Consider the following 45990-nt stretch of genomic DNA (forward strand, 5'->3'; position numbering starts at 1 on the left):
TCTTCGCGGAGTTCTTCAATCGTTCAATTTCAATCCCATTTTGGTCTGATTTTAACTCAGTCTTTTTTCTTCGCGGAGTTCTTCAATCGTTCAATTTCAATCCCATTTTGGTCTGATTTTAACGAAATTGAGGAAGTAAAGAAGCGGATAATTGATAATTTCAATCCCATTTTGGTCTGATTTTAACACTATGCGGCTGGGTACCCACTAAGCCCTATTGCAACATTTCAATCCCATTTTGGTCTGATTTTAACCCTATGTTTGGAACCCATAAAACCCACTTTCAGGAATTTCAATCCCATTTTGGTCTGATTTTAACTCGTCAGCGCGGTCTGATCTCTTCAGATGAAGTTGATTTCAATCCCATTTTGGTCTGATTTTAACCAGCACTATCCGTTCTTAGCCATATCTGTTTTGATGGATTTCAATCCCATTTTGGTCTGATTTTAACCATCATCGGTGGCATCGTAAACCCTGATAAGAGCTTTTATTTCAATCCCATTTTGGTCTGATTTTAACCTTTGCGAGCTTTATAGCAATATTAACCTTTGTTAATTTCAATCCCATTTTGGTCTGATTTTAACTCTCTGTTTCTGGACCTCATATTTTTTTTCTCTGTTTCATTTCAATCCCATTTTGGTCTGATTTTAACTGATATAGAAGAACGAATAATGCCATATGCGAGAGCATTTCAATCCCATTTTGGTCTGATTTTAACATAAGAGTCTTAGCGAAGAAGAAATTAAAATTCTTATTTCAATCCCATTTTGGTCTGATTTTAACAAGCATCAGTTTAGGGCGCATCTCAGCAAAAATATTTCAATCCCATTTTGGTCTGATTTTAACCCTGAAGCGCATGTGGTGATGGCCTGGCTCTATGAGAATTTCAATCCCATTTTGGTCTGATTTTAACGTGGTGTGTGGGAGGGTGGTTGCCGGTGCCAGAAACATTTCAATCCCATTTTGGTCTGATTTTAACTCATAAGGTGCTTGTGAAGCATCTGACTTGACCCGTTAATTTCAATCCCATTTTGGTCTGATTTTAACCCAATCTGAGAGAGTTCCGTGCCGAAGTTGAAAGCGATTTCAATCCCATTTTGGTCTGATTTTAACAGGATCGTAAGGTCCTCCTCGACCTCATCCGGATCGTATTTCAATCCCATTTTGGTCTGATTTTAACACACTTATGTCCACGTCCTCTCCCAGATACCAATTTATTTCAATCCCATTTTGGTCTGATTTTAACGATTAACATGGAGTGGATATGCAAAAAAGTTACTATCATTTCAATCCCATTTTGGTCTGATTTTAACGTTTTGCTTCGGGGTTGGCAGGTTTAACTGTGAATATTTCAATCCCATTTTGGTCTGATTTTAACAGAACATACAAAGCAATAAAAAAGAATTAAAAAATATTTCAATCCCATTTTGGTCTGATTTTAACTCTTGATATAAGCTTTCAGACGCCCCACCAGGACGATATTTCAATCCCATTTTGGTCTGATTTTAACGGGAACTTCCAAGATTGTAAAGATTGTGACATTACAAATGAATTTCAATCCCATTTTGGTCTGATTTTAACACTTCTATTTGAAGAGGATGGGGCCTCCTGTTGTTTTTATTTCAATCCCATTTTGGTCTGATTTTAACCGATTGACTGCAAACGGAGAAGAGTCACTAATACTTCATTTCAATCCCATTTTGGTCTGATTTTAACAAGCCGGACGGGCCCTCAGAACCACCGTCCGACATAAATTTCAATCCCATTTTGGTCTGATTTTAACCATAGTATAATCTCACACCACTATCATAGAGGTTCACACATTTCAATCCCATTTTGGTCTGATTTTAACACACACGCTTTTACGAATTCTGGGAAAAGGAGGACTTATTTCAATCCCATTTTGGTCTGATTTTAACAAGAAGAAATAAAAAACTACATAGAACAGTTAAACAAATTTCAATCCCATTTTGGTCTGATTTTAACAACACTATGAAGTTTAGCAACTTTGCACAACTTTGTATTTCAATCCCATTTTGGTCTGATTTTAACCACCAAGTTCAGGGCAATAGCCTCAGCAAAGTACGAGAAAAATTTCAATCCCATTTTGGTCTGATTTTAACTTGAAAAAAAGTTAGCTCAAGCGGAAATTTTAGAAAAATTTCAATCCCATTTTGGTCTGATTTTAACTATCCATTTCATCATCATTTAATTGAACATGAGTCCATATTTCAATCCCATTTTGGTCTGATTTTAACAAATACGCGTCACAGAAGACGCTCTCAAAGAACTCCATTTCAATCCCATTTTGGTCTGATTTTAACCCACCTGCCAGGCCTTACTCCACCCATGAGTGAACATTTCAATCCCATTTTGGTCTGATTTTAACCCACCTTTTAAAAAGATCATTGGTGAGATTGAGGATTTCAATCCCATTTTGGTCTGATTTTAACAGTGATGAGGATTATGAGGAGGAACAGGTATTCAGATTTCAATCCCATTTTGGTCTGATTTTAACGTGTTGTGTTTTCCTCCTTGTACTCATCTTGCTGTGTCATTTCAATCCCATTTTGGTCTGATTTTAACGTGGAACACGGCCTGAGGAAGGCAATATCAAGGATGATTTCAATCCCATTTTGGTCTGATTTTAACTGGACACTAAAAACAACAAATTCATCATCCTCACCCATTTCAATCCCATTTTGGTCTGATTTTAACAGGGCGGATTTTTTCTCTATTTGACCTGTATCACTCTGAAATTTCTCCTCTCAGACTTATAAATCTGTCGATCCCCAATAATGCAGTTCATTTATATTGATAGACGACTTCCTTTAAGGCTTTATAATTAAAAAATAAAGATCATGAATAATTTAAAAAATTAAAATCAGAATTTTAGCGAGATAAAAAGTTAAAAATGAATTATTAGGCATTTTAATGATAAAATAAGCTTAAAATAACATAGGGTTATTATAAAAGGCTGGCTGAAAAATGGTCAAAATCTTCTGGAGGATATCACTTCAATGGCCCTAAAAAATAATTTTATTTGATTAAAATCTTTAAAAATAATTTTTAGTGTGATATACGACTATTGAAATCATTAAGACTGTTTTATGATTTCATAGAGTTTATTTGAATTTCCATCAATCAATCAAAATCTTTTAAATCATTATAACCTAAAAAAACAAAATTTAAGAAATCATATGGATCATTAACAGCCCTCTGTTGTGGATTGAGAAGGTGAAAATCAATAATGAAGAGTCACCAGAAGACCTCTTCATAACTATTTTTAAGTGGTCACTCCAACTATTTATCTAAAGTCAATGAATTAAGTTAACCCGGTGATACCATGCCATATAATGTTAAAGACATTTCACTTGCCCCTCAGGGCAAAAAGAAGATCCAGTGGGTTCAGGAACACATGCCTGTGCTTGAAAGGATCAAGAGGGACTTCTCAGAGGAAAAACCCTTCAAGGGGATCACAGTAGCCTCATGCCTCCATATAGAACCAAAGACCATAAACCTTGGACTCACCCTCCTGGCGGGTGGTGCGGAGGTTGCCATGACAGGGTGCAACCCCCTATCAACCCAGGATGATGCAGCCGCCGCCGGAGCAAAAATGGGCCTCAACATGTACGGCTGGCGCGGTGAAACCACCGAGGAATACTATGAAAACATACACCGTGTCCTTGACCATGAACCGGACATCCTCATCGACGACGGGGCAGACATGATATTCCTCGTCCACAGGGAAAGGAGGGAACTCCTGGATGGAATAATAGGTGCCTGTGAGGAGACAACAACCGGGATACACCGACTAAGGGCCATGGCAGACGATGGTGCCCTTGAATTTCCAGTCATGGCCGTGAACGACGCCTACACAAAGTACCTCTTCGACAACCGCTACGGGACCGGCCAGTCAACATTTGACTCCATAATGGGGACCACCAACATGCTCATAGCAGGCAAAACCGTGGTGGTGTGTGGATATGGTTGGTGCGGGCGCGGAATAGCCCTGAGGGCCCACGGTCTTGGTGCGAACGTCATAGTAACCGAAGTTAACCCCATAAGGGCACTTGAGGCCCGTATGGATGGATTCAGGGTTATGAGGGTCTCAGAGGCAGTTAAACATGCAGACATACTCGTAACCGCAACAGGAAACACTGATGTGGTTGCAGGTGATGATTTCATGAACATGAAGGACGGGTGTGTGATGGCAAATGCAGGTCACTTCAACGTTGAAATAAACAGGAAAGACCTTGAAAGGTTATCAGAGGAGAATAGGCTGGTTAAGGAGGATATAGAGGTGTTCATCATGCCTGATGGGCGCAAATTATACCTCCTTGCCGAGGGAAGACTCGTGAATCTTGCCTCAGAGAGGGGTCAGGGCCACCCTGCAGAGATAATGGACATGAGCTTTGCAATGCAGGCACTATCAGCGAGACACCTCCTCAGTGAAAAACCTGAACCAGGCGTCTACAGGGCCCCTGATGAGATAGACCTGCGGGTTGCGGAGATGAAACTGGAGGCCATGGGAATCCAGATCGATGAACTGACAGAGAAACAGATAAGGTACCTTGAAAACTGGGAAGAGGGGACATAGGAGGAAGAAGTTGGGTTTCTTCAGGATGATAGATAAGGGAGAAGGTCCTGTAAGGCTCTTTGTTGGTGGTGTGCATGGAAAGGAGGGTCTCACAGCTATAAGGGCCCTCAAGATGCTTGGTTTCAATGACATCAGGAGGGGAAAGCTGATAATATACAGCTGTAACCCCACAGAGTACATGAGTACACTTGACCCCAACTATTACAGAAGCCAGCAGGGGATGGAGATAATAGGCCTCATAGAGAAGTACCGGCCATCAACATACCTGGAGGCCCACTGCTACAGGGAGGAGAGCTACGGCAGGTTAACGGATCCCTCAAGGAGGAGCCGTGATGGTGTCCCTCCCCTCATAGAACTGGAGAAAGGTGTCCTGATAGGCTCGGTGTCACCCCACATACGCAAGAAACTCTTCAGGCGCGAGGATATCTGCCTCACCATTGAAATGCCCTGTCTAAGGAGTTCCAAAGAAGAAGTTGATGGACTTGAGGTTTACGTGAATTTCCTTAAGACTGTTGCATCATCAGAGACCCGTGAAGAACTGGAAGAGCGCCTTGGCAGGAGATACCCGGAACAGGTTGAAACCGCAAGGAGATACGCCAGGGAGTTCTTTGGGGAATACCCGCCATTCTAGATGAACACTGGAAAATTATTTTAATGAATAAAAGAGGTAATGGATTACCTTAGTCGATGTCCGGGGTGGATACTATCAGTGTGAAATCATACATAAAGAGACTTATTAAACTTGTTGAGATGGAGAGGGAGGCGGAGATAAACGCCATGATGAATGAGATAAGGAGGCTGTCCCCCCAGAAGCGTGAAAGGATAGGAAGGGCCATAAATGGCCTTAACGGTAAGGTAACCGGACGTGAACTTGGATTCCATCTCGTGAAATACGGTAGGAGGGAACCCATAGATACCCAGATATCAGTGGGTGACCTTGTCCTGATAAGCCGTGGGAACCCCCTCAGAAGTGACCTCACAGGTACCGTGGCTGCGAAGGGTAAACGCTTCATTGTGGTGGCACTTGAAAATGTCCCCAGATGGGCCCTTAGGAATGTCAGGGTGGACCTATACGCCAATGACATAACATTCCAGAGGATGATAGACAACCTCAGGGGTGCGGGAAGGAATGTGTTCAGGGTTTTAAGGTTTCTGCTTGGGGATGAAAAGCCATCTGGTCACCAGATGGTTGAATTTGAACCCGTGGACCCTGAACTCAACAGGTCCCAGAGGGAGGCCATAATGAGGGCCCTGGGGTCAGATGACTTCTTCCTTATACACGGGCCCTTCGGTACAGGGAAGACCCGTACACTCCATGAACTCATAAGGCAGGAGGTCAGGAGGGGTAACCGTGTCCTGGTGACGGCTGAGAGCAATGCTGCAGTTGATAACCTCCTTGAGGGAATCGCCGGTCAGCTGAGGTGTGTTCGTCTCGGACACCCCCAGAGGGTCTCCAGGACCAACCTGCAGGAGACACTCGCATATAAACTCGAGAACCACCCCGACTACATGAGGGTCCTCGAATACCAGGAGAGGATTGACAGGCTCATTGAGGAGCGTGAAAGGCACCATAAACCCACCCCACAGTTGCGCAGGGGACTTTCAGACAGTCAGATAATGATCAACGCCACAAAGAGGAGGGGTGCCCGGGGTATATCCCCAAATGTGATGATATCCATGGCCCGCTGGATAGAGGTCAACCAGCAGATAGACGAACTCCACAGGAAGATGCAGGAGATTGAAGTTGAAATCGTTGACAGGATAATCCGTAACAGCCAGGTTGTCCTTGCAACAAACTCCTCAGCGGCCCTTGAGTACATAGATAATGTGAAGTTTGATGTTGCAATTGTTGATGAGGCATCCCAGGCCACAATCCCCAGCATACTCATACCACTCTCACGTGCACCAAGGTTCGTGCTGGCAGGGGACCACCGACAGCTTCCACCAACCATACTGAACCCTGATACCTCTGAACTGGAGGTGACACTCTTTGAGGAGCTGATAGGGTCATACCCTGAGAATTCATGGATGCTCAACTGTCAGTACCGTATGAACCCTGATATAATGGAGTTCCCAAACAGGGAGTTCTATGGTGGGAGGATAAGGGCCCATCCCTCCCTTGAGGAAATCTCAATATGTGATGTTATATCCTCTGAAATCCCTGACTCCATGCCACACAGAAAACTTGCAGAAAAGGAACCTGTCATCTTTATTGATACCTCAAAGGTTGGGACGGGTGAGAGGAGGCTAAAGGGCTCAACATCAATTCAGAACCCCCTTGAGGCTGACCTTGCAGTCATAATCGCAGGTGCACTCATGAGGATGGGTGTGAAAGAAGAGGAGATCGGTATAATAACACCCTACGATGACCAGGTGGACCTGATATCCTCCATGACCGATGTTGAGGTTAACAGTGTGGATGGATTCCAGGGACGTGAGAGGGAGGTCATCATCATCTCAATGGTTAGAAGTAACAGTGAAGGTAACATAGGTTTCCTGAGGGACCTCAGGAGGCTCAATGTTTCACTTACACGGGCAAGGCGCAAGCTCATAATAATAGGTGATACCAGCACCCTCTCATCCCACCCCTCCTACAGGAGACTGATTGAATTCTGCAGGGAAAGGGGATTCCTCTATGAACCCTCAGCTGATGATCTGAGGGATTGGAGTCCATGATCTTTAGAACCAGTCCTCAAGGCTTTTCTGTGTGAATGAAGCCCTTTCAATTTTTTTAAGCGCCACCATTACCCGTTCCTCTGAAAACCCATGCTCACCGCAGAGGAACTCTATGACCCCTTCCCTATCGGGTTTTCTCCATCTGAGTTCATAGTCCCCTGTCACGTCAGGTTCGAGGAATATCCTCCTGAGGACCTCAGGGTCGCCTCCGATATCCCCATCCACCTCGTCGATTACACCGAATACGTCATCCTTCTCCTTTATGAGTTTGAGTCCCCTCCTGGCACCTATCCCCTTTATTCCATCATTGAAGTCTGTTCCAACGAGTAGTGCCAGGTCAACGAGCTGTTCATGGGTGATTGAAAGATTCCTGAGGGCAGATTCCAGTTCAATTATCTCTGGTTCCTCCAGTTTTCCGCTGAGTGTGAGGTTTCTCACGACCCTTGGGGCTCCGAAGAGGAGGCAGTCATAGTCCTGGGATGCCACTGCCCAGGCATCCCCCCTCCTGACAATGAATGATGCCTGCGCCTCACCTTCTCCTGGTGCCTGAACGTATGGGATCCCTAGGAGTTCAAGGAGCCTTTTGGAGCTTTCAACTATATCCTGTGACATCCTTGAGGACCTCACAGCATACTTCCTTGCCCTCTCGATATCCCCCTCCTCAAGGGCCCTCCTCCATTCAATTTCAGACTTCTTTCGGGTTTCAATACGCCTTGTAACTGTTTCGCCCTTCAGGTGATGGGATTTCCCATCAAAAACATAGGCCACCCTTATATCCCTCTCCATCACCGCCGCTGTCCTGTAGAGTATGCCGCTGAGGTGGGATGTCACCCGCCCCTCTGAGTCCATGAGGGGTGTTCCATCCCTCTGTCTTATGCTTGAGAGGAACTGGTATATGCTGTTGGCTGCATCGACTGCAACGGTGCGTCCCCTGAGATCATCAAGCCTTATCTTCTCTGCTGATATTATATCCTTTAATTTGACTCCCATGGAAACACCGTTACCGGAATTCTTCCCTGAACCAGTCAAATGGGAAGGTCTCCTTTATCCTTATGAGTACCTCGTCCTGGTGAATTATGTTATAGGTCCTTGTGAGCATTGGGGAGTCTGTCTTGAATATTTCCCTGAGTTCTCTGGTGGGGCTTTCTATGTCAAGGATCTCTATCTCCCTTCGGGATTCTATACTGTGCTTCTTCAGTATCCTCCCTATGGGTATATCCGCCCTTATGAGGTCCTCTCTGAATCCATCATCAAGCCTTGATAGTGGTATGTATGACACCGCGTGTATCAGGGGCTCCCTGTTTCCTATGACAACCACCCGGTGATTAACCATTTCCCCCGGGGATATTCTTAGTTTATCTGCGATTTCTGGAGTTGATGGTATGAATTCCTGTTTTATGGTCCTTATGGTTACTGTTCCCCTAAGTACGTCAAGTATCCTTGTTACCGAGCCATCTGTTGATAGCAGTATCTTCTGGGTGTTTGAGAGCCTCCCCATTATCCTCTCGATGCGTTCAATCTCCTCCATAACATTGACATCCATTTCCTGCCTCCCTCATAATGCGGGTCTTCCCATTTTTTATTCAGGTGCGCTGATCACCCCTTTAACTGCAGATTCAGCCACGACCGCCGGGTTGGCCAGGTAGACCTTTGATGATGGGTCTCCCATTCTTCCCCTGAAGTTCCTGTTGGTTGTGGCTATGCTAACCTCTTCTGGAGCCAGGACACCCATGTGGGCCCCGAGACAGGGCCCGCAGCCGGGGTTGCAGACTATGGCCCCTGCCCTTATGAAGGCCTCTATTATCCCATCCTCCAGTGCCCTCAGGTAGATCTCCCTTGAGGCGGGTGCAACTATGAACCTCACATCATCATGAACCCTTCTATCTCCAAGGACCTCTGCTGCCATTTTGAGATCCTCGTAGCGGCCGTTTGTGCATGAACCAAGGAATGCCTCGTCTATGTGGGTTCCCTCAACCCTGTGAATAGGTGCGACGTTATCCACATCATCCGGACAGGCAACCTGTGGTTCGAGGTCAGAGACATCGAAGTGGTGGTCCTCCACGTACTGGCTGTCCCTATCTGAATGGTAAACCCTGAAGTCCCTCCCTGTCCGTGACTTTACATACTGGATTATCTCCCTGCTGGGTTCCATTATACCGTTTTTGGCCCCCATTTCAACTGCCATGTTACAGATGGTCATCCTTCCGGCAACGTCCATTGCATCAACCGTGCTTCCCGTGAACTCCACAGCCCGGTATGTTGCACCATCAACGCCAACTTCCCCTATGATTTTCAGTATAACATCCTTTGCTGTGGTGAACCCCTGCAGTTGGCCTGTAACCTCAATGCGCATTGCCTCGGGTACCATGAACCAGGTTTTTCCTGTGGCGAATACCATTGCCATGTCTGTGGCTCCCATTCCAGTTGCGAATGCACCGAATGCCCCGTATGTGCATGTGTGTGAGTCTGCACCCACTATAACCATTCCTGGGCGTACAAATCCCTTTTCAGGGAGGACCTGGTGGCATATGCCCTCAGCGTTCTTGAAGATATTACTTATCCCCTGTTCAGCCGCGAATTCAGATGTTACCCTCTGGAACTCTGCTGCTCCGATTGTGTTGGGTGGTACGTTGTGGTCGAATACCATGACTATCCCTTCAGGGTCCCATACCCTTTTGGGGCCTCCTCTTGAGGCTATCTCCCTGAATGTGTGGATTGTTGGGGGTGATGTGCCGTCGTGGGTCATTGCAAGGTCAACCCGGGCCTCTATTATCTCGCCAGGTGTAACCTCAGCCACTCCGGCTGCATCTGCAAGAATCTTCTCTGTGATGTTCATTTTAACCACCTGAAAACTATCTGAGGATACCTTCAATCCCTTCTCCGATATTCATCCAAACCACCTAGAAGTCAACTGGTCCCCTCACAGACCTTACGATCCTGTAGAAGAGTTCATCGTTAATGTATTTCCCCTTCTCCCTGTTTTTCTTTACCTCCTCCACTATCCTGCAGAGTTCCTCCCTTGTAACCTCTATACCGTACTCCTCAAGTTTTGCCTTGACTGCCCTGCACCCTGAGTGTTTGCCAAGGACTATCTTGCGCTGGTGTCCTATCATCTCCGGGAGGAACGGCTCATATGTGAGGGGTTCCTCTATCACCGCATCCACGTGTATACCTGACTCGTGCCTGAAGACGTTCTTTCCAACTATGGGTTTGTTTTCAGGCACCTTCATGCGGGTGTGCTTCTCAACGAGCCTTGACAGCTCATAGAGGACGCTGATGTTGAATCCGAGGTCAACATCATAGATTATCCTCAGGGCCATTATAAGCTCCTCAAGGGATGTGTTCCCTGCCCTTTCACCTATACCGTTAACTGTGGTTGAAACCGCGGTTCCACCTGCCAGGAGCCCTGCTATTGAATTTGAGAGTGCCATGCCAAAGTCATTGTGGCAGTGCATTGCTATGTCCACCTTTATATCCTTTCGAAGTTCCCTTACAAGGTAGTCCATTCCCTGGGGGCTTATGGCACCCACCGTATCTGCTATATGGACCCTGTCTGCCCCGTAGCTCTCTGCCTTCCTGTATATCTGCTTGAGGAAGTCCAGGTCAGTCCTTGTGGCGTCCTCTGCTGAGAATGCCAGAAAGAGGCCGTGGTCCTTTGCATACTCTATGGAGTTCAGGCATACGTTGAGGGCCTCCTCCCTTGTGAGTTTGAGTTTGTGTTTGAGGTGGAGGTCGGATGTGGCCATGAAGGTTATGACGCCATCAACGTCGCAGTCAATTGCAACGTCTATGTCCTCCTTCTTTGTTCTGCTGAGGGCCAGTATATCTGCATTGAGACCTTCATTGGCTATTGTCTTTACTGAAACCTTTTCCTGCTTTGATACAACTGGAAAACCACTTTCTATCTGATGTATGCCCAGTTCATCAAGTTTTCGGGCTATTTCAAGTTTTTCCTCGGTTCCGAGGCAGACCCCTGGGGTCTGTTCCCCGTCGCGGAGTGTTGTATCATAAATCGTGATCTTATCGGGAAATTCTAATTCAGCTTCCTTATTGAAGGGACTGACGAAGTATTTCAAGGGATTACCACCTTAACTGATTTATTAAAATGAAGACTCTAGCATTTATTTAAATTTGATATTTAAGTATAAAAGGTTTGAGAGTACAGCCGTCTTCCGGCCCTCCATGTTTTATCTGGTGGTGGCTGTTTGTCGCTTTTCATCTTTAGATGGTGGGCACTTACGGGGTGAGGGTTTTAATTGCTTGTGGTTTTCCGCCGCTTTTCAGCCTCCATGCTCAGGGAGTTAGAGGAGTGGTACCCTTATCCCCATCCTTGGGGGTCATCTGGATTTAGCTCCAGGATTTTTAAGAGCCTCTCAGATTTCTCTTTGGGTCCTTAGCAGTGCACATGACAGCCACACACTGGAGATCAATACTAACTCAGATTCCTCTTATGGGTCCTTAGCAGTACCTATTTGGCTTTAGCTTCAAGAAGTTCAAGGTATGATTTTCTCTCGAATTCACCGCTTACCCCCAGTTTTCTGTAGAGCTCAAATATCTCGCTGAGGGCATCCCCGTAGTCACTGCCATCAGGGAGGTCCATCTCTATTTCAAGGTAGGTCCCGAGGCCCCTGACGGTGTCAATGGATAGGGTGAAATCTCCAAGTGAGTAGGTACTCCTCTCCTTGAAGACATCCCTGACCCTTCGAAATCCAAGGGATTCCAGTATCCCTGCTGCTGTTTCAGCATCTGCAACCTCAACCTCCAGTTCCTTCCGGGTCTTACTCCTGCCATCAATTTTGGGGCCCTTGTAGGTTATGAATGTTTTTTTGCCTGTTTTTCTTATCCTAAGTGCTTCATCGGTCTCTGCGAAGTCCCTGTGGGGGGCATTGAAGTATATGTCAGTCTGCTCCTCATCTGAAATATGGTGCCCTCCAAGTGAGATTATACGTTCGATTATCTCATCCCCGCTGGAAATTTTAGCCTTAACCTCAACCTCTATCAAACTCTACCACCCTTCAATACCACTGGATACGCTGGTATCCTCAAGGCCAGCGTATTCCCTTAAAAACTGTGCTGATTCATCCAGTTCCTCAAGGAGGGCGTCTATCATCCTGTCAACACCCTCATATGGACCGAGGATATCATCTCTTTCATCCAGGATTCTCTTTCTCTTCTGCAGGTCTCCCCTCACCCTGGGGTCCCTCATTCTCTCAAGGTACTGCCTTCTTATGATCCTCATGTCCATATGGAGATTGTACCTTATGCTTTTAAGGTTTTTTATATATCCCTCAACATCCTCCAGGAGTTCAAGGGCCTCCTCTCTGTTTGAGGGATTTATTTCAAGTCCCTCAACTCCAAGTTCCTCAACCTGTTCCTTGTAGATTCTCGGATCGATAACCACATCATCCCCCCAGCAAGGACCCCGGGTCCTAAAGAATCTTTTATGCTATCACTATGAAAATCAAATTATTTAAATTCTGGTATAAAGTGTTGTGTAATCTATACAGGAAATTCCCATGAGGTGTGAATGACTTCGATGCACCGCCGGGATTATTAAATATATTATTATCCATAATAACTAGTTTTTTACGTCAATATTAATATAGGTGCATTTAAATTTATATGTAGGTTTAAACTTCACCGGGAGGTATCTAGTTGACAGATGTGGATATCAAGATAGAAAATATTGTTGCTTCTGCGACCCTTGGGAAATCCATTGATCTTCAGACAGTTGCTGAAGCCCTTGAAAACGTTGATTTTAACCGGGAACAATTTCCTGGTCTTGTATACAAATTAAAGGAGCCTAAAACTGCTGCTCTGATCTTTGGATCAGGTAAACTGGTATGTACGGGTGCAAAATCCATTGAGGATTCCAAGAGGGCCATAAAACTCACAGTTGATATGATGAGAACCATGGACCCTGATATACCCGAAGAATTTGAGATAAAGATCCAGAACATTGTTGCCTCGGCAAACCTCGGGAAACCACTGAATTTTGAGGCTGTTGCCCTGGGACTTGAGAATACGGAATATGAACCTGAACAGTTCCCGGGTCTTGTTTACAGGCTGGATGAACCGAAGGTTGTCCTGCTGCTGTTTGGTTCAGGGAAGGTTGTGTGCACAGGTGCCAAGAGTGCTGAGGACGCTAAGCTTGGAGTTGAAAAGACCAAGGCAAGGCTTGCCGAGTTAGATCTGATTTAATGGTGATATTTTTGATTAAACTTGTAGTTTTCGATCTTGACAATGTCATTATTGATGGGGAAGCCATAGACGAGATAGGGAAAATCGCTGGAGTCGAGGAGGAGGTAATGGAGATCACCGAAAAGGCCATGCAGGGTGATGTCGACTTCGAATCCTCCATAAGGGAGAGGGTGAAGCTCCTCAAGGGGACAGCGGTTGAGGATATAAAGGCAGTTGCAGATGAATTGCCCCTCATGGAGGGTGCAGAGGAGACGATCAGGGCCCTCAAGGAGAAGGGTTACCGGGTTGCAGTTATAAGTGGAAGTTTTGACCTTGTGGCTGAGCCCATCAGAGATAAGCTTGGTATTGATTACCTCTTCTGCAACAGGCTCCATGAGGAGGACGGTGTGCTGACCGGTGAAGTGAGCGGACCTCTTGTGGAAAACTCAAAGTATGATGTCCTATGTAGGATCCTCGATAAGGAGGGTATAAGCACCAGTGAATGTGTTGCTGTTGGCGATGGCGCCAATGACATATCCATGATACAGGCGGCCAGATTGGGGATAGCATTCAATGCAAAGCCGGCCCTCAGGAAGAAGGCTGACGCCGTTGTTGATGAATGGGATCTCAGAAAGATATTGCCGATCATCGAGGAGATAGCTGAGGTGGATGATAAACTGGATAAACTCGGCTACGATGAGGTAATGGACCTTAAAAATGAATACGAGGAGAAACTCTCAGGCGTGGCATCCGAAAGGGATGAACTGAATAAGAAGGCCCGTGAAATGAAGGAACTCAGGGATAAACTGAACACTGAACTTCGTGAAACCCTCAACCGGGCTGTTGAACTCAGGGACAGGCGTAATGAGATAAATGCAAAGGTTGAAGAGAACAAGAAGCTCAGGGATGAGATAAACCAGGAGATAAAGAAGCTTGAGTGGTCCTCAGGTGGGCGTGACAGGATAAAGATAGAGAATGAAATCAGGCGGATAGATAAGATCATAGAAACAAGGGTCCTTGACATTAACAAGGAGAATGAACTGGTCAAGACCGCCAATGAACTACGTAAGAAGCTCATGAAGATCCAGGAGGATGAGGAGACCAGACAGAAGGCCCTTGAACTCAGGAAAAAGTCAGAGGAATACCATGAGATGGTGGTCTCACTTTCAGAGGAGGCCCAGAAGTATCATGAAGAGATGCTTGAGTACTTCAGAAAGACGGATGAGATACGTAAGAAGGCTGATGAAGCCCATGAGAAGTTTCTTGAATTCCGCAGGATGGCCTCAGAGAAACATGAGGAATTCAAATCAACTCTTGGCAAAATTAAGAGGATAAACGAAAGGATCAACGCCCTCAGATCAGAAAATAGAAATGTTAAAAGAAGGGCCACCCGTGAAAGGGATCTTGAGGAGAAGGAGAGGGCCCGTGAAATATATGAGAAATTCAAAGAGGGTAAGAAGCTTACAAAGGATGAAATCCTTCTTCTTCAGAAGCACAGGATCGTTTAGGGGATCATATATGTGTGAAGGGAAGTCCTCAGACGAAGAGAAGATAGAAGTGTGCTTCATATGCCATAAGAAGTTCAACATAAATGCCGATGACTCAAGCCATTATCATTACGGCAAGTACCCAATGTGCAGCTACTGCAGTGACTTCTATGGATTCTACAGGTGACGATTCTGAGTGGTAAGATGCACGAAGTTATAATATGTGAGAAGCCCAAGTCCTCAGAGAAGATCGCGGGAGCACTCTTTCCAGATGCAGAGAAAAAGAAGTACAGGAAGGTGTCCTACTGGGAATATTATGAAGGTAATAAAAGGGTGACCATCGTATCAGCGGTTGGACACCTCTATTCACTTCGCCCCAGTAAACCCGGGGATGAGCACTTCTTTGACCTTGAATGGGCGCCCCTTCATGAGATTGATAAGAAGAAGAACTACGTTAAGGATTACCTCAATGTAATAAAAAAGTTCGCTGCCGGCGCTGACCGCTACATACATGCCTGTGATTACGACATAGAGGGTACACTCATCGGTTTCAACGCCATCAGATATGGCTGCGGCGGGGATGCGCTCAAGAAAACCGTCAGGATGAAGTTCTCAACCCTCACAGGGGAGGAGATACGGAGCGCCTATGAGAACCCCATAGAACTCGACTGCGGTCAGGTGGACAGTGGAGCTGCAAGGCACATCCTTGACTTCATATTCGGTGTGAACATCTCAAGGTCCCTCATGAAATCCGTGAAGGAGGCGACCAACCGCTTCATTAAATTATCTGCCGGTAGGGTTCAGACCCCCACCCTTGCGATACTCGTTGAAAGGGAGAAGGAGATACGGGAATTCGAACCGGTCCCCTACTGGATAATCCAGGCAGAACTGGAATCAGGGATCATTGCAGAGAGCAGACGGGGAAAGATATTCCAGCGCCCACTTGTTGATGAGGTCCTTGAGAGGTGTGATGGCAGCGATGCCTCTGTTAGAAGTGTGAAGGTAAGGGACACCATAAGGAAACCACCTGTGCCCTTTGACCTTGGATCGCTCCAGTCAGAGGCATACCGCGTATTTGGATTCAGCCCCAAGAAGACCCAGACCATCGCCCAGAACCTCTACACCGAGGGTTACACATCCTATCCCAGGACATCATCCCAGAAACTCCCTGAAAGCATAGGTTACCGTAAGATACTGGACAGGCTTTCAGGGGACCCCCGATTCGGTGCGCACATTGAAGGGCTCAGGGAACCCCTCAAACCCCATGAGGGTAAAAAGGTGGATGATGCACACCCTGCAATACACCCGACAGGTCTTCTCCCATCAGATCTCTCCAGTGATGAAAGGAAGATCTATGAACTCATCGTCCACCGTTTCATCAGCGTATTCGGTGAGGATGCCGTTCTACAGACAATGAGGGTGGACCTTGAAATAGGAGGGGAGGAGTTCAGTTTCTCAAGAAAGAGGGTGAGCAAGAGGGGATGGATGGACAGCTACCCCTACACCCGCATTGAAGATGAGGTTTTCCCTGATATATCCGAGGGGGATGTTATGGGCGTTGTGGGGGTATCCGCCCTGGAGAAGGAGACAAAACCTCCCGCCAGATACAATGAGGCCTCACTCATAAGGGAACTGGAGAAGAGGGGCCTTGGAACCAAGTCAACCCGTGCCGATATAATAGCCAAGCTCTATGACAGGAAGTACATTGAGGGTAAGAAGATACGTGTGAGTCCCCTGGGTGAGAACATAATTGACACCCTCACAAAGTACTGTGAGAAGATCACCAGTGAGGAGCTCACAAGGCAGTTTGAGAGGGAACTCGAGGAGATCATGGAGGGAAAGATAAGCCGCGAGAGGGTCGTGGATGAGGCCATAGAGGAGGTTAAATCCATACTCGGTGATATTGAGAGGAACATGAAGGACATAGGCAGGGACCTCTATAAAGCCTATCAGGACAGCAGGGTTGTTGGTGAATGCCCTGAATGTGGCAGGAATCTTGTCATAAAATATTCCCCCAGGAACAAAAGCACCTTTGTGGGGTGTTCAGGTTACCCTGATTGCAGGACCGTGTATTCACTTCCCAGGGGGGCCAGTGTACTTAAAAGTCGCTGCGAAAGATGCGGGCTTCCCATGATATCCTATGGCCGGCCGCGTCAGAGGGCCTGCCTTGACCCGGCGTGTGGGAAGAAAAAGTCCGAAGGTGAAGAAATCGTTGGTAAGTGTCCTGAGTGTGGATCCAATCTTATAAAACGTTCAGGGCGTTACGGTGAGTTCGTGGGCTGCAAGGGATTCCCCAAGTGTCGATTCACCTGCTCGGTTGACGATGTTCCAGCTGCATGATGGGGTACATTTTCAGCTGGACACTGCCTCAGCCTGTAGACAGATCAAAGTTTATAAGTATTTACTGAACTAAAGAGTATACATCATCCATAAGTTCCTGAATTTATTACCAAGTTAAAGGTAAAGAGGCGGTTGAATGGATATCAGAAATCTGCTTGAAAAATTGAAGCCCTTCATAATAATTATAGTGCTGTTCTCAGCCGTATTCTATATAAGGGCCGAGGCCAGTAACATCGGTGGGGTCCCTGCTGATGCAAAGGACTTCTATAAGGACTCAGATGGACTGCCATACTTCAGTGAGATGGACTCATACTACAACTACAGGCTCACAATGAATTACCTCACCAGGGGCATAATGGGGGATACCCTTGTTGATGGCAAACCCTACGACCTCCACTCCTACTACCCACCAGGGAGACCCGTTGATTACCCTCCACTCATAGTTTACATAACCTCCGCTGCCTACAGGGTGGCCAACGTCTTTGGAGACTTCAGCCTCAAGGAGGTGGCTTTCTGGATGGGGGCCCTGATAGGTTCCCTCTGCGTCATCCCCGCCTACCTCTTCGTCAGGAGAATCACCAATGACTACGGGGGCATCGCAGCGGCCCTGGTGGTTGGACTGGTCCCCACCTACGTTGCCCACACCTACGCCGGTTTCTTTGACACTGACATGTTCAACTTCGTTCTTCCACTGCTGGTGTTCTGGTTCTTCACAGAGAGCATGCTTGCAGTGGATCTCAAAAGGAAAACAGCCTATGCACTTGCAGCTGCAGTTTCAATACTCGTATTCTCAGCTGCATGGGTCGGTTACATATTCTATCTGGCCGTTCTGGTGGCCTTCATCATAGTCTACTCCCTTATCTCAAGGTACGTTCTGGGTGAGAAACCCGATAGGGAGTTCACTGGTAAGGTTGACTGGCTGCTGCATCAGCGCGAGATATTCCCCCTCCTGGTTCTCCTCTTAGGTGGCGGGATTCTCATAGGCATATTCGGAGGGTTTTCCAGCCTGGCTGGTGCCGTGACGGGTCTTGTGAGCACCACCCAGATACAGGCAACAGCCCAGACAACAGCCTACCCCAACGTGTATGTGTCAGTTTCAGAGCTCCAGATCCCTGAATTCATAACCACAGGGGCCGGGGCAAAGAACCTGTTCATGCCAGGGCAGGGATCGGTTGTTGGTGGTGTTGGTGGCCTTCTGGTATTCCTTCTCGGCGTACTCGGTGTCGGCGCCCTCCTGTGGAAGTACCGAGAGCCTGAGGTCCAGGTTAAGGAACCGGACAGAAAGTTGAAGGCCGGCAAGAAGAGCAAATTCATTAAAAGGCAGAATAAAACCAGCACCACTGACAGTGAAATGAAGCACCGGTATCTCCTATACGCTGTCCTCATGGCCGTATGGCTGGTGATGAGTGGATACGCCGTCACAAAGGGTTCAAGGTTCATACCAACCTTTGCAATACCCCTGGGACTTTCAGCAGGGATATTCACAGGCTTCCTGGTTGAATACCTCAGGGAAAATATTAAGACAGCATCCTCCATTGCACTGGTTGCCTTTGTGGCTGCGATTGCCATTGCAATGCCCTTCGGTGTCTCAGTTGCTGTTAAACTCCTTGCAGGGGTGATTGCAGCTGGATTCATATACTTGGTCAAAAAGCCAGAGGTGAGGGCCCCTGTAATGATGGCCCTTGTTGTCCTGGCAGTGGTGGCCCCCTCTGTGAGCGGAGCACATTCACTGACATCAGGTGTTGCGCCGGGCACAGATGATGGGATGTGGAAATCAATGGAGTGGGTCAAGAAGAACACCAGCAAGGACACCGTGGTCATGTCCTGGTGGGACTTCGGCCACCTCTTTGCTGTTGCAGCCGACAGGCCCGTGACTTTCGACGGTGGTTCACAGAACACTCCAAGGGCTTACTGGATCGGTAAGGCGCTGACAACCAGTAACGAAACACTCTCAAGGGGCATACTCACAATGCTATCATCCAGCGGAGACCTTGCCTATGAAACCCTCGACAACTACACAAACGACAGTGGTAAAACCGCCGAGATACTTACATCAACCCTGGGACTTTCAAGGGATGATGCGAGGGCAGTTATGACAGGACGCTACGGCCTCACAGAGAAGGAGGCTGACAGTGTACTCAGATACTCACACCCATCAAAACCAAAACCCTTCGTGCTTGTACTCAGCTCTGACATGCTCGGCAAGGCCCCATGGTGGACATACTTCGGTACCTGGGACTTCAAGAAGAAAACAGGTTCAAGGTACGGCTACTATCCGTCAATGGGAAGTTCAAAGCCCCAGGTTGTGAACAATACAACCGTGATTCAGACAGTCAACACAATGGTGGAGGACAACCTGGTTGGAACCATCATAGAGAAAAGGGACAATACAACAAATGCAACGATAGCCATCGGCAACAACCGAACCGTTCAGAGGATAAACCCACACAAGCTCATAATAATAGAGGGTAACCTCCTTGTCAGGAATGAGATTGTGGACAGCAACGCCCAGCTCAGCCTCATTGTCATTGGAAGTGGGAACCAGTACACAACGGTGATAATGAACAGGGAACTGGAAGATGCGGTGTTCACGAAACTGTTCCTTCTGGGTGGATTCAACCAGACGTCCTTTAAGTTCCTTCATCAGGAACCAGGTGTGCTGCTATGGACAGCAGCATAACCATATTTTTTATAATCTAAAAAATCAACAAGTAGAAAAATAATTTCAAACAGCACCATAACCATATTTTTTATAATCTAAAAAATCAATTCGTAATTCAGATTGAAGAAAAATGTAATTTTTCAGTAGCGTTTGGCCATCTTGGCCCTGAGTATGTCTGTTGCACTGACCACGCCGATTATCTCGTCGTCATCCTCAACCAGGAGGCGCCAGACAACGTTCTTGACCATCCTCTCAGCAGCTTCCCTCAGGGTTGCCCCTGGTGGGACTGTCACAAGGTCCCTCTCCATGACCTCCCATACCTTGACCTCTCCAAGATCATCCCCCTCGGCAATTGCCTCAAGCACGTCCCATGTGGTTACAATTCCAACCTTGACACCATCCTTGACAACAACCGAGCTACCCTTGCCGTTCTCAACATAGTTTCTGAGAACATCCTCAAGGCTGGCCGATATGTCAATGGTGTCAACATCTGTAACCATAACGTCCTCAACCCTCATAAAATCACCGTGGTATATTATGAATTTTATGATATAAAGTTTTATAGAAATGTCTACATTTATAGACAGTGCTTTTATACAGATAATTCATGCCCACCAAGAAACCATCCCCAGATAAAGTAACACAAGACCCCCTATTCCAGGATTTTATTTTAACAAGGAATATAAAACAAGGAACGATCAGATCATATATCGCGGCTTTACAATACTATCTCCCAGTAACAGGTAAAAAGAACCTCACAGAACTCATTGAGGAAGCCGAGAATGAACAGGACCGTGGTGTTAGAAGAAGAAAAAGGCGTATCAGAACATATTTCATCAAGTACATCAAAGCACTCGAAGAAAATGGGATCAGAGAATCAACCATAAACCTCTACCTTTCACGTCTGAAAACGATCTACAATGAATATGAGATAGACACGCCACGTATCACCTACAAGACCAACACTAATAACAATGCATCACTTGAAGAGCTTCTTACTATTGAAGAGGTGAAGCATGTTGTTGATAATGTTAAAATCAGAGAGAAAGCCATAATCCTACTGCACCTCACGAGTGGAATGGGCGCTGCAGAAGTGCAAAGCCTCACACTTCATGATTATAATAGTGCGATCGGCTTTAATGTCCTGGGTGGAGAGTATAATGAGTTAAAAAAGAGGATTATGGATGAGGAGATCATTGGTGTGTGGAAGATCAGACGTGTGAAGACAGGAATGCCCTATGTGACATTCAGCACGCCTGAGGCTAACCTTAAGATCCTGGAATATTTGAAACACAGGAAACTTAAGGGTGTGCCCGCCACAAATTCAGAGGATCCTTTATTCGTAAGTCGTTCTAATAAGCCCATAATGCGCTCCAATTATATGGCCATTTTTGAGAGGATAAATGATTCTTTAGGTATGGGTTTCTGTGAGAATGGATCGCGCAGGTTCACATCACATAAACTTAGAAAGTTATTCACGAGCATCCTTTATAAGGAGGGAATGGATAAGCTCATGATCGATTGGTGTCTGGGCCATAAGGTTAATCCCGTCACGGAGGCTTATTTTAAGGCTAATATTGAGCACCTGAAGCGAGAGTATAGGAAGAGGATGCATGCATTAACCTTGGAAAAGTCACGTGTTAGGAGGGTTATGTCTGATGAGGTTAGGGAGATTGTCCGTGAGTTGGAGGCTAAGGAGAGGGAGATTAAGGAGTTGCGTGAGTCTCAGGAGAAGTTGAGGGAGTGGGTGAAGAAAACGGAGAAACTCTATAATATTATTGTTTCAGATCCTGAGTTTTTGAAGAGAATGAGATAATGGTGATTAGTTTTCAGGGGCTCTCTAAGGTTAAAGGTATTATTTATTCTTTTCTTATTAACCTTTCATAGGGTGGGGTCCCCAGGGGGTTTTTAGAAGGAAGTTCTTTTGGCGCCCACCAAAAAGTGACATCCCCTAATAGCCCCCTGGGGTTGCGCATCCCTTAGGGGGATGCTATGTGATAGGTATTAATGGTAGTGTTATATATAGGTGCCCCCCTTTAGTGCGTGGTGGTAAGATGAAAACACCGAGGGGGGCTGAAGAAAGAGTTTCACTGGTCTATTCTTTAATTTCGTCAAGATATTCTTTATTTTTTTCGATAAACAAATCAATAGCTTCTTCCCATGCGGAGGTAATTGGCGTTTTCTCGAATTTTAGCATTGCGATGACTTTGAAGAGTTTGAACTTTTTTGCATCGATATTGACACTTGTGTTGACCTTTTCACTTTTCATGGTTTCTATTTTTTCGGAGCATAGCTTAAAAATATTTATAATATTTAACCACTATACCAATATACCAAAAAATATATATACTATATTATCTATAAAATTATGTGTGGTGGTAAGATGAAAACACGAGATATTGTTCTTGGTAGTAGGCTTGAAGCCTGGAGAAAGTACAAGGAAGCCCTTGAAAAGGGCTACCCCGAAGAAATAGAAGAAACATACCAGGACTACCTGGACCATGAAGGCATCCGGGTGAAAATACTAACACCCGTAGAAGCCCTTGAAGACCAAGTACACGACACATGGATGGGCATCAGAAACCCCAACAAGGCCCATTTAACCAGTGAAGCAATCCGTGAATTCAGAAAAATAGTTGAACACATTGCGGCTGCTCTTCTACACTCAGCAGGCAGCCTCGCGTGGATCAGAGCTCTCAGGGAACACCAAGGAGAAGAAGATGTACTTATCGATGAAGACATTGTTTACCTTGCATTCCTTGACATAATCACCTCAGGGGATGAAGAGACAATTGAAGACTACAATGCACTCTACACGTCACTAATTTACGGGGAGAGGGATGTGGAATATGATACCATTAAGCAAGAATGAACTCTACAACCGACTCCTCATAACACGAGACATCGACAACCTTGATCACTACAGAAAAACCGTTGAGGATCTAATAAGATGGCTTCAGATTGACCTGCAGGAGGGGGATGAATGGTGATGTCCGATCTGAACATGAGGGCTGTGATCCTCATCCTCCTAATACTCCTCTTTTTTATTTTCATGGGATTTATGAAGACACTCGAAGTTGCACCATACCACACATTTGGATTGTAGGTGGTTGATGTTATGGGATTAATGGATGAATACCATGACCTTGAGATGTTCTCCAGGACACCCCGAGACCATCTATCACTCGCCAGGTTAGCTGCGAGAATAGCTGAGAGGAAAACTTCACGTATAAGGATGGATGCATGGGCAGAAGCGGGCCTGGAGCACCTAAGAAAGGCGGGTGTGAATGTCCCCCCTGAATACTTCAGACTCAGTCCTTATGGGAAGCTGGAAATGCTTAAAAAACTCTTAAAGGGGGTGTGAATATTGAATGACCTGCTACTGGAATTAGAGAATGATGAAGGATGGGAAGACCTGAACGAATCAGCAATGTTCTGGAACCCCGTGGAGGGAGAAAGTATACGTGGCATCTGCAAAGGCATCAAGGAGATACACACAAAACTCGGCAGCCTAAAAGTCATGACCCTCCAAACAGCAGACGGGGAATACTATGTGAAAGGCCACAAGGCCCTGGAGAAATACTTTGACAGGATACAGGAAGGATGGGGTGTCTGGATCACATACAATGGAAAGGCAAAGTCACAGAATGGTACGGAATACCACAGTTACACAGTGAAGGTGAAAAGGTTCACTCAAACCACACAGTTAGGGGTTCTCCATGAGAATGACTTCCAGGACAAAAGCATCCAGGCGCTTATCATGTTAACCCGCGCCGACAAAGGGACGACAACATTAAAGAATGTACTGGAAAAGCTTGATGAAGTCTATGGTGAGGGTGGTGTCACAGAATCAGAGTACCTCAAAATCAAGGAGGAACTGGGGGTGAACTAACATGGATAGAGTCAGGACCAGCATAATGCTCCCTGAAGGTGTGTACAGTTACCTGAAAGATATTGTGATAACAGCGCAGGACGAAGGAGTGAAATTATCCCTGAATGAGATCATCAATGACGCCATCCTCTATTACCTGGACTATGTGAACATCGAGAGAGAATACCTTGAGAGGAGGATGCGCTGATGGTAGGTGAACACCTACGGAGGCTGCGAAAAGCGCAGAACATCAAAGTCGAACCTCTACCTGGGGATGATGCATTACTACCATTCATCACCCGGTCAGAGAATGGGGAATACCTTGTCACAGTACTGGATAATATGATACGATGCGAATGCCCTGATTACCAGTACCGTCACGGGGATGAGGGTTCATACATCTGCAAACATTGCTGGGCAGTCCTGCAGCACATACTCAACGAATCATATGAGGAATACGGTGACCATGAATGCATGCGCACATTCAAGGTGCCTGGTTGGCTTGCTGAGGAAAAAGGACTCAGCAGGGAAAGAGTGACAGGGACAATAGAACATGAAACACCCAAGGCCATACTGCTGAGAACACCTAAAGGGGAGTCTTACTGGCTCCCCAAAAGCCAGATCCGTGAAGAAAAGATCCCCGCTGATCAAACCACCCTGGGGGTGAAATGATGAGAAGAGATTTTGATGAGGAAGAACTCCAGAGTGCAATGGAAGCATGGAGTAAACTCATCAGATGGGCCCACAGATGGGGGGAGGAAGGATGCAGAGGAGGATCTGCGGAAGGCGAGACCTCCAGAAGGCCATAAAGGAATTGCTCATAGAATATGGGGAGTTGAGTGTGGAGGAGTTGCACAGACTACTCCTTCACAACTATGAATTCGGAAGGAATTATGATGTAACCCGGCAGGCTGTCACAATCTACACGCGTAGGGTGGCGGCGACTACGGGGATAACGATGAATAAGTATGGGAAACCAGTCAGGGTGTACACATTGGAGGCGTAGTAATGGATGACAAGTTTATATTGACCGAGGAAGCATTTGAGGAAAGTAAAGAATTAGCGCTTAAGACTGTGAGGTTATTCCGTGATGAGGGGGCGCATCCATTAATTGGGTTGGAAGCGCTTCTAATCGCCTTAGAGGCCACAATTAAAGGTACAAGTATAAGGGAATCAGAGGCATTGGTGGCTGTTACAATAATGTCACTAAAGAAATTATTAAAGAATGGGGGGTATTAGTCTTGGAGGTTAAAGTGACTTTAAGAGTGGACGATGAATTATACAAGTTCTTCATGGAGAATGATGTTGACATGGATAGGGTCATGCAGTTATTCATGAACCAGATGAACTACTACTTCAGGGAGACAATGAGCATCTATTCACTGATGCGACAGGTTCCTGTAGGGGAAGTCCTCCGGCGGATGGCTTCAGAGTACGATGAGGATGAAAGGAAGAGTAAGGAGAAATTAAGGGAGTATCATGAGAAAAATAGGATAAGAGGGGCCTTAAACAGTGAAGCACCATGAAAACCGCGCGAATAAATGTCAGGGTTTCGGAGGTTGACAAGGAGACTATTAAGAAAAGTAAGTACAGTTATGCTGATGCCATAGAATATTTCGCGAGGTTACTCAGAAAGAAAGGTATAATCCCTGATTTATATGTGAAAGCACTCAGGGAAGAGTTAGATGAAATATCTGAGAAGAAAATTGAATTAGAAAAGGAATTGGAAAGATTAAACAGAGAAGAGGATCGATTGAAAAGAGAGTTAGAGAGGTTTTCTGAGCCTGTTGATGAACCCATGAGGGAGGTGAGAGAAGCTGCAAGATTCATCATGGAGAGGATTGAAGAGAGAGATGGCATGGTTTCCCCCACTGAGGTTGTTAATGATCGTGGTGAGGATCTTATAGAGGTTGCTAGTAGGATCTATGGGGCTCCTGAAGAGGAGATTTTAAAGTTACTCTCAGAGAAAGGAGTTCCTTTATAAAGTTATCTAATTTGTACATACATCTTTTTTTCTTTGTACATACATTGACGAGAGTACCCCCAGCACATCATGTACATACAGCTGTACAGGGCATGTACAGTCGACTGTACAAGACTCCCTGGGGATACCTTCGCGGATGTACATACATCTTTTTTTCTTTGTACATACATTGACGAGAGTACCCCCGCGTATTCTCAAAGTGAAACTATTAAAACTATGAACATGTGTTGGAGAGCACCCTTCAAGCATGGTTTACACAGACACGTGGTGATAAAATCAAGTATACGGACTTGTAGAGTGATCACTATGCATTAAAAGTAAATGTTATTCTAGGAGTCTTTTGAGGATTTCTTTATTTTCCTCGATGTACATTTGAAGGGCATCACAGAATGCTTGTTGTATAGCCCCTTTTTTTCCGTACTTTGCTGATGCTATTACTTTAAATTTCGTGTACAAGTCTTCAGGGACAAATATGCCAGTTCTTATTTTACGTGTCTTTTTTTGTTCCATATCTACTATGTGTCCCATTTTGCTGTATATTTTTTACTATTATTAGTTATATTCATGTTTTATTGGGTGGTGTTCTTCTGCTGAAACACTTGAACTGGAAGGGATGTCAGATATATCTTTCTATTTCTTTAAAGTGGAAAATAATATATGTTGAATATAAGAGAGATATTTTTATCAAGGAGATGGTTTGGGATATGGATTGTGAAAATTTTTGTGATTTGGTAATCTATGCGGCCCGAAAGGTCTTTAGTGAGTCAGAATACAAGTATTTAAGGAAAACCAGGCTGAACAAGTTAATTGTTATAGTATTCCAAGAATTAGGATGCCCTGTGGATGGATTTGTATGGGGATATTATAAACATGGATTTTACTCTCCCCAAGTAAATGAATTTTTAGGAAAACGCGCGCCAGATCATGGTGAGCTTAATTTAGGATCAATAAATACCCAGTTGTCAGTTGATACCCCTCAAGATATTCTAATTAAAATTAAAAGGATAATCTTAAGCTATCAAAATCACTTTAAGAAGAGCAGGGATTCTTTTAGATATTGGGTTTATAATGAAAAAACTCCCATTGAGTATAGACCTTTTTATAGGGTTCATAATGAACTTTTATCATGGTTTGATAATGCTATTGATAGTAATATAGATAAAGAAAAACTTGATGAACTTATAACAGAGTACTACCTATCTTTAAAGCATGTATCAGAGGATACTTTATATTTATTTTCAGATTTCACTGATTCATTAGAGGATCTGGTATTAACATCAACTAATACTAATGATTTGAAAACTACAAGATATTTTAATCAATTAAAAAAGCTTTATTTAAATAAGATTTATCTTTTGTTAGTGCCATATGAGGAGAGTCTTTCTGGAGATGAAAAGGAAGTTCAAAAAGAACTTGAAAGATTCACTAAGAAGAAAAAAATTATTTCTAAGGAAGTCAGAAAAGAATTAGATGAAATATATGATTCCTTAGAATCTAAGGGGCTTCTACCTTCATTTGCCCAGATATTGGGTGATCTTAAAGAAACAGTGCAAAAGTATCCAAATGCTAAATCTGTAGATGAGATAATTCAAGAAATTTCAAGATGACTGAAAAAGATCATATACTCGGATTTTTCTGTGATACTGGGTTTATCATAGGGCTTTGCAGAGAGACAGATAAACATCATCAAGAGTGCACCAAATTAACTGCTAAATATCCTATAGAAAAACATGATTATTTTACATGTTTAATTGTTTGTGATGAGGTAAATCATTGGATTCAGCGCCTCACGAGAAACTTAATTGAAGGAGAAGGGGACAAAGGAACAAAAACAATAGAAAGGAAACTTAAGAGGTGTTTTAAGAATTTTTTGTTAAAAATAGAAGTTTTCGATGTCGATGATGTAGAAACTGAGACTACAGAAACTTTAAAAGAAGAATATAATCAGATCATTTTGAATTTGCAGAACTTGATAGGTTATAATACACCTAATCAAATAAATGACATTAAGATTATAGCCACCGCTTTGATATGGGGGGCCTATACTACTTGTTATGCGCAGAAATGTTTTCTAACTGTTGATAAAGGCCATATCTCTAATAAAAAGGATAAAATTTACAGTATAAGCTGTATATGCCTTAAGAGAAAAACCCCTCCTATTAGGATTAAATATGTTGGATCAGGTGATGGTAATTTAGCGTCTTAAGTTTTATAGTCTATGCTTTTTTATTTTTGTATATGGTAATAAGTGAATCCTTAAACCGAAGATATAACATACATAATTCTTCTAATGGTGAATGGAGACATACTCAACACTACTTCTTCCTGGAGACAATATCTGCAGACCTCAACCTCAACAGGACTGACATACAAAGAATACTCTACATAACACGGAGGGTGGGGATCAAACAATTACATAAGCGCGCATCAATGGAACAGGTACTATTGGCCCTTGCAGTATTCATCAAGGAGGAATCAACAGGCCATCCCTTACAGATAGACAGATACACTATCCTCAAAGAATACAATGTTAACTATAAATTGTACACTACTGTCCTCAGGAATCTCCTCAGATATTATCGTAGCAGATCCCCTGTTGTGAGGGGATGAATATTGCAGGATTACATGATATTCCAGGTCAAAGTATATGATAATTATAATTTGTTTTTGAGTGAGGAGGAGAAATGCCCTGAATGTGAAGGTATCCATTTTGAGCTGGATTCTGAGTATAATATTTGCTGCAGGTCATGTGGTTTGGTCCTGTCAAGTGTTTATTGTTATGTTGGTGGAGTGAAATTGGACTTACCCTGGGGTCTACTACTTTAACCACCCCCCCAGTTTTGCAGTATTCTCTAATAACTCTGTTGATGTTCCGACTACGTTACATACATATTATAGAGGAGAGAACTGAGGTGACAAAAATTGGATCGTGAAGCACTAGGACTCACAGGCCTGATCATATTGGGGATGATATCCTTGTACTTCAAACAATACGAATTAGGCTCTGCATGTATCGGGGCCATCGCAGGATACATAGCCCGCCCAGGAGAAACAACATGACAAAAGAGGGACATGGATGCATACAAAAAGAGAGGATAACAAGCCTCGAGGAAAGACTGAAAAACATTGAATACGACATCATCGACATCAAGGAGACCAATAAAATGCTAATAGACCTCCAAGCAGAAATAGCAACCCTCAAAGCCTACCACAAAATCACCATGATACTCCTAACAGCCCTGATCATCCCCATAATCATCACACTCATACGCACAATATAACCCCAGCCACAAAATCACACAAACAAACACAAGATCACACATGAAAGAAACACCAACCCAAAGAAAAGCATTCGAATACTACTACTCCCTTGGCGACAAAAGAAACCTGAAAAAAGTCGCTGAAAAATTTGGATACTCATATGACACAATCAGAGGATGGTCATCCAAACTCAGGTGGCGGGAGAGGATATACCAGTACGAGAAAAAACAACTCCAGGAGATAAGAAGAGCGCGTGAAGAATTATCAGAGGAGTCAAAGGAGTATTATGCTGACCTCTGGAGCAAATACCTTAAGGCTTGCAGCCTCACACTGGAGGGTTACATTGAATCCATCGAGAATGGAGGGGAAGGCCTCACTTTACAGACATCTAAGGACCTCCATAACCTTGGATTAGCAATAGCATTGGGCTTGGGGGATCCTACTGAGATACATGAACACCGTGAGAGTGGTGGTGAACTGGAGGATTTGCTGGAGGATCTTGTGTCGGCCACGAAGAACCTGAAGGATGAGGGTATGGATGAAGGCCTGGATGATGAAGAGGCTGAAGTTGAAGGTGGCTGACTGGAAAAAGAAACTGAAAGAATCAGAGAATATTCGAAGCATCCTCCAGGGCATATCTGACAGGGAATTGAAGCTGTTCTATTCGACGATAATATTGAATCCATATATCCCTGTGAACCCCTTCCATAAACAGATTAAGTTTTTATTGTCAGATGAACGTGAAGTCCTGTATGGTGGTGCTGCGGGTGGCGGTAAATCAGTGGCTTTACTTATGGGGGCCCTGCAGTATGCGCATTACTCTGATTACGCCGCCCTAATCCTGCGACGAACCTATCCTGAGCTCAGCCAGGAAGGAGGCCTTATAGACATGGCCCATAACTGGCTTGGGGGGACGGATGCAGAGTGGAATGAACAGAAAAAACGGTGGACATTCCCCTCCGGCGCTGCATTGCAGTTTGGGCATATGGAACATGAAAAGGACCGCTACAGATACCAGGGGTCATCATATCATTATATCGCATTCGATGAACTCACAGAGTTCATCGAGACCCAGTACAGGTTCATGTTCCGATCACTCCGAAAGGAAGTAAATGATCACATACCTCTACGCGTCAGGGCCACCAGTAACCCCGGTGGTATTGGACATGAATGGGTTAAAACCCGCTTCATTACAGGTGAAAAGACATTCATCCCCTCAACGTGGAGGGAAAACCCTTATCTTAACCGGGATGAATATGAAGAGGCCCTGAATATGCTTGACCATGTAACCCGTAGGCAGTTGAAGGATGGGGACTGGGATGTTACACTGCAGGGTGGGGTGTTCAAGAGGGAATGGTTTGAAGTCATTGATTCAACCCCACATGGTCTTGTGATGAGTGTCAGGTACTGGGATTTCGCAGCAACTAAACCTGACGGGACCAATGACCCTGACTATACAGTTGGTTTGCTTCTGGGTGTGGATAAGGATGATTACTATTATGTTCTTGATGTCCGGAGGTTCAGAGAATCCCCGGGAAAGGTTAAATCGAAGGTACTGAGGACTGCTGAGGAGGATGGGCGTGAAGTGATCATCGCTAAGGAGGAGGAACCAGGATCCTCAGGTAAGATAGTCACTGATTACCTTAGAAGCCTACTCCAAGGCTACACATTCAGGGCTGACCGCGTGACTGGGGATAAGGTGACACGCGCCCTTCCCGTTTCAAGTTATGCTGAATCAGGGCGCATCAAAGTCCTCAGAGCCCCCTGGACAAGGGCATTCCTTGATGAACTGGAGGCCTTTCCCATGGAGGGTGTCCATGACGATCAGGTCGACGCGTTCAGCGGTGCTTTTAACATATTATCAATGGAGATGAGGAGAAAGAAGAAGATTTACATCTCAGGACCTCTCAGAAGGAGGAGGAGGCATGTTTAATTATCACCTCTCAATCAGGTCACTTGAAAAGTATAAGGCTATTAAGAGGGAGGAAGTGGAATCACAGGCCATTGGGGAGACACGTTTTGAGGAGTATGTGGAACCCAAAGTCAATCCACTTGTCCTGCTTTCACTCCTCCAAGTCAACCCCTATCATGCCAGCGCCTGTAGCATTAAAGCCAATGATATTATCAGGACAGGTTACATTTTAGAAGGAGACGATGAAGGGGTGGTTGAGGAGTTCATCAGGGCATGTAAACCTTCATTTGAATACGTCCTCCTCAGGGCCCTTGAGGATCTGCAGGTTTTTAATTACTGCACACTTGAAGTTGTGAGGGATGACCAGGGCGACCCTATCAGGTTTGAATATATTCCTTCCCATACGGTCAGGGTGCATAAGGATGGTTCAAGGTACCGGCAGACCTGGGATGGGGTTAACATCACCCACTTCAAGGACTACCGTTATGAAGGGGAAATCAACCCTGAAACAGGGGAGGACCAGGATAGTGTAGGGGCAAATGAGCTTGTCTTTATCCATGTACCCTCACCTGTATGCAGCTACTATGGTGTCCCACGGTATGTTTCAGCAGCCCCTGCGATCTTGGCGATGCAGAAAATCGATGAATACAACTATGCATTCTTTGACAATTACACGATCCCTAGTTATGTGATTACAGTGACGGGGGAATTTGAAGATGAACTTGAGGAGGACCCTGATGGGAACCCCACCGGGAGGACTGTCCTTCAAGCATTGATCGAGGATAATTTCAAACACCTCAAAGAGTCCCCACACACCCCCCTTGTCTTCTCAATACCTGGTGGGGATACTGTGAAAGTCACATTCACCCCATTAAACACGTCACAGAAAGAGTTAAGCTTCAGGGAGTATGCTGCTGAGAAAAAATATGATATCGCCGCTGCGCATATGATTGACCCTTACCGGTTGGGGATAGCTGACACAGGCCCATTGGGTGGTAACTTCGCTGAGGTAACAAGACGCACATACTATGAGTCTGTTGTGAGACCACAGCAGAACATCATATCCTCAATACTTACAGATTTCTTTCAAGTGAAATTCAACCAAAGAACAAGATTTAAATTTAATGATGAAACCCTCCTAGAGTCAGACTCAGTGAGGAATTACGCACTCCTTGTACAGTCAGGAGTCCTCACACCCGCCGAGGCGCGTGAAAGACTGTTTGGTTTGGATGGTGGCCCTGACATATTCATGGTACCATCAAAGGGTGCTGCCAAGTCTGTGAAGAGACAGGAAAGAAACTATGAAAAAAACCAGATCAGGGAGATCAGGAAGATCTATGCCAAATACCGTCCACGCTTCAATGAAATCATATCATCAAAACTCAGTGCCGAAGAAAAAAAGAAAAAAATCGATGAAGTCCTGGCAGAGTTCAGGGCCGAGGCATATGAGGCTGGAAAGAAAATGCTCATCATAGGCGGGGATATGGGTTCTATGTCAGCCCTCAACCAGGGAGTATCTGTAATCCCATCCAAACCATTGAATCTTGAGAAGTATGAGGAACTCCTAGAAGCATCTGTTGAGGATATGATGGGGAGGATACGACACTACCTCTATAAGGTTATAGGATGGAGGGAACTGTAAGATTTTCCATTGTGTCGGCCAACCAACCCTGCATAAGACTTGTTTTTTCTTCAGCCATGAGATCCCCCCTGTCTGTTGCAAAATCTACCTCCTAAAAATATGGTTTTATGGGTGGTTGGCCGGCTCCCTAATAACATTTTGTGGTGAGATCTGATGGTGCGTCCTGGAGGAGTTGAGTACGATCATAAAAAGCTTGACTACCTGTTTGATGAATTCCTCACGGATATACAGGATGTCCTAACTCGTTTAAGGGTTACTGATGTTGAATCCTTCTTATCAGATTTCCACTCACTCACTAAGGCAGAATTCATGAGGCGTTATGGTGTCAGTGAACGTGAATACAATGAACTCCAAGCCGCACTTCAAGAATTAGAGGATTTAAACCCACCAACTCTTGAGGATGGGAAGGATTTAGCGCAGATCATCTGGTTCATGGGCCTTGCGGTGGTTTATCTTGCGAGGGATATTGAACGTGACACAGAAATCCAGGCATATCGTCAGCACGCCGAAGCACATGGCAGGCCATTATATCTGAACTGGGTGACAATGGGTGATGATCATGTTTGTGAGACTTGCCAGGACTATGAGGACGGATCCCCCTATAGGGTGGAGGAATTCCCCCATATCCCCCACCCCTTCTGCAGATGCCACCCTGAACCCTGCGATGAGAATGGAAGACCAATCGATGACCTTTCAGAGTACAGTGGAAGTGAACTTGAATATTATGATGAGATCATGGAGGACTTTGGGGATGTTGGGATCGACTTTGAAGCCGTACCGCCGCCGCCACCATACTACTACATTTAATGGGAGTGTGATAGGGTGACTTGGAAATTGCATAGGAAAGGATATGAAAATGCAAAGAGCCTCATAGAGGCTGGGAAAGTTAATGATGGTGAATGGGAGAAGCCTGACCTCAAGGACTTCAATGATGTCGAAGAGTATGCATTATTTCATCTTGCAGTAAACCCTGATGCTGACCCCACCACTGCAGGGGCGTATGCTTATCCTTATGGCCGTGAAGGGGAGGTGTACCTCCAAGCACTCAGAGCTATACGATCCTCTGCTGCAGGGGCTAGAGGAGCAACACGTAACGATGAGATATTCGACGCCGCAGGCAGACTCCTTGAAATGATCAATGAGAAAGGGGATGAATCAAAGAAATGCCATGGAGACCATTGCATACAGCAACATATGATCCTCAAGGTGGATGAGCATCAGAGGATCATCACAGGCCCAGTTCTGGTTCCTGGCGAGTTTGACCTTGATGGTGACATTGTTTCAAAGGAACAGGTTGAAAGGGTGGCCTACAAATTCATGGAGGATTACCAGAACGTTGATATCCTCCATCGTTTTAAGAACGTGGCTAAACCAGTTGAATCTTTTATACTGCGTGAGGATACGATGATGGAAGGTGTGGACCTTCCAGAGGGCACCTGGATACTCTCAGCAAAAGTATACGATGATGACACATGGAGGGGTATCCTAGAGGGAAAGTATCAGGGTTTCAGCATCACAGCCGTCCCAGCAGTCATGAAGAAAACAACACTGGCAGATATTGGCTGGCCATTTGACGTTGTAACGGTTTCTATTGTTGACAGGCCAGCAGTCCCAAAAGCAAGATACCTATCTATTAAACGAGGTGATAGGATGGATGAGAAATCTGTTCTTAAAACAATTTTTGAGAATTTGAAGCAGTATTTCGAGCAGGACAAACCAGCCAAAGTAGATGCTGGTGAAGTCCATGCCCTGAAGAATGAGATGGATTCGCTCAAAACATCAATTAATGATGTTATTGATGAGTTGAAATCCCTGAAAGAAGCGATTCAGACAGAAACAGGATCAGAGGATGATGGTGATAGAGACGCTGAGGGAGAAGGATCCTTAAAGTCTGACAAGAATACGCAGGCTCTGAAGGGCCAGGTGGGAGAAACCAGAAGATCAGCGCTCAAATCATTCCACGAGGAAATGGGCGTTGACCTCTTCGGAAGACCGATCGATAGAGAATGAGGTGATGCAAAATGCTGACAATTGAAGATATTAAGGGAGGCAAACCATTTGAAATAGTCCCAAAGATAGATGTTCCAGATCTTGGACGTGGCGTGCTCTCTGTTGACAGGTTCGGAGAATTCGTGAAGGCCGTTAGGGATTCAGCAGTTATCATACCTGAGGCACGTATAGATAATGCGCTTAAATCATATGAGAAGGATATAAGCAGACTTTCACTTGTCCTGGATGTGGGACCTGGACGTGACGCAACTGGTCAGAAGTTAGCACCCCCAGAGTCAACTGCCGAAGTTAAAACGAACACGCTATACATGCGAGAAATGGTAACCAAGGTTATCATCCATGATGACGCCATAGAGGACAACATTGAAGGCAAAGCATTCGAACAAAAAATTGTTAATCTTCTCGGGGAAGGAATCAGTTATGTCCTGGAGAAATATTACCTCCATGGAGATACATCATCATCAGATCCCCTCCTGAAGATGAGTGACGGATGGCTGAAACTTGCCGGTGAAAAACTGACAGAATCTGATGTTGACCCTGAAGCCGAGGATTGGCCGATGAATCTCTTTGATACAATGATAGAGAGTCTCCCCACCCCCTACAGGAACAATCTTCCCAACATGAAATTCTATGTAACATGGGATATTTACAGAGCATATCGTGATGCGTTGAAGGGTCGTGAGACAGGATTGGGGGACCAGGCCCTCACCGGAGCTAATCCAGTCCTATATAATGGGCGACCTGTTCAGTATGTCCCCGCATTAGAGGCTTTAAATGATGGTAAGTCAAGGGCTCTTTTTGTGGTGCCAACACAGTTAGTCTATGGTTTCTGGAGGAACATTAAAGTGGTGCCTGACTATGATGCTGAAATGAGACTCACAAAGTACGTTGCAAGCCTAAGAACTGATAACCATTATGAGGACGAGGAAGGAGCAGTATCAGCGACCATAACAGTTTAGAATGGGGGATCATATGGATACAAATGAACGATTGGACAGTATGATTCAGGAATTCTCTATCAAACATCCAGGTGTAAACATCAACAACTTCGATGAATTCTTTAATCATCCCCCTGATCTTCTCAAGGATTTCAGTGATTACGCATATGAACTCCTGAAATTCAATGATTACATTAAAATGTCAGGAAACAAGCAGAGAGATATTAGAAGCCTTTATAGATTGACGGCACTCTTACTTTTGGGTTTGATGTACACGAGTCAGAGACTCAGCACCCTTGAAAATCCACCGGAGCCTCCCGAATAATGTGAGGTCTCAGCTATGACAATCACACCTGAAGATATACGTATAGAGTTACGAAGGGATGAGTTAACTGATTCAGAGGAGGCATTCATCACTAAAAAAATCGAAGAGTACACTCTACGCGCTGGAAGGATCAACCCCACGGCACCAGATCATGTTAAGGATGAATATGTCCTTGCAGGGGTTCTCCAGGCCTTCCTCACAGATTACATGGATGATGTTTCATCATTTACTGATGGAAGATTCAGCATAACAAAAAAATCACTCATTGAAAATCCCATTACTGACAGGTTCAAAAAGGCCCTGCTCAAGTTACAGGGCATCAGGATATGGAAACCATGACGATAATGGGGGGGTGGATGTGTGCATAACTGGATTGAAACGTTTTCAGCAGACCCTCTACAAGTATGGTGCTGATGCTATCCTCACCCACAGGGAAATGAAGGGTCGTGATGAGAGAGGCCAACCAGTAATGGAGGACACACAACACACTATTAAAGTATTTTTCCATGTGAACACAGGGAACGAGAGGTTAATCATTGGCCAGCATGTTGTAGATTATGACGCATACGCATTAACAATCAGAGACCTGAAGGTTGACGAGGGGGATAAACTGGAAGTATGTGGCACAGAATACAATGTCAGCCTGATAATTCCTAACAGGACGCATCAGGAGTTACACCTTAAACGGGTGAGAACATGACAATAAGGATTGATATAGAGAAGCCAGAGGAACTCATGAGCAAATATGATGAAGTGGAGGATCGTATTGAGCAGACAGTCACGCTACTCATGATTGAACTCGAAGAGATAGCGATGAACACTTCTCCCATTAAGACGGGGGAACTCAGGATCAGTCACACCTGGAGTGTTGAGGGTTCAACTGGTGAACTCACTAACACAGTCCCATACTTGCAGTGGGTCCTCTATGGAAGGGGATGGGTGTTCCCCGTGGAGAAAAAGGCCCTATACTGGCCTGAACTTCTGCACCCTGTGGCTTATGCCAGACCAGCCCCGCCGAATGATTACTTCTCCGCGTCAGTCGCCTATATCGATGCCAAGGGTATCGTGGAGGATTCATTTATCGAGTGGCTGATATCATGAACTCATTGGAACTTGCATTCAAGGATAAACTGGAATCAATGAGTATCAGTGACACTGTTGTCCTGGACTTTAATGAGAAAATTGAGGGCGAATCAGTCATCATAGTGAGCTTAAAGCAGTTGAAGAAACTGGAGCCGATCCTTGACGGAAAAATCTACAGGGCCACAATAGAGGGGCATCTCACAGGTGTGTGGAAAGTTGTTGACAATAGCGTCACAATGGCCGTTAAAAAAAGGAATGATGCATTAGAGGCTATCATGAGAGAATTTCTCTACACAAAGGTCGGCGGTGCGCGTGTACGCCTACTTAGGTGGGATAAGGATATCAGGCAGGACATAGTGGATGATAGAAGGTATTATGTCCTTTTTGATGTTACGCTTGAGATTGAATTGAATATGAGGTGATGGATATGATTGTGGATAAACTAGCAGAAACTATACTGACAGGGGAGAATGTTGGGTTCTTCCTTGGGATACCTGTGCAGGAGGAAACCCCAATAGGTGATATAGACGGGACTAATAAGGATTTTTATGTGAAGAATCCACCGATATTCCCCAGGAGCTGTGATGACCTGACAGTGAAACCAGCAGATCTAACTGTGACAGTGGATGGTTCACCAGCAACAGTATCAAGCATCCTCTTCGATGAGGATGAAGGATACGCTGAGGGTTTCAGTCTCGCATCAGCACCAGACACAGGGGATAGTGTGAAAGTATCATATGTGGAGGAGATGGAACCCTTCCTTGCCCAGGATGTCACTCCTGATGTGAAGCAGGACACAAAGGAAGTCAGCATATTAAATGAGTCGGCGAAGATAACAAGCTACGCTGGCACCACAATCACCCTAAAATCTGAGCAGATACTCTCCAAGAATGGTTTGGAGCAGTTCAAGAAACTCATGTACTACAAGGTGGGTGAGACCACAGGGGCCGAGCAGTATAAACTCCGTGACAAACCCCTCAACCTATACGGGTACACCGTGTACCACGTGGATGGGGAGACACTGGGACGGTTCTACTTTGAAAACGTAAAACTGAAACCTGACATACCCGGAGGGAAAGCCGGGGATAACCTGTCATTCACCCTCGAGATGACCGTCGCAGACACACCAACACTAGTAATACCAAAAGTTTAAGGTGACCCGCTTTGACCACCCCCAAACGTTTCTCTTTTCTGAGGAGGAAAAAGGTTAAACTGGACGGTACTGAAGTCGAGCTCGAAGGATACTGGGTCATTGACAGCGAATATGTGATCCCCCTCATCGAAAAAAGGAATGAGGCATGGGAGATAGCAACAGCCTACCAGGAATTCATCGGGAGGCTAGAGAGTGGGGAGGGCGTCTCAGAGGATGATGCGAAGAAAATTAAAGAACTAAAGGATAGGATAGATAAACTCACAGTGGAGGTCAGCAGGATAAGTTACCCCTTAGCGCAGAGAGGGCTAAAGAGGGCCCTGTACAGGGACACTAAAGAATACAAGGAAGCGGAAGCTCAGGGGACCCTAACAGAGTACATTGACAGTCTACCCGACGTAGAATTAGCCCCATACATGGTCACAGAGATCGTGAATATCATGTTAGAGCTGGGGAACCCTGATATCATAGGAGTAGGGGTATCCACTGATGAACTAGACCCTGGGGGTACTGAAAATACTGAAAAAAAGAGTGGAACCCGGAGGAGGAGTGGATCTCCCTCAAAAGGGGGATCTACCAGCTCAGCATGAAGACAGGGTGGAGCTTAAGGGAGATACTTGAACTTGAGTACAGTGTATTCATAGAATATCACCTGGCTCATATGGAACCCCCCAGGGTGAAACCCTCCAAGGAGGAGATTGAGAAAAAACTAGAGGCCCTCAAAAGGATAAATTATTCTTTAAATGATGAGGACGAATAAGATGATCATAGCGGTTATTAATTGGACTGATCTAAGAGGTTTAGGGTTATCTTTCCTGTAGATTATACTTAGTGCAGTGAGGATTGGAACTAGGAACATGATAGTCAGGGCCATGATACCCTCACTTTCACTTGCAGTGGGGTTGATCAGAAGTAATGCAATGTAACTTCCTAGGAGGATAGCTGTTGCGTGGAGGACATGGAAACCTCCTTCTACTTCCCTGGGCCCTTCTTTATCAGAATCTCCTTTAATAGTGCCAAGCACTCCTTCAATGGTTAGGACCGCCCCTGCTAGTAATCCTAATATACCGAAGGCACCATAGATCAGGCTTTTAGGGTCATGGATGACGATTATGCCTAATATGAGGAATAGGATACCCTCAATGGCAAGTAATTCTTTAGGGTTTTTTTCGCGGAGGATTATGGCTGATATGATTATAGCTGGCAAAATAAATAATATCAATTCTATTAGAGTCAGTTCTATATCCCCTAAATTCTGGATACCTCCATTTGTAGCTGCCACTAACCACATAAATGCAAGGTATATGCTGCATTTTAATACACTTAGATCTTCGTCTTTCTCTAGGTTCCCCCCGCATTCACAATTATAATCCATGGGGTCTCCATTATCCTGTAATGTGTACTCCCGGCCACACTCCTTACATTTAACCTTCACGTGAGACACCCCCTTTTAATAATGTCATGTTAATAAGTAATTAAATTTTTTCCACATGGAGGGTCATTTTTGAGTGATCATAGCCTTGCTGTGCAGGTTCAGATGGATGCTGAGGAAGTGTTGAACGGTTTGAATGAGATTAACAATATGTTATCAAATCTTCCAGGCTCAGTGGAAATCGATTTCACCAGTGAGGATGCAATCACTCCCATCCTTGAATCTATCCAGGAGGGTTTGAACAGCCTGCCCTCAGACGTTGAAATCGCTATCTCAGCATTCGATGACTTCGCCACAGAGACCATCACAAATCTTAAAGACCTTGTAGATTCATTGCCATCAGAGTGAATGTGAATTTTACAGTAGAGGATAATGCATCGGATGTGCTTGATTCATTAAAGGAGAAACTCTCTGAGGAATTCAACATAACATTGAACGTTGATGATAACGCCACTGACACACTTACAAACCTGAAAAATATCCTTGACGAACTCCCATCCACTGTGGATATCTCCTTGAATGTGGAGGATAATGCTACAGAAATTATTGAAAGACTCCATGAACTCCTAGGGAATATCCCTGATGAGGTCACAACCACAGTGAACGCTGAAGTTAATGAAGGGGAGGTGGAAGACCTTAAGGCTAAACTTGAGGAGATCGATGGGACCACATATGATACTGCAGTTAATGTGGATACAGAACCAATTGAAACAGCTACTGAGACAACAAACACATTCACCGGAGCTGTTGATGGTTTAACCTCGAAGGTTGCTGGCTTAACGGCGGGATTCTTATCATATAATAAAACACTCGAACTCCTAGATTATAATAGGATAATTGAGCAGTCAGCAATCCTCACAAATGCAACTCAAAGTCAGAGAGAAGCCATGGAGGATCTAATCCGTGAAAACTATGTCTACTCACTAGGGATGAAGGGAACAGCGTCAGTGATGTACACACTTGCAGCCTACACAAATGATGTGAACCTGACTATGGGATACTTTAAAGCAGCCCTTCTTGGGGTTAAAAGGAGTGGGGAGGATGCCACTGCAGTGACACTGGCACTTGCAAGGGTCTTTAGGGACTTCAATGTCAGTGTACAAGAATCGACGGATACTGTGAACCTGCTACTTGGGTTGTGGAGAGTTTCAGGTTACTCCTCATTCACACAGTTCATTGATACCGTTGATCGCCTTGGGTATTTTTTCAGGCAGGTTTGAGTGTGGAGGACACCGCCAGGATAATTGCATCAGTAGGTCCTGTTGGCACACGACTTCTGAGACCATTCGCTAAAGAGTTAACTGAGATCTCAAGGGAATGGGAGAGGGGTGGTGAAGGTGTCAAGGAATACAGTGATAAACTTGAAAAGTTTGGCGTGGCTGTGAAAGACGCTCATGGTAATATCAGACCATTCCGTGATGTGCTTTTCGATTTTATAGAGGTTCTTTCTCGGATTCCTGATCAGCAGGAACGTGTTAGGATGGCCACTGAGGTTTTTGGTGAATCGGTGGGGCCAGCGCTGGCACAGGTGGCAAGTAACTGGAAAACCACGGGCAAGGTGACTGAAGAGGAATCTGAGAGGATGAACAAAGCGCTTGGTAAATCAGCGGAAAAACATAGGGATATATTAGGATGGATAAGGTACTATCTGGATCAGTTCGTGATATGGTTGAACGATTTTTTCGGTGACATGGGCCTAATTGGAGAATCACTGCTTGTTGGGGTATTCACAAAAGCCGCTGAGTACCTTGCCGAAGGCTTAAAGAGACTCATCCCACGTGTCACTGGGTCTATAAGGAGGCTATTGTCCGACGGATTCGATGAATTGAAGGGGAGGTTGCCTGAGGAACTGTCACGCCGCCTCATAGATACATTATCTGAAGGATTTGATAAGGCGGCGGGCAAAGCAAAGGATATCATTAAGGGGTTTATTGACACGATTAAGAGGATCCTTGGTGATGAGACAGGCCGTTTAGGGGGTACTCAGATTGATGACGCTGCAAGGACCCTCCTGGAGAGATTCACGGGGGGTGTTGATGACGCTGCAAGGGTTAGCATCCCTGAACTGGGGTCCCGTATTGGATCATTGCTTGTACGTGGCATCGGTGAAGGGGTTGGTGCCGCTCTCCTCAGCATAGACATACTAGCAAACCTAAGGGAATACTTAAACAGAGCATTCACAGATCCAACATCCTTATTCGGACCAACCCCCCTCTCATTACTTCCTGATCCGATTAAAAAAATGTTTTCCCCTGAGAAAATCTTTGAGGGGATTTATGGCTCTGAAAAGTGGAGTAAACAGAAGGAAGCGTTGATACAGAATATCAAGACCTACATTGAGGATCCTATCCGTGAGGAACTTTCAAGATTATTTAGGGATCCTGGAAAGTACCTCATTGAAGGCTTTGGGCAAGCATGGAATGACTTCAAAGTGTGGGTCACGACCCACATACCATCATTTAAATGGCCACAACTACCTAAATTCCCTCTTCCTAACCCTGTAACGGCTCTGCAGGAGATGTGGAACAAATTCACAGGATGGGTTAAGGAACATATTCCCACCTTTAAATGGCCAAGACTCCCCAATATTTCCATGCCTAACCTTGTGGCGCTGATTCAACAAGCATGGAATAAGTTTCTTGCGTGGGTCAAGGAACATGTCCCCAAGTTTAAGTGGCCTAAATTACCTAGCCCATCCATGCCTAACCTCGTATCGTTGATCAGCAAGGTCTGGTCCTCCTTCACATCATGGATAAAATCAAGATTCAGTGGTTTCAAGTGGCCCAAGTTACCATTACCCGATTTCTCAGGCATCGCAGCCCAATTCAAGAGTTGGGGGTCACGTTTCATATCTAACCTTGCAGCAGGAATCCGTTCAGCGATTCCTAACCTAAACAGCGTTCTTAGCATCATAAGAAGGTTGTTACCATCATCACCACCAAAAGAGGGCCCCCTATCCTCATTAACATATGATGTGATGAGGGAGTATGGGTATCTGCTTGGGAAACACTTTAATGAGGGTCTGGCAGCGACAATCCCCAATACAATCTCAAGTATAGGATCTCCCCAATTTCTGCCTTCTCAGTTAAGTTCAGAGAGTAGGGCGAGAGGAGGTCTTTATTCTCAGGATGTGAATCTCCAGATTCAAACCCAAGTATACGTGGATAAAGTGGAATCTGATATTGACCTCGAAGAAATGGCAGAGAAAATCTCCACGAAAATTAATAATAAGATATTTCAGGAGATGAGGCGAAACGGGAAGAATCCTTACCTCATCGCAGAAGGGGTTCAGAGGAGAACAATATTCTCCGATTAAGAACTGGTGATTTAATTGATCAATGTGTCATGGAAAATTAATGATCAGGAATTACTTGTTTCACAAGTTACTGAAAACTGGGATAGTCTTGTATTCACACTCGTTGTTCATGCGGAATCTGATGAATATAAAGATCTCCTCATGCAAGTTAAGGCAATATCCGATATGGCCGTTGCGGATGGTGAGGTTCACAGATTAATTGATGGGAAAACGAAGGTCACATTTACCGGCGGAGAGACTGTGACAATCACAGATGGTATAAGAGAATGGACTGGAGTTATTCTTAAGCCACAATACAATTTGGATCATTATCCTATTATTGTGGTTAGTGTAACCGTCTTAGTTGAGGCCCCACCATCATTCCTGGAAATAGTGGATGGTATGTACTTCGATTATGATTATTTTGATGGGGAATATTTTGAGTGATGAGGATGTCGTATAATTATAAATTCTTAAATGCATGTAATCAGAGCACTGGATTCTGCATTATATATAATAATCCGTGGTATAATGGGGTTAGCTTTGAGGGTAAGGTGTCATTTAAGAACTATGGGGATCCTCACCCGTCAAACCCAGAGGAGGATATCCTGATAATATTCAGCGAACCATTTAGACCCCCAGATATGTATATAAGTCATGATAATGTGCTTAATTGCTTTGATAGCCTATACGGATATCCCGAGACAAATCCTGGGACATCACTGAATATTTCACCATCAGGTTTCATTCCTTTACAAACAGATGAATGCAGGGATGTTCCTTTTAAGTTTACTCCGAGAAATCTGCCCACAGGACCAATCTATGTGGGGATACGGGCGTATCTTAGACATGATGGACCTGAGAGAATACCTATTGCTTCGGAGGATTGGACTTATCGTGCTGTGTCTGAATACGAATCAGGTGAGGATGATGAGAGTGTTGTTTTAGGGGTTACACTCCCCATTCTCACAGACAGTTTTCGTGTGGATTATCATGATTTTGAATTTTATGTGAATGGGAATATCGTTGAAGACAGGTCACTTGAAGGCGTTGATGGGGATACAGTCACATTTAAAGTACTCACTGATATTGTTGAGGGTATGAATACTATAGAATGCGTGGCGGGGTATAAATTATGGGATAGGCCTTTTAGTGCAATATCCTCCGAAACAGAGATCTCTATTGAGATGGGTGATTGGGAGTGGAATGGATCATATTACACGGATCATATTCTTTTAAGGGGATTCGTGAATTCCTTAAAACCAGAGACAACGAATATTTCAAATCTAAGCGTGTACGTTGATAATCAGAAGATCCCTGTTAAAAGATTGAAGATTCATAAGACTATCAATAATATTTCCGTGGAAGCGACGAGCCTAAATATTAAAGTTTACACTGGGCAAACGTTGCGGGTTGAAACAGAAGCCGGTGTGATCTATGAGGATAAAATCACCTATGTTTCAAGGAACTATACGAGCAAAGGGTGTACTGTGGTGATCCGTTCAGAACCACCCTCATTAGAGGAAATCCTCAACAGGTCTGTTGGCTTGAACTACAGGGAATGGGATGGTATAGGAGTTTACAGTGGACTTGAGAACTACAACAACCTGAGAGCCATCCTTGCCAGATGTGGCCTTGAAATTCACCCTTCATCAATACAAATCCCAGGATGGCCCTACAGGGAGTATGTGAATGGGAATGCAAAGGAACAATTTGACTCTATTCTATCTTTAGGGGGGTGGGTTGCAACAATGTATGAGGGAAAAGTGCTTATCAGGGACGCTAGTGGACATGACACTGTTGACATTAATGGATTCCCCACGATTTCATTAGAATATGAAGAGGACTCTGCGGGCGTGATCAACCATTTGAAGTATTATCGTCAGTGGGATGCTGGGGGAACATACCTTGAAAGAGAATATGAAGATTTGGAGAGCATTAACGGATGGGAATTAGGTAATGGGGATATGCACCCAGGTCTGGGGCGGATTGTTATGGAGATCCCTGCAGGAGGAGATGTTGACACGGGCACACTTATGGAGTCACATAAAAAAGTAACAAAACCCGTCATGAGCATGAATGCCGAGTTTGGCGGGTGGATTGGCTTAGAGCCAGGGTGTGTCTTTACCGATACGATTTATGGTGAGGATTTTCTGATCACAGCAGTCATGATCTCATTTGATAGTCAAGGAGCTATAACTCAGATAACGGCAAGCAATACAGATTCGGGTCATTCTGTTGAAGTTCGCGGGTTCGGTGTATTATATGGTAAGGGCGGGAATCTCCAGCCGAAGGAGGGGTGGATATATGGTAGAAAGGTATAAGGAGGGGTATTAATGAATATAAGGCATAGTAAAATAGCTTCCAAAACAAATAAGGTTACAGGGACTGATTGGAATGATGTCCATGTCGTTGAGGGGTTTGATGAGGATGTTGAATTTGCGGTTTCAACAATACTCAGCAACTATCAATTTCTAAACGAAACAGATGTGAATAATATCCTCACTCAAAGATTAAATGAGGAGATGAGTGGGGAATCCACCAACCTAGGGCAATATGTCCTTAATATTCTTCAGAACCATCAGGGTAGTGGAGGGGGTGAATATGAAATCCATGAAGAAGCAACAATTAATGGTGTCAGTGATGGGGATCTACTCTGTAGTTACACCGATAAGAAAGACATAATTCTCAAATATACATACAAGACACCAACGAGCACTGATACAAGTAATGATTATATTGGTTTGCGACTGGACACAGAGGCGTACCTTGACGATTATGTTATCAGGGAAACGATACATGGCTCTAATGTGTCTGTAGGTTCTGGCCCCCTGGACAGGATTAATCTCGCAACAGGGTTATCAACCACGGGGTATCTTGAGGTGATGGGGGAAGTGAAGATTAACTGGTTAAATGATAATAATATTCTTATAGGGGGGGAGTGGATTCGATCAGCCCCTGGCACACCATATAAAGTTGAGTCATATGGGAGGATCCCATCATGGGATATCGCACCACTCAGGTTGAAAGTATCACTATCATCCAATTTTGGTGGGGTGTTGAAATATAGAGTGCTCACACGTTAATCTGAGATGGTACCATGCCTCTTAAAAATGGTAAGATTGATTTAGGAACATTCAAG

General features: G+C 44.8%; 54 protein-coding genes and 1 CRISPR repeat array. Of the genes, 44 read left to right on the forward strand and 10 right to left on the reverse strand.

The features are described 5' to 3' along the window. Positions 1-26: 26 nt before the first annotated feature. A CRISPR array of direct repeats spans positions 27-2718; the repeat unit is 30 nt; unit sequence ATTTCAATCCCATTTTGGTCTGATTTTAAC. Positions 2719-3346: 628 nt separating this feature from the next. From ahcY to L5462_RS00415, 3 genes are all read left to right on the forward strand, one after another. Beyond that, positions 3347-4600, forward strand: a complete 1254-nt coding sequence (gene ahcY, locus L5462_RS00405; RefSeq protein ID WP_237778870.1) for an adenosylhomocysteinase — start codon at positions 3347-3349, stop codon at positions 4598-4600. Between the two features lie 10 nt (positions 4601-4610). Next, on the forward strand, positions 4611-5231 hold the full coding sequence (locus L5462_RS00410) for a DUF2119 domain-containing protein (protein WP_237778871.1): 621 nt from the start codon (positions 4611-4613) through the stop codon (positions 5229-5231). A gap of 80 nt (positions 5232-5311) precedes the next feature. After that, positions 5312-7276, forward strand: a complete 1965-nt coding sequence (locus tag L5462_RS00415) for an IGHMBP2 family helicase (RefSeq protein ID WP_237778872.1) — start codon at positions 5312-5314, stop codon at positions 7274-7276. A 3-nt stretch (positions 7277-7279) separates the two neighbouring features. On the opposite strand, the gene fen is transcribed toward L5462_RS00415, so the two are convergent. The 6 genes from fen to L5462_RS00445 form a co-directional block, all read right to left on the reverse strand. Continuing rightward, positions 7280-8266: a flap endonuclease-1 gene (gene fen / locus L5462_RS00420; protein WP_237778873.1), complete on the reverse strand. Its 987-nt coding sequence runs from the start codon at positions 8264-8266 to the stop codon at positions 7280-7282. A gap of 10 nt (positions 8267-8276) precedes the next feature. After that, entirely contained in the window at positions 8277-8819 is a 543-nt protein-coding gene (locus tag L5462_RS00425) for a chorismate pyruvate-lyase family protein (RefSeq protein ID WP_237778874.1), read from the reverse strand. A 36-nt stretch (positions 8820-8855) separates the two neighbouring features. Continuing rightward, the gene (gene hacA / locus L5462_RS00430; protein ID WP_237778875.1) at positions 8856-10112 is read right to left on the reverse strand and encodes a homoaconitase large subunit; all 1257 of its coding nucleotides are present in this window, start codon (positions 10110-10112) and stop codon (positions 8856-8858) included. Positions 10113-10176: 64 nt separating this feature from the next. After that, positions 10177-11352: a homocitrate synthase family protein gene (locus L5462_RS00435; RefSeq protein WP_147671224.1), complete on the reverse strand. Its 1176-nt coding sequence runs from the start codon at positions 11350-11352 to the stop codon at positions 10177-10179. A gap of 392 nt (positions 11353-11744) precedes the next feature. Further along, entirely contained in the window at positions 11745-12278 is a 534-nt protein-coding gene (cyaB, locus tag L5462_RS00440) for a class IV adenylate cyclase (RefSeq protein ID WP_237778876.1), read from the reverse strand. A 3-nt stretch (positions 12279-12281) separates the two neighbouring features. Beyond that, positions 12282-12677, reverse strand: coding sequence for a hypothetical protein (locus tag L5462_RS00445; RefSeq protein WP_237778877.1), 396 nt, complete (start codon positions 12675-12677; stop codon positions 12282-12284). A 254-nt stretch (positions 12678-12931) separates the two neighbouring features. On the opposite strand from L5462_RS00445, the gene L5462_RS00450 reads away from it, so the two are divergent. From L5462_RS00450 to L5462_RS00470, 5 genes are all read left to right on the forward strand, one after another. Beyond that, complete coding sequence (locus L5462_RS00450; protein ID WP_237778878.1) at positions 12932-13477, forward strand: TATA-box-binding protein; 546 nt, start codon at positions 12932-12934, stop codon at positions 13475-13477. Between the two features lie 11 nt (positions 13478-13488). Beyond that, positions 13489-14964 carry a phosphoserine phosphatase SerB gene (serB, locus tag L5462_RS00455; protein ID WP_237778879.1) on the forward strand — a complete coding sequence of 492 codons (1476 nt, stop codon included), beginning with the start codon at positions 13489-13491 and terminating at the stop codon, positions 14962-14964. A gap of 10 nt (positions 14965-14974) precedes the next feature. After that, the gene (locus tag L5462_RS00460) at positions 14975-15130 is read left to right on the forward strand and encodes a hypothetical protein (RefSeq protein ID WP_171770388.1); all 156 of its coding nucleotides are present in this window, start codon (positions 14975-14977) and stop codon (positions 15128-15130) included. Between the two features lie 17 nt (positions 15131-15147). Beyond that, positions 15148-17283 carry a DNA topoisomerase I gene (gene topA, locus L5462_RS00465; RefSeq protein WP_237778880.1) on the forward strand — a complete coding sequence of 712 codons (2136 nt, stop codon included), beginning with the start codon at positions 15148-15150 and terminating at the stop codon, positions 17281-17283. A gap of 136 nt (positions 17284-17419) precedes the next feature. Beyond that, positions 17420-19963: a dolichyl-diphosphooligosaccharide--protein glycosyltransferase subunit STT3 gene (locus L5462_RS00470; protein WP_237778881.1), complete on the forward strand. Its 2544-nt coding sequence runs from the start codon at positions 17420-17422 to the stop codon at positions 19961-19963. A 122-nt stretch (positions 19964-20085) separates the two neighbouring features. Here L5462_RS00470 and L5462_RS00475 read toward each other — a convergent pair whose 3' ends face one another. Continuing rightward, complete coding sequence (locus tag L5462_RS00475; RefSeq protein WP_237778882.1) at positions 20086-20463, reverse strand: CBS domain-containing protein; 378 nt, start codon at positions 20461-20463, stop codon at positions 20086-20088. An 89-nt stretch (positions 20464-20552) separates the two neighbouring features. Here L5462_RS00475 and L5462_RS00480 point away from each other — a divergent pair, with 89 nt between their 5' ends. Then, positions 20553-21761, forward strand: coding sequence for a tyrosine-type recombinase/integrase (locus L5462_RS00480; protein ID WP_237778883.1), 1209 nt, complete (start codon positions 20553-20555; stop codon positions 21759-21761). A gap of 279 nt (positions 21762-22040) precedes the next feature. On the opposite strand, the gene L5462_RS00485 is transcribed toward L5462_RS00480, so the two are convergent. After that, positions 22041-22214 carry a hypothetical protein gene (locus tag L5462_RS00485; RefSeq protein WP_237778884.1) on the reverse strand — a complete coding sequence of 58 codons (174 nt, stop codon included), beginning with the start codon at positions 22212-22214 and terminating at the stop codon, positions 22041-22043. A gap of 114 nt (positions 22215-22328) precedes the next feature. Between L5462_RS00485 and L5462_RS00490 the strand changes: the two genes are divergently transcribed. The 11 genes from L5462_RS00490 (at position 22329) to L5462_RS00540 (ending at position 25800) form a co-directional block, all read left to right on the forward strand. Beyond that, positions 22329-22817 carry a hypothetical protein gene (locus L5462_RS00490; protein WP_237778885.1) on the forward strand — a complete coding sequence of 163 codons (489 nt, stop codon included), beginning with the start codon at positions 22329-22331 and terminating at the stop codon, positions 22815-22817. Next, positions 22795-22935, forward strand: coding sequence for a hypothetical protein (locus L5462_RS00495; RefSeq protein ID WP_237778886.1), 141 nt, complete (start codon positions 22795-22797; stop codon positions 22933-22935). The genes L5462_RS00490 and L5462_RS00495 overlap by 23 nt, the downstream gene beginning before the upstream one ends. Before the next feature lie 128 nt (positions 22936-23063). Beyond that, positions 23064-23309: a hypothetical protein gene (locus L5462_RS00500; protein WP_237778887.1), complete on the forward strand. Its 246-nt coding sequence runs from the start codon at positions 23064-23066 to the stop codon at positions 23307-23309. A gap of 3 nt (positions 23310-23312) precedes the next feature. After that, positions 23313-23837, forward strand: a complete 525-nt coding sequence (locus L5462_RS00505) for a hypothetical protein (RefSeq protein WP_237778888.1) — start codon at positions 23313-23315, stop codon at positions 23835-23837. Between the two features lies 1 nt (position 23838). Beyond that, a complete protein-coding gene (locus L5462_RS00510; RefSeq protein WP_237778889.1) occupies positions 23839-24024 on the forward strand; it encodes a hypothetical protein in 186 nt (61 codons plus the stop codon). Further along, positions 24024-24488 carry an SWIM zinc finger family protein gene (locus tag L5462_RS00515; RefSeq protein WP_237778890.1) on the forward strand — a complete coding sequence of 155 codons (465 nt, stop codon included), beginning with the start codon at positions 24024-24026 and terminating at the stop codon, positions 24486-24488. The genes L5462_RS00510 and L5462_RS00515 overlap by 1 nt, the downstream gene beginning before the upstream one ends. After that, on the forward strand, positions 24485-24625 hold the full coding sequence (locus L5462_RS00520; protein ID WP_237778891.1) for a hypothetical protein: 141 nt from the start codon (positions 24485-24487) through the stop codon (positions 24623-24625). Before L5462_RS00515 ends, L5462_RS00520 begins: the two co-directional genes overlap by 4 nt. Next, entirely contained in the window at positions 24580-24822 is a 243-nt protein-coding gene (locus tag L5462_RS00525) for a hypothetical protein (protein ID WP_237778892.1), read from the forward strand. Before L5462_RS00520 ends, L5462_RS00525 begins: the two co-directional genes overlap by 46 nt. A gap of 2 nt (positions 24823-24824) precedes the next feature. Beyond that, a complete protein-coding gene (locus L5462_RS00530) occupies positions 24825-25055 on the forward strand; it encodes a hypothetical protein (RefSeq protein WP_237778893.1) in 231 nt (76 codons plus the stop codon). 14 nt (positions 25056-25069) lie between these two features. Beyond that, positions 25070-25342 carry a hypothetical protein gene (locus L5462_RS00535; protein ID WP_237778894.1) on the forward strand — a complete coding sequence of 91 codons (273 nt, stop codon included), beginning with the start codon at positions 25070-25072 and terminating at the stop codon, positions 25340-25342. Then, complete coding sequence (locus tag L5462_RS00540) at positions 25339-25800, forward strand: V-type ATPase subunit a family protein (RefSeq protein ID WP_237778895.1); 462 nt, start codon at positions 25339-25341, stop codon at positions 25798-25800. Before L5462_RS00535 ends, L5462_RS00540 begins: the two co-directional genes overlap by 4 nt. Positions 25801-26124: 324 nt before the next feature. On the opposite strand, the gene L5462_RS00545 is transcribed toward L5462_RS00540, so the two are convergent. Next, positions 26125-26328: a hypothetical protein gene (locus tag L5462_RS00545; RefSeq protein WP_237778896.1), complete on the reverse strand. Its 204-nt coding sequence runs from the start codon at positions 26326-26328 to the stop codon at positions 26125-26127. Positions 26329-26399: 71 nt separating this feature from the next. Between L5462_RS00545 and L5462_RS00550 the strand changes: the two genes are divergently transcribed. The 18 genes from L5462_RS00550 to L5462_RS00635 all read left to right on the forward strand — a co-directional run bounded on the left by L5462_RS00550 (position 26400) and on the right by L5462_RS00635 (position 38881). Further along, positions 26400-27407, forward strand: coding sequence for a hypothetical protein (locus L5462_RS00550; protein ID WP_237778897.1), 1008 nt, complete (start codon positions 26400-26402; stop codon positions 27405-27407). Then, complete coding sequence (locus tag L5462_RS00555; protein WP_237778898.1) at positions 27404-28006, forward strand: hypothetical protein; 603 nt, start codon at positions 27404-27406, stop codon at positions 28004-28006. Before L5462_RS00550 ends, L5462_RS00555 begins: the two co-directional genes overlap by 4 nt. Positions 28007-28038: 32 nt before the next feature. Beyond that, positions 28039-28410, forward strand: coding sequence for a hypothetical protein (locus tag L5462_RS00560; RefSeq protein WP_237778899.1), 372 nt, complete (start codon positions 28039-28041; stop codon positions 28408-28410). A 446-nt stretch (positions 28411-28856) separates the two neighbouring features. Beyond that, positions 28857-29081 (forward strand): hypothetical protein, encoded by a 225-nt coding sequence (locus tag L5462_RS00565; RefSeq protein WP_237778900.1) that lies wholly within the window; start codon positions 28857-28859, stop codon positions 29079-29081. A gap of 40 nt (positions 29082-29121) precedes the next feature. After that, positions 29122-29643, forward strand: coding sequence for a hypothetical protein (locus L5462_RS00570; protein ID WP_237778901.1), 522 nt, complete (start codon positions 29122-29124; stop codon positions 29641-29643). Beyond that, positions 29600-30994 (forward strand): phage terminase large subunit, encoded by a 1395-nt coding sequence (gene terL / locus L5462_RS00575; RefSeq protein WP_237778902.1) that lies wholly within the window; start codon positions 29600-29602, stop codon positions 30992-30994. Before L5462_RS00570 ends, terL begins: the two co-directional genes overlap by 44 nt. Continuing rightward, entirely contained in the window at positions 30987-32615 is a 1629-nt protein-coding gene (locus L5462_RS00580; protein ID WP_237778903.1) for a phage portal protein, read from the forward strand. Before terL ends, L5462_RS00580 begins: the two co-directional genes overlap by 8 nt. A 153-nt stretch (positions 32616-32768) precedes the next feature. Next, a complete protein-coding gene (locus tag L5462_RS00585; protein ID WP_237778904.1) occupies positions 32769-33422 on the forward strand; it encodes a phage head morphogenesis protein in 654 nt (217 codons plus the stop codon). Positions 33423-33449: 27 nt separating this feature from the next. Next, positions 33450-34625 carry an XkdF-like putative serine protease domain-containing protein gene (locus L5462_RS00590; protein ID WP_237778905.1) on the forward strand — a complete coding sequence of 392 codons (1176 nt, stop codon included), beginning with the start codon at positions 33450-33452 and terminating at the stop codon, positions 34623-34625. A gap of 11 nt (positions 34626-34636) precedes the next feature. Then, complete coding sequence (locus L5462_RS00595; protein ID WP_237778906.1) at positions 34637-35584, forward strand: hypothetical protein; 948 nt, start codon at positions 34637-34639, stop codon at positions 35582-35584. 13 nt (positions 35585-35597) lie between these two features. Then, the gene (locus tag L5462_RS00600; RefSeq protein WP_237778907.1) at positions 35598-35888 is read left to right on the forward strand and encodes a hypothetical protein; all 291 of its coding nucleotides are present in this window, start codon (positions 35598-35600) and stop codon (positions 35886-35888) included. Positions 35889-35903: 15 nt separating this feature from the next. Next, the gene (locus L5462_RS00605) at positions 35904-36227 is read left to right on the forward strand and encodes a hypothetical protein (RefSeq protein WP_237778908.1); all 324 of its coding nucleotides are present in this window, start codon (positions 35904-35906) and stop codon (positions 36225-36227) included. A 19-nt stretch (positions 36228-36246) separates the two neighbouring features. Continuing rightward, positions 36247-36588 carry a phage head closure protein gene (locus L5462_RS00610; RefSeq protein ID WP_237778909.1) on the forward strand — a complete coding sequence of 114 codons (342 nt, stop codon included), beginning with the start codon at positions 36247-36249 and terminating at the stop codon, positions 36586-36588. Next, entirely contained in the window at positions 36585-36989 is a 405-nt protein-coding gene (locus tag L5462_RS00615) for an HK97 gp10 family phage protein (protein ID WP_237778910.1), read from the forward strand. Before L5462_RS00610 ends, L5462_RS00615 begins: the two co-directional genes overlap by 4 nt. Beyond that, a complete protein-coding gene (locus L5462_RS00620; RefSeq protein ID WP_237778911.1) occupies positions 36986-37393 on the forward strand; it encodes a hypothetical protein in 408 nt (135 codons plus the stop codon). The genes L5462_RS00615 and L5462_RS00620 overlap by 4 nt, the downstream gene beginning before the upstream one ends. 5 nt (positions 37394-37398) lie before the next feature. Then, complete coding sequence (locus L5462_RS00625) at positions 37399-38124, forward strand: hypothetical protein (protein WP_237778912.1); 726 nt, start codon at positions 37399-37401, stop codon at positions 38122-38124. 11 nt (positions 38125-38135) lie between these two features. Continuing rightward, positions 38136-38711 (forward strand): hypothetical protein, encoded by a 576-nt coding sequence (locus L5462_RS00630; RefSeq protein WP_237778913.1) that lies wholly within the window; start codon positions 38136-38138, stop codon positions 38709-38711. Beyond that, positions 38708-38881: a hypothetical protein gene (locus L5462_RS00635; RefSeq protein ID WP_237778914.1), complete on the forward strand. Its 174-nt coding sequence runs from the start codon at positions 38708-38710 to the stop codon at positions 38879-38881. Before L5462_RS00630 ends, L5462_RS00635 begins: the two co-directional genes overlap by 4 nt. Here the strand turns inward: L5462_RS00635 and L5462_RS00640 are convergent. Further along, positions 38861-39556, reverse strand: a complete 696-nt coding sequence (locus tag L5462_RS00640) for a hypothetical protein (RefSeq protein ID WP_237778915.1) — start codon at positions 39554-39556, stop codon at positions 38861-38863. The genes L5462_RS00635 and L5462_RS00640 overlap by 21 nt on opposite strands. A gap of 102 nt (positions 39557-39658) precedes the next feature. Between L5462_RS00640 and L5462_RS00645 the strand changes: the two genes are divergently transcribed. Genes L5462_RS00645 through L5462_RS00670 form a run of 6 tightly spaced genes read left to right on the forward strand, consistent with a single transcriptional unit; the run spans position 39659 to position 45934 of the window. Continuing rightward, complete coding sequence (locus L5462_RS00645) at positions 39659-39901, forward strand: hypothetical protein (protein WP_237778916.1); 243 nt, start codon at positions 39659-39661, stop codon at positions 39899-39901. A gap of 2 nt (positions 39902-39903) precedes the next feature. Beyond that, positions 39904-40773: a hypothetical protein gene (locus tag L5462_RS00650; protein WP_237778917.1), complete on the forward strand. Its 870-nt coding sequence runs from the start codon at positions 39904-39906 to the stop codon at positions 40771-40773. 2 nt (positions 40774-40775) lie between these two features. Then, positions 40776-42869 (forward strand): hypothetical protein, encoded by a 2094-nt coding sequence (locus L5462_RS00655; RefSeq protein WP_237778918.1) that lies wholly within the window; start codon positions 40776-40778, stop codon positions 42867-42869. A 15-nt stretch (positions 42870-42884) separates the two neighbouring features. Next, the gene (locus tag L5462_RS00660) at positions 42885-43295 is read left to right on the forward strand and encodes a hypothetical protein (RefSeq protein ID WP_237778919.1); all 411 of its coding nucleotides are present in this window, start codon (positions 42885-42887) and stop codon (positions 43293-43295) included. Next, complete coding sequence (locus L5462_RS00665; protein WP_237778920.1) at positions 43295-45172, forward strand: hypothetical protein; 1878 nt, start codon at positions 43295-43297, stop codon at positions 45170-45172. Before L5462_RS00660 ends, L5462_RS00665 begins: the two co-directional genes overlap by 1 nt. A gap of 12 nt (positions 45173-45184) precedes the next feature. Further along, a complete protein-coding gene (locus tag L5462_RS00670) occupies positions 45185-45934 on the forward strand; it encodes a hypothetical protein (protein WP_237778921.1) in 750 nt (249 codons plus the stop codon). Positions 45935-45990 lie beyond the last annotated feature (56 nt).

It is taken from the genome of Methanothermobacter sp. K4, from assembly GCF_022014235.1.
In the GTDB taxonomy this organism is placed as follows: domain Archaea; phylum Methanobacteriota; class Methanobacteria; order Methanobacteriales; family Methanothermobacteraceae; genus Methanothermobacter.

Excerpts from the sequence above, each read along its gene's own strand:
- L5462_RS00620 (WP_237778911.1), top strand. The coding sequence starts at position 36,986 with ATGAACTCATTGGAACTTGCATTCAAGGATAAACTGGAATCAATGAGT.
- L5462_RS00585 (WP_237778904.1), top strand. The coding sequence starts at position 32,769 with ATGGTGCGTCCTGGAGGAGTTGAGTACGATCATAAAAAGCTTGACTAC.
- L5462_RS00670 (WP_237778921.1), top strand. The coding sequence starts at position 45,185 with ATGAATATAAGGCATAGTAAAATAGCTTCCAAAACAAATAAGGTTACA.
- L5462_RS00485 (WP_237778884.1), bottom strand. The coding sequence starts at position 22,214 with ATGAAAAGTGAAAAGGTCAACACAAGTGTCAATATCGATGCAAAAAAG.
- fen (WP_237778873.1), bottom strand. The coding sequence starts at position 8,266 with ATGGGAGTCAAATTAAAGGATATAATATCAGCAGAGAAGATAAGGCTT.
- L5462_RS00570 (WP_237778901.1), top strand. The coding sequence starts at position 29,122 with ATGAAAGAAACACCAACCCAAAGAAAAGCATTCGAATACTACTACTCC.
- L5462_RS00525 (WP_237778892.1), top strand. The coding sequence starts at position 24,580 with ATGCAGAGGAGGATCTGCGGAAGGCGAGACCTCCAGAAGGCCATAAAG.
- hacA (WP_237778875.1), bottom strand. The coding sequence starts at position 10,112 with ATGAACATCACAGAGAAGATTCTTGCAGATGCAGCCGGAGTGGCTGAG.
- L5462_RS00625 (WP_237778912.1), top strand. The coding sequence starts at position 37,399 with ATGATTGTGGATAAACTAGCAGAAACTATACTGACAGGGGAGAATGTT.
- L5462_RS00520 (WP_237778891.1), top strand. The coding sequence starts at position 24,485 with ATGATGAGAAGAGATTTTGATGAGGAAGAACTCCAGAGTGCAATGGAA.
- L5462_RS00480 (WP_237778883.1), top strand. The coding sequence starts at position 20,553 with ATGCCCACCAAGAAACCATCCCCAGATAAAGTAACACAAGACCCCCTA.
- L5462_RS00595 (WP_237778906.1), top strand. The coding sequence starts at position 34,637 with ATGCTGACAATTGAAGATATTAAGGGAGGCAAACCATTTGAAATAGTC.
- L5462_RS00580 (WP_237778903.1), top strand. The coding sequence starts at position 30,987 with ATGTTTAATTATCACCTCTCAATCAGGTCACTTGAAAAGTATAAGGCT.
- L5462_RS00560 (WP_237778899.1), top strand. The coding sequence starts at position 28,039 with ATGGTAATAAGTGAATCCTTAAACCGAAGATATAACATACATAATTCT.
- L5462_RS00555 (WP_237778898.1), top strand. The coding sequence starts at position 27,404 with ATGACTGAAAAAGATCATATACTCGGATTTTTCTGTGATACTGGGTTT.
- terL (WP_237778902.1), top strand. The coding sequence starts at position 29,600 with ATGAAGGCCTGGATGATGAAGAGGCTGAAGTTGAAGGTGGCTGACTGG.
- L5462_RS00665 (WP_237778920.1), top strand. The coding sequence starts at position 43,295 with ATGAGGATGTCGTATAATTATAAATTCTTAAATGCATGTAATCAGAGC.
- L5462_RS00510 (WP_237778889.1), top strand. The coding sequence starts at position 23,839 with ATGGATAGAGTCAGGACCAGCATAATGCTCCCTGAAGGTGTGTACAGT.
- L5462_RS00500 (WP_237778887.1), top strand. The coding sequence starts at position 23,064 with ATGGGATTAATGGATGAATACCATGACCTTGAGATGTTCTCCAGGACA.
- L5462_RS00475 (WP_237778882.1), bottom strand. The coding sequence starts at position 20,463 with ATGAGGGTTGAGGACGTTATGGTTACAGATGTTGACACCATTGACATA.
- L5462_RS00540 (WP_237778895.1), top strand. The coding sequence starts at position 25,339 with ATGAAAACCGCGCGAATAAATGTCAGGGTTTCGGAGGTTGACAAGGAG.
- L5462_RS00490 (WP_237778885.1), top strand. The coding sequence starts at position 22,329 with ATGAAAACACGAGATATTGTTCTTGGTAGTAGGCTTGAAGCCTGGAGA.
- L5462_RS00565 (WP_237778900.1), top strand. The coding sequence starts at position 28,857 with ATGACAAAAGAGGGACATGGATGCATACAAAAAGAGAGGATAACAAGC.
- L5462_RS00615 (WP_237778910.1), top strand. The coding sequence starts at position 36,585 with ATGACAATAAGGATTGATATAGAGAAGCCAGAGGAACTCATGAGCAAA.
- L5462_RS00545 (WP_237778896.1), bottom strand. The coding sequence starts at position 26,328 with ATGGGACACATAGTAGATATGGAACAAAAAAAGACACGTAAAATAAGA.
- L5462_RS00460 (WP_171770388.1), top strand. The coding sequence starts at position 14,975 with ATGTGTGAAGGGAAGTCCTCAGACGAAGAGAAGATAGAAGTGTGCTTC.
- L5462_RS00495 (WP_237778886.1), top strand. The coding sequence starts at position 22,795 with ATGATACCATTAAGCAAGAATGAACTCTACAACCGACTCCTCATAACA.
- L5462_RS00425 (WP_237778874.1), bottom strand. The coding sequence starts at position 8,819 with ATGGATGTCAATGTTATGGAGGAGATTGAACGCATCGAGAGGATAATG.
- L5462_RS00635 (WP_237778914.1), top strand. The coding sequence starts at position 38,708 with ATGAAGACAGGGTGGAGCTTAAGGGAGATACTTGAACTTGAGTACAGT.
- L5462_RS00645 (WP_237778916.1), top strand. The coding sequence starts at position 39,659 with ATGGATGCTGAGGAAGTGTTGAACGGTTTGAATGAGATTAACAATATG.
- ahcY (WP_237778870.1), top strand. The coding sequence starts at position 3,347 with ATGCCATATAATGTTAAAGACATTTCACTTGCCCCTCAGGGCAAAAAG.
- topA (WP_237778880.1), top strand. The coding sequence starts at position 15,148 with ATGCACGAAGTTATAATATGTGAGAAGCCCAAGTCCTCAGAGAAGATC.
- L5462_RS00530 (WP_237778893.1), top strand. The coding sequence starts at position 24,825 with ATGGATGACAAGTTTATATTGACCGAGGAAGCATTTGAGGAAAGTAAA.
- L5462_RS00605 (WP_237778908.1), top strand. The coding sequence starts at position 35,904 with ATGACAATCACACCTGAAGATATACGTATAGAGTTACGAAGGGATGAG.
- L5462_RS00600 (WP_237778907.1), top strand. The coding sequence starts at position 35,598 with ATGGATACAAATGAACGATTGGACAGTATGATTCAGGAATTCTCTATC.
- L5462_RS00470 (WP_237778881.1), top strand. The coding sequence starts at position 17,420 with ATGGATATCAGAAATCTGCTTGAAAAATTGAAGCCCTTCATAATAATT.
- L5462_RS00515 (WP_237778890.1), top strand. The coding sequence starts at position 24,024 with ATGGTAGGTGAACACCTACGGAGGCTGCGAAAAGCGCAGAACATCAAA.